We start from the raw sequence: 57,671 nt of genomic DNA, 5'->3' as shown, positions 1-57,671 counted from the left end.
CGCGCCAGAGCAACTGCGAGTCGGGAATCCAGATCTGGGCGAAACCGAGGTTCTCCGCGAAGCGTGCCGCCTCGGCCATCGCCGGCACGGGAAGACAGGCGGGTAGCCGTACGCCGACCTCGGTCCTGATCGTCATGCTCGTTCCTCGGGTGTGGGTCCGGTGGTGATCACGACTGTCGTCCATCGCAGAGCTGTGCCACAACCTGCGCGGTTCACTCAGAGGACCCCGACAGTGCACGCGGCAGGAACAGCCGCAGGCGGAAATTCTTCGCACACAGCTGTACGCCGGAAGCCGGATCGACGTCCGAGCGATGTTGTCGCGCACGCTCCGAGAAAACCAGATCATCTGGAGTCCGGCTGAGGCATCCCCGTCACATCACGCCAGTCCCATAGCTACCGTCTAGCCCGAACCGGTGCGGTCAACGCCACATCGGCTGCTGCGACCACGCCGACGCAGCCGACTCTCCCCTCGCAACGCCCGAATTCGCGGGCGAATCCCTGGCTACTCGCGGGAAAGCGGCGGCTGCCGCACGTTATGCCCCGCCAGGGTGGGTGCTCCACACTGGTGTCGATGGTTTCACGCGGTGGCCGTGAACTCCTGAACGGCCTTCGCCAGCGAAGCGGAATTCTGCAGCATCGGCAGATGCCCGGTGGACAACTCTCGACGGAATCCGGTGCCGAGTTCCGCCGCCTGCCGATATTGCGTCGCGGCGGACAACTGCCGGTCCGACGTGGTCACGACATATCCGCTGCGCGCCGGGAACGTCCTCCTGGACACTTTGTCCCGATACAGGTGCTGAGATTCCGGCGCGAACTCCGTGACGATGCGATCGGCGTCGCCTTCGTCGAGGCCGGCGCACAGCACCGAGCGGATCGCCTTTCTGGGAGGACGAGTTCCCGCGATGCGCATGACGAGGCCGATGACAACACGTTGCGGCGCAGGCGATGCCGCAAGGAATGACGTTCCGGCAGCGGGGAACGACGCGGCGACCCCGAGGAGCCCGGCAACGCGCTCAGGCGCAGTCGCCATGATCTGACTTGCCACGACACCACCGATCGAATGGGCCACGATCGTGAACGGACCATCCGGAGCCTGCGCCAACGCGGTGGACACGCAGTCATCGAGTCGTGCGTCGACGCGTTTCGGATACGCCGCCACGACCGACTCGACGGGCAGGTCCGCTCGGACCGCGTCCCAGATCCAGGCGGGAAGACCTGCTCCACTGAGGAACAGAATCGGCGTCGAGTGCAGACCTGGGTTCATTTCGTTCTCCTTGCGGGCTCAGGATGCGCTCGCAACAGTAAGCGAGGGGTCCGACAGCGATCAGTCCGAGACAATCCGCACAACTCCTACGCCCGGTGACCACACTCGGTGGTCAGGAGTTTGTTTCTGCCGGTGTCCGGACACCTATTTCGCCACCCAGTTCATAGCCGTCAGATAGCCGCAGTCCGTCTCCGCTCCAGAATCGCCCGGGGTCATACCAGTTGGGACTCCGATGCTGCGGCAGCAGTCCCATCGCCTCATAAGTCACAGCCACGATCTCCGCGCAATACGCGCTTTCCAACTCACGGGTAGCCGCCCGGCGGCGCTTGTGGTGCGGGAGGCGCGCCCGGCCGCGTAGCCAGCGCCCAGCGAGACCGGCGGTGGAGGGGAACGGGGTTCCGTCGAGCCGGGCGATCGTGCGCAGCAGACTGTCGTCCATGTCGCGAGTGACCGGCTGGTTCAACTGTCGCAACCACGCCTGCTGGCCGTAGCGGTGTGCCCACACCAGCACGGCATCGCGCAGGTTGTGCAACTGGACGCCACGGTGCGCGACTCCCGACCACATATCGGGGAGCGACCGGCCGAGCTCCGCATGCCAGATCAACGCAGGCAGATCATCGATCACGACCGACATCCCGACATGGTTCACCGGACTGTTCGTCGTCATCCGAATTGCCCGGTCGACCACCGAATGACCACGGAAAAGCCAAATGTCGCCGGTTCTGGTGAGTTCCAGCGCTCGATCCAGACTGATGCCCGTACCCGTCATGGCCGTAGCCTATGCGGTATGAGGTGGTGGAAGGCAGTGGGATTGGCGGGCGCGGCCGGTGTGGTCGCCACCGGGGTGGTTATTGTGCGCGCCGAGCGGCGCCGCCGTGCGTACACCCCGGACCAGGTCCGCGAACAACTGCACGTCCGATACGCCCAAGCGACGGCGGCCCCGGCAGTCGCCGAAACCGCCGCTCCGGCACCGCGGGACGTCTTTGGTATGCGCGGGCGCATCCGACGTCTGTTGCGGCGGCGCTGACCACTCGCGGTGGTCTATGTGCTCACCCGCTTGCGAAGTTCGTGGCGCGCCAGCGAATTCTTGTGGGTCTCGTCCGGGCCGTCGGCGAACCGGAGCGACCTGATGTTGGCGTACGACGCCGCCAGCGGGAAGTCTTGCGAGAGACCTCCCGCGCCGTGGACCTGGATCGCCTTGTCGAGGATCCACTCGACGGTGCGCGGCGTCGCGATCTTGATCGCCTGAATCTCGGTGTGGGCGCCCTTGTTACCGACCGTGTCCATCAACCAGGCGGTCTTGAGCACAAGCAGCCGGAGCTGTTCGATGCGTACCCGTGACTCCGCGATCCAGTCGCGGATCACGCCCTGCTGAGCCAGCGGCTTGCCGAAGGCGACGCGCTGGTTGGCGCGGTCGCACATCAGCTCCACAGCCCGCTCGGCCAGGCCGATCGAGCGCATGCAATGGTGGATGCGGCCTGGGCCGAGCCGGGCCTGTGCGATGGCGAATCCGTCACCCTCCCCGCCGATGAGATTCTCGACCGGGACACGGACATCGTGAAACACGATCTCCGCGTGGCCACCGTGCTCACGGTCGTCGTAACCGAAGACCCGCATGCCGCGCCTGAACTCGATGCCCGGCGTGCCCCTCGGGACGATGATCTGGCTCTGCTGGCGATGACGGTCCGCCTCCGGATCGGTCTTGCCCATCACGATCAGGATCTGCGCGTCGGGGTTCATAGCACCGGTCGTCCACCATTTGCGCCCATTGATCACGTAACTGTCGCCGTCGCGCTGAATGCGGGTCGAAATGTTGGTCGCGTCCGAAGAGGCCACGTCGGGCTCGGTCATGGCGAACCCGGACCGGATCTGCCCCGCCAGCAGCGGGTCCAGCCACCGCCGCTTCTGCTCTGGAGTGCCGAACATCTCCAGCACCTCGATGTTGCCGGTATCGGGTGCCGCGCAGTTCATCGCCGGCGGAGCCAACTGAAGACTCCGCCCACTGATCTCGGCGAGCGGCGCGTACTGGAGGTTGGTGAGACCGGCGCCGGATTCCCCAGGAAGGAACAGGTTCCAGAGCCCGCGCGAGCGCGCCTCTTCCCGCAGCCGGGTGATCACGGGGGTCCGCGTCCAAGCCCAGCGGTCCTCGAGTTGGTCCATCTCCGCGGCGAAGGTCTCCTCTGCCGGATGAACCTCCTCGTCCATGAACTCGAGCAGCCTCGTGATGAGGTCCTTGGTCGTGCTGTCGTAGTCGAAGTGCATGTCAGTCGTCCTCCCGAAGTGTGCTGAGTCCGGCTTCGAGCAGCGGCTCGACCATCGAGCCGATCTTGTCGACACCCGGACCGGTGACCTGACCATTGAGGTGGCGCTGGTGGATGCCCGCGATAATGCCCGCCAGCTTGAACGACGCGAGTCCGAGGTAGAACCCGAACCTGTTCAGATCGCGTGCCGAGGACCGTTGGTAACGCTCGACGATCTCCTGTTCGGTGAGGAATCCTGGCGCTGACGACGCGGTCGGTACCACCGTGCCCTCCGCGATTCTCGCAGTGCGCTGGTAGACGACGAGCAATGCCAGGTCGGTGATTGTGTCACCGCAGCTGGCCATTTCCCAGTCGATGACCGCGAGGGTGCGATCGTCCGGTGCGACGAGCACGTTGTCGAGGCGGTAGTCGCCGTGCACGATTCCCGGCAGATTGTCCGCGGGTACCCGTTCTTCCAGGCGCCGGTGCACGGTGCGCGCCAGTGCGATCGCGGGGGTCTCGGACGCCTCGAGCTGCGCCGCCCAGCGGCGGACCTGCCGGGCGAGAAAGCCCTGGGGCCGCCCGAGCGTGTCGAGTCCGACGGCCTGGGCGTCCACCGAGTGCAAGACAGCGAGGGTGTCCACCAGACTCTCCGAGATCGCGCGGGTGCGAGTGGAGCGTAGCGGCGCCAAGTCGGAGGCGTCGCGGTATGTCGTACCGACAACGTGCTCCATGACGTAGAACGGAGCGCCGAGTATCGCAGGGTCGGTGCACAACCCGAACACCCGCGGCACCGGCACATTCGTATCCGCGAGTGCCGCGAGCACTCGGTGCTCCCTCGCGACATCGTGGGCAGTTGCCAGCACCTCGCCCACTGGCGGGCGTCGTAAAACCCAAGAGTCGGTGCCGTCGGTGACCAAGTAGGTGAGATTCGACCGGCCCCCGGTCAGCGGTCGTGCGGCAAGCTCGCCGGATCGACCAGCGGGCAGTGTTTCGTCGAGCCAGCCGGACAGTCGGCCCAGGTCCAAGCCGGGCAGGTCGGCCGGGCGCGCTGTCGGTAACGAGTTCCGACCGATGTCACTCATCCTTCGTCCTGTGCATAGCGCACCAGCACTTCGGCCACGCAGGCCGGCCGGTCGCCGTTCTCGATCTCGATCGTCATCGCGATGCGGGCGTGGCGGGCGGCACCTTTCGACTCGACGTCCAGCAGCTCGCCGCGGCCGCGTAGCTTGGCCTGGGACGGCACCGGAGCGGGGAATCGCACCCGATTGACACCGTAGTTGACCACGTTGGTCGCGCCTTCCACGTGCAACAACTCCTCCAGGAAGTGCGAGGCGTAGGACAGCGTCAGGTAGCCGTGTGCGATGGTGCGGCCGAACGGACCTTCGGCGGCGCGGTCCGGGTCCACATGGATCCACTGTGCGTCACGAGTGATGCGCGCGAACGCGTCGATATCGGACTGGGACACCTCGATCCAGTCCGTGGCGCCGAGTGGTAGGCCGCTCTGATCGCCCAACTCGTCGAAGCTCAACTGCAGCATGGTTGTCTCCTGAGGTGATCGGTGGTCACATCGACAGCCCACCGTCGACCGGGACGACGACGCCGGTGATGTAACCCGCCTCGTCCGACGAGAGGAACTGCACGGCTGCGCACATCTCGGACGGGTCGGCGAAGCGTCCCATCGGAATGCCGGCTGTGAGTTCGGCGCGCTTGGCCTCGGGGATGGAGGCGATCATTCGGGTCTCGGCGTTCGGGGAGATCGCGTTGACGGTGACTCCGAACCGAGCGAGTTCCTTGGCCGCTGTCTTCGTCATGCCGATGATCCCGGCTTTCGCGGTCGCGTAGTTGGCCTGTCCGATGTTGCCGTGCAGACCGGTGTACGAGGTGATGTTGACGATGCGACCGTGCTGCTGGGCTCGAAAGTGCGGCACCGCGGCCCGGACGAATCGGTAGGTGCCCCCGACGTGGACGCCGAGAACCTGGTCCCAGTCCGCATCCGTGAGTTTCCACAGCACGTTGTCGCGCAGGATGCCGGCGTTGTTGACGACCACGTCGAGACGTCCGGTCTCGGCTACGACCTGCTCGACGGCGGCCTCCACCTGCTCGGTGCTGCTGACGTCTACCTCGAGTCCACGGACCCCGAGGTCGTCGGCCGCCGCTGCCACCTCGTCGGCATCCATGTCGATGAGGTAGACCGTTGCCCCCGAGGCGCGAAAGGCGCGGCCGATCTCCCGGCCGATGCCCCGCGCCGCTCCGGTGACGACCACCGTGCGGCCGGCGAAGTCGAAGGTGATGTTGCCTGCCACACGGTTCTCGTCGTGGCCGGCACTGCGATCAGAGATTGAGGTCACGGCCGATCAGCTCCTTCATGATCTCGTTGGAACCAGCCCAGATCTTGGTGACGCGGGCGTCGCGCCAGGCCCGGCCGACCCGGTACTCGTTCATGAACCCATAGCCGCCGTACAGCTGCACGCATGCGTCGAGCACGTCGTTCTGCACTTGCGCCGTCCACCACTTGGCTTTTGCGGCGTCGATGGGCGTCAGGTTGCCGTGCGCGTGCGCCAGAACACACTGGTGCACATAGGCCTCGGTCACCTCGACGCGGGTCACCAGATCGGCGATGAGGAACTTGTTGTACTGGAGGCTGCCGATCGCCTGACCGAACGCGGTGCGCTCGCGCGCATACTGCACGGTCTCGTCGAGGATGTGGGCGGCGTGGGCGAGGTTGGTGACCGCCGACTGCAACCGTTCCTGGGGCAGGAAATTCATCATGTGAATGAAGCCGTGGTCCACCTCCCCCACGACGTTCGCGTCGGGGACACGCACGTCGTCGAAGAATAGCTCGGCCGTGTCGGACTCATCTTGGCCGACCTTGTCCAGTTTGCGGCCGCGGGAAAAGCCTTCTCGGGTCGCCTCGACGGCGAACAGGGTGATGCCGCGGGCCTTCTTCTCGGGGCTGGTTCGGGCGGCGACCAGCACGAGGTCGGCGGAATAGCCGTTCGTGATGAAGGTCTTGGCGCCGTTGATCACCCATTCGTCGCCGTCGCGCACCGCCGTAGTGCGGAGCGCGGCGAGGTCGGAGCCACCCGAGGGCTCGGTCATGCCGACAGCCGTGAGCAGTTCGCCACTGCACACGCCGGGGAGCCAGCGCTCCCGCTGCTCGGGCGTGGTCAGGCCGACGAGATACGGCGCGACGATGTCGGCGTGGATACCCAGGCAGGAGGGCAGCGCCATGTTGACCCGCGAGAGTTCCTCGAACATCACCGCGTTGTAGCGGTAATCGCGGGCGTCGGATCCGCCGTACTCCTCCGGAACCTCGAGCCCCAGCAAGCCCTGCCGGCCCGCCTTCTTCCACAGCTCGCGCGGAAAGCCCTTCGCGGTGGCGTACTCGTCGAGGTGTGGGACGACCTCGCGGGCGAGGAACTCGCCCACAGCGGCCCGGAATGCCTCGTGGTCGTCGTCGTAGATGGAAGACAGCACCGATCCTCCTTGTCCTGGGACTGCTGGTGCGGTGGAAGTGGGGACGAAACGTCAGGCGGACGGGCGGTCGGTCAGACCGCGGTCCAGCCTCCGTCGACCGGGATCACCGAGCCGGTCACGTAGCTGCTCGCGTCGCTGGCGAGGTAGAGCAGCGCACCATCGAGCTCCCCCGCACGTCCACCGCGGCCCATCGGCGTCAGCTTGGCGACCCACGCCTCGCCCTTCGGATCATTGAAGAGGGCTTCGGTCATCTCCGAGGGGAAGAAACCCGGGGCGATGGCGTTCACCCGGACGCCGCTGCGCGCCCACTGCGCTGCCAGCTCACGCGTCAGGTTGACCACGCCAGCCTTGCTCGCCGCGTAGCTCGCCTGAGGCATTCGTCCGAGCCCGACCATCCCGACGACCGACGCGATGTTGACGATCGATCCCTGGCCGCGCTCTGCCATCAGCGTGCCGATGTGTCGGCTCAGCGAATACGTCGCGACCAGGTTGACCTCGATCACGCGGCGGAAGTCCGCGACGGTCTCGTCCTCGACCCGTGCCGGCTTGCTGACGCCGGCGTTGTTGACGAGTACGTCGATAGCACCGTAGCGCTCCACCGCGGACGCCACGAGACTGGCACAGTCGTCCTCCGAGGTGACGTCACACTCGACGGCCAGCGCGTCGGGAAGTTCCGCCGCCAGCGTGTCGATCCGATCACGGCGGCGCGCGGCGAGAACCACTCGCGCGCCCTCCCCGGCCAGCCGGCGCGCGAAGTGCGCACCGAGCCCGCTCGAGGCTCCGGTGACCACGACTACACGGCCTTCTAGGTCGAAGAGGTTGCCTTTCACGGTGTTGCCTTTCGTTCGATATGTACTGAGTTCGCTCATGCGGCGGTGAGTCCGCCGTCGACCGAGAGCACGCAGCCGTTGACATACGCGGAGTCCGGACCTGCGAGCCAGCTGATGGCCGCGCTGATTTCCTCGACTTGGGCAAACCGGCCCATCGGGTTGGCTCGGGACATCCGCGACAGCGCGGTCTCGGGAGAGTCTGCGTCGAAGGAGCGCGCGACTGCCTGCATGATCCGGGTGTCGGTCGGGCCAGGGGCCACCGCGTTGACCCGCAACTGCCTGCGGGCACCTTCCAGGGCCGCCGTCCTGGTCAGGCCGATAACCGCGTGCTTGGCCGCGGCGTACGGGCCGAACCGGGGAACTCCGCGAAGCCCGGCGTTGGAGGCCACGTTGACGACCGCTCCTCCGGGCATGGCGTGCCGCAGCGCCAGCCGAGTGCCCAGGAACGCACTGCGGACGTTGACGTCGATGACGCGATCGAACTCCTCCACGGCGGTGTCGGCGATCCGCCCGCCCGCACCCTGGGCCCCGGCATTGTTCACAACCACCCGCAACGGACCGAGGTCCTCGGTGAGTGTCAGGGCACGCTGCCAGGTCTCCTCGTCGGTGACGTCCCCGGCGACCCAGGTCGCGTCGGACTCGCCGTCGTCGAGGTCGATTCCCACGACCGACCACCCTGCTGTCACCAACCGCTCGACCACCGAGGCGCCGATCCCGCGTGCTGCCCCGGAGACGATCGCGACGGGGCGCACGTCCTCACTCACCGGCCGACTCCGATCCCTTTGATCCGCCGCGGAAGATCGCGTCGGCCCACACCATGGAGATTTGCTCGACGACCTCTTCGATGGGGAGGGACGCGTAACGGCCCTCGACGAAGCACGCGTAGGCGTACTGCTCGGTCATGCCACCGAGCAGCATCGCGATGAAGTCGGGGTTCAGCTCCGCACCAGCGATGCCCCGCTCCTGTGACCGCCGGATCATCCGCGCGATGCGCGTGTAGAAAGCGTCGCGTGCGTCCCCCCACATCTGCCGCACTTGGGGGTCGGTCTGCGCGACCTCGATCAGCAGGGCGTAGAGGTCGGCGTTGTCCCGGTAGAACTCGAGGTACTTGCGGGTGGTCACCCGGACCGACCTCGCCGGGTCGGTGGCGCTCCAACTGTCGCGCGCGAACTCGACGACGTCGCGCAGGAGGTCCTCGAGCAGGTCGTGCAGCACCGCGTCCTTGTCGGTGAAGTAGCGGTAGAAGCTGCCTTGCGAGAGTTTCGCCTGCGCCGTGATGTCAGAGATGCGGGCGTTGCCGTAGCCGCTCCGGCCGAACACCGTGCGTGCCGATGCCTTGAGCAGCGCCCGCGTGCGATTGCCCTTCTGTGTGCGCGGCTGCGTGGTCGACGACGCGCTGGCCAGGCCGTCATAGTTGGGGCGGCGTTTCTCGAGGAAGGCCAGGAGACCCTCGGTGGCGTCCCGAGAGGTGGTGGCGTATTCGTGTACCAGTTCGACCTCGCGGGTGAGCCCCTCGTCGAGGTTGGCCTGGCGACCGGTGTCGATCAGCTGCTTGAGCGTGCGGTAGGCCAGCGGGCTGTGCTGGCCCGCCGCCGCCACCATCGCCAGTGACATGGGCTCCAAGGTCTCGCTCTCGGTGACGAGCGAGACCAGCCCGACGCGCTCGGCCTCACGTGCCGAGTAGAGGCGTCCGGACAGCATCCACTCTTTGGCCTTCTGCCAGCCGATCGCGCGGCCGAGGCGTTGGCTACCACCGGCTCCGGGCAGTTGTCCGGAGCCGAGATGTCCGTCGCCGATCCGTGCCTGTTCCGCGATCGTCATGAAGTCGCAGGCCAGCGCGAGTTCGAGGCCGCCTGCCACACAGGCGCCGTTGACCATGGCGCACGTGACGAGCGGGCCACGCTCGAGCCGCTCGCACAGTTGCTTGAAGTCGGCGAGGAACGCGCTGAACTGCGCGGGACGGGTGTAGAGGTCGACGTACTTGCGCAGGTCGCCGCCCGCGGAGAAGGCGGGGCCAGCGCCGGTCACGACGAAGCCTCGGACGGTCGGATCCTGCTCGGCCTCGTCGAGGTGGCGCAGCAGGGCGCGCACGGTGTCGTGGTCGAGCGGGTTGCGCAACTCGGCTCTGTTGAGCCGGATGAGAACGCCCTTGGTGCCGTCGAGCTCCCACTCCTCGCGGACAGTGACCGGTGTCGATGCATTCATGCGGACTGGTTCCGTTCGAAGTTGATGGACGAGGCCAACTCTGTCTTGCGGATCTTGCCGGTAGGCGTGCGTGGCAGTTCGGAGAGCACGTGGATGTACTGGGGGAGTTTGTACTTCGCCAGTTGCTTGGCTGCCAGGTAGTCCACGACATCTGCGAGAGTCGGCGACTCTCCGGGCTCGGGGACGACACAGACGCCGACGATCTCCCCGAGACGGATGTCGAGCACCCCGATCACGGCCACTTCGCGCACACCCGGCATCCCGGCGAGCAGGTCCTCGATCTCTCTGGGGGCGATATTGAGGCCACCGCGGATGATCGTCTCCTTTTTGCGTCCGGACACCGTCACGTACCCGTCGTCATCGACGAAGCCCAGGTCGCCCGAACGGAGCCAGCCGTCCGGCGTGAAGGTGGCGGCGGTGCGCTCGGCGTCGTCGAAGAAGCCGACGCAGACATTGGGTCCGCGGACCATCAGCTCGCCGACCTCGCCTGCGGGGAGTGCATGGCCCTCCTCGTCCCAGACGGCGACTTCCGTGTGCCGTGGTGGGAGACCGTCGGTCTCCTCGCGCTTGACCTGCGGCGCATCCGGTTGGTTCCACGAGATGATGAGGCCCTCGGTCGAGCCGTAGATCCGCAGCACATGGATGCCCTGCGCGGCCGCCTCGCGGACCAACTCTGCCGCGACCGGTCCCCCGCCGCACCCGAACGTGCGCATCGAACTCACGTCACGGCCGTCCTCGCGTGCCGCACGCAGCAGGTCGGCGAGGAATGTCGAGGCGGCCAGCGTGTACGTGCAGCGGTTCTCCTCGATCAGGCGTGCGGCCTCGGCCGGCTGCCAGATGTCCTGGAGGACGACGGTCACGCCGGCGACCAGCGCCAGCCGGACGCCGAAGTTGAAGCCTGTCGAGTGCCCCACCGGCGAGGGCATCCACACGACGTCGTCGTCACCGAGGCCCAGGTGCGCGAGGGTGGCCTCGACAGAGTGGTTGACCGTCTCCTCGGTGTGCATCACGGCCTTGGGCAGCGACTCGGTCCCGGAGGTGAAGATCAGCTCGCTGACCCGGTCCGGTTGCGCCGGAGGAAAGGTGCTGAGCGGCTCGTGGGCCAGCGCTTCGGAAAACGGGATGCCACCGAATTCGTGGCCGTCGTGGTCGACGACGAGGTGGGCGATCGAACCGCCCAGGTCCGCGCACAGTTGTTCGGCGAGGGCCGCGTGATCGAACCGCCGGTAGGTCGACGGAGTGACGAAAACCCGGGCGTCGGACACTCGCAGGAAGTGCTCGAGTTCGTTGCGGCGGTAGTTCGGCAGCAGCGGGTTCAGGCAGGCGCCCACCGACAGCGCGGCGACGTCCATGACGACGGTCTCGTAGCGGTTGGGCAGCTGTACCGAAATCCCGTCACCCGGCTGGACACCGCGGCCGACGAGCCACGCGGCTACGCGGGCACTGTCTTCGGCGAGTTGCCGGTAGGTCACCCGACGGCCGTCGGTCCCGTCCACGACGGCGATCGCGTCCGGCCGCTGTGCGGCCCAGTGCCGCACCCGCTCGCCGACCGTGTACTGGGGCCAGCGGCCCTGGTCCCGGTAGCCGCGCTGCGCCGCGTCGCTGTGCACGCCGACGGACTTGACAGTCACGAGACCCCACCTCCTTCCGGCACGAAGACAATGGGTGGTCGTTCCGGATCCGAGGGGTAGGTCGCTCGCAGCCGTACATCGGCGTCGAGCGCTGCGAGGTCGATCCCTTCGACCCGCGCGAAGATTCGGGCTCCCTCATCGAGTTCGATCGCGCCGACGACGTAGGGCACCTGTCGCGCGAGATCCTCGTCGAACGCGTGGTGCACCACCACCCAGGTGTAGAGCGAACCGCGCCCCGCGGAGCGAATTAGCTCGGGTTCGGCAGCGCACTCCGGGCACGACGGCAGCGGCAGCACGAAACAGGTGCCGCAGCGTGTGCAGCGGCGCAGCTGCAGTTCGCCGTCGACGACCGCAGCCCAGAAGCCGTCCGCGTCCGGGTCGGTACCCGTGAACAGAGCTTGTGCCGGTGAGGTGCTCATGCTGCCACCCGCTGCTGACGGGCGAGGACCAGAGCGGACCCGTCGGTCAGGGCGCCCGAGGTGACCACGCAGGTCTGCGCTCCTTGCACGGTTCGTACGCCGGCTCGGCCCTGCATCTGGTACACCGCCTCGGCGACGGTGTTCATGCCGTGCAGGTAGCCCTCGGCGAGCAGGCCGCCGTTGGTGTTGACCGGAAGCCGTCCGCCCGGCTGGGTGTGGCCTGCCCGGACCATGTCCGCCGCTTCACCGCGGCCGGCGAGTCCCAGCCCTTCCATGGCCAGCAGCACGCTGCTGGAGAAGCAGTCGTAGAGCTGGGCCATGTCGACGTCCGCGGCCTTCATGCCCGCGCTGTTCCACAACTCCTCGGCGATGATGCTCGTGTAGTTGCGGGTGAGGTCGGGCCACAGCATCGCGTCGCCGGCGTCCAGACCGGACCGCTTTCCCGTGCCGTAGGCCGCACCCTCGATCACGACCGGATCGTGGCGCAGGTCCATGGCCTGCGAGCGCGACGTGACCAGGACAGCGCAGGCGCCGTCGGCCTCGGTGGTGCAGTCGACCGCGCGGAACGGGTCGGCCACCATCGGCGACTCGAGGTACTGCTCGATGCTCAGCGGCTTACGCCGCAGCGCCCGGTCATTGTCGATCGCCCAGGCACGCTGGGCCACGGCAACGGCACCGAGGTCGAGCTCCGACCCGCCGGTTTCGATCAGGAAGCGCCGCGCCCACATGGCGATGAACTGGGGGTAGGCCGTGAGACCGTACGGGTAGCGGAACGACGGCGCGAGGCCGGGAGCGCGGGTGCTGCCCACGCGCTGACCACTGCGTCCGTTGAGCGCGCGATAAACCAGTACGTTGCGGGCCATGCCCGATTCGATCGCCGCCGCCGCCTGCATGATCAAGAAGGCGGGTGCCTGTCCCCCGAGACTCACATCGACCAGGTAGCGCGGCGCCGGCAGCCCGAGCGCGGTGGCGACGGCCTGCGACGAGACCGAGTCGTTGTTGAAGCTGAAACTCAGCACACCGTCGATGTCGGCGAGTCCGAGGCCCGCGTCGTCCGCGGCGCCTCGGCATGCCTCTACCGCGAGCGCCAGGACCGAGCGTCCGGACGCCTTCGTCAACGCGGTCATCCCCACGCCGGCAAGGGCCGTGCGCCCGAGAAAACTCAGGCGCCGTCTGGGGTCGGACAAGGGTTCTCCTCTGAATGGATTGGATGATGGGTGGTGGTAATGGTCCGGGTACTCCGCGCTGATGGGGGTGCACCCGGTCCATCGTCAGCGGGTCAGGTCGACCTGCTCGGCCTTCGCGCCGTTCATCTTGTAGGTGACGAGGTAGTCACCGGTGAACCCGTCGTGCCGGTTCTTGGTGAACTGGATCTTCGAGCCTTCCTTGCCGGAGGTCCCCTCGTACGGCGCGATGGAGTCGAGCGCGTCGGCCAGCGCCTGGCCGCCCTTGCCCTTCGTCTTCCCGAGTGCGGCGGCGAGGATCATCAGCGCGTCGTAGGTCTGCGCCGGCTGCTCGGTGAGGTCTTCGGCGCCGTATTTGGCCTGGTAAGCCGCCATAAACGCCTTCGTAGCGGCCTTCTTCTGGTCGAGGTTCTGTAGCGAGTAGACACCCGGCAGGTCGCTGTAGGCGTTGCCGGCGATCTTGATGGCGTCGCTGACCAGGATCGGACTGAAGCCCACCAGCGGCACGTCGAGCCCCTGTTCGAGCATGGTCTTGGCGACCAGGCCGTGATCGCTACCGGCCGACCCACCAATCAGCACACCGTCCGGCTCGAGCCCGGACGCATTGGACACCTGCGCCGACACGTCGGTGCCGTTGATCGGGAACTCGATCGGAGCGCCGGCGAACGACAACCCGACCTTCTCGGCGTGTGTCTCGAACAGATCCTTCAGGAGTAGGCCGGCGGCGCCCGAGTCGTTGAGCACCGCAGGCTTCGTGAGGTTCAGCGCCTTGGCCGTGTCGACCACCCCGTTGGCGTAATCGGTCAGCAGCGGCGCAATGCGGTAGGTGAACGTCGCGTCCTTGGTCACGGATTCGGCAGTAGCGGACGACGTGATGAACGGGACCTTGGAGCGCTGCGCGACCTCACGGATCGCGAGTGCTTCGCCGCTGCTCTGGGCACCGACCACGGCGACGGCGCCGTCACGGGTGATGGCGCGCTGGGACTCTTTGGTGGCGTCCTCCGGGGTCAGTTTGTCGTCGTACACCTGAAGGGAGATGTTCTTGCCGTCGACACCACCATCCTGATTGATCTTCGCGACGGCCAGGTTGGCGGCGTTCTCCATCTGCTTCGCCGTCTTGGCCGAGGCCCCGGTCAAAGGGATGATCAACGCCACCTTTACGGTGTCACCGCCGCCGCCACCCCCACCCGAGGCGGAGGAACCACAAGCCGACAGGGCGGCCATGGATGCAGCTGCCAGGGCGGCAACCAGCTTCTTGTTCATTGAACTACTCCTTAAAAGGTGTCGCGTCGGTGGAACTGGCCGCTTCTTCGTGACCGAAGTAGGCGGCACGGACAGCTCCTTCATCCGTGAGCGCTCCCGATACGGAGAGCGTCACGGACCCGAGACGGAGCACGTGCATCTGGTCGCACAGCCTGTTGAGCCGGCCATAGTCCTGCTCGACGATCAGCATCGACAGGCCCGTCTGCTTGAGCTGGGCGAGCGACTCGTATATCCGATCGATGACGACCGGGGCGAGTCCCAGCGACGGCTCGTCGAGCAGCAGGAGCCTCGGCTGGGACACCAGGGCCCGGCCGATACTCACCATCTGCTGCTCGCCTCCCGACAGCAGTCCTGCCAGCTGTTTGCGTCGCTTGTGCAGGATCGGGAAGAGTTCGTAGACGGTCGGCAGTGTGGCTGCCAGCCGAGTCTTGACACCGCGCGGCCAAGTCGAGATCGCGGCGAGGCGGAGGTTCTCCTCCACCGTCAGCTTGCGGATCACGCGGTGCCCCTCGGGAAGCAGGACGACCCCGCGGCGCAGCCTCGCCGCGGCGCTTTCGCTCGGGAGCGAGTTCCCGTCGAGTCGAACGGTTCCGCCACGCGCCGGCTGGAGGCCCGCGAGCACCCGGAGTAGCGAGCTCTTGCCTGCGCCGTTGGCGCCGATCACGCCGATCGCCGCCCCCTGTGGAACGTCCAGTTCGATCTCGTGCAGCACGTCGGTCGCTGCGCCGTATCCTGCCCGTAGTCCGCGTACCTCGAGGAACGACATCACTCACCACCTCCGAAGTACGCCGCGACGACCTCGGGCCGGTCGAGGACCTCGCGGGGGGCTCCGGTGGCCAGGGTCCGGCCACCGTCCAGCACGTGCACGTGGTCCGCGACCGAAGCCACGAAAGACACGTTGTGGTCGATGAGCAGGATCCCGATCCCGGACTGGGCGAGCCTGCGGATGATGTCGGAGAGCGTCGCGCACTCGTGTTCGTTGAGACCCGCTCCTGGCTCGTCGAGCAGCAGGAAGGACGGGGCGCCTGCCAGGGCTCGGGCGATCTCGACCAGCTTCTGGGTGGAGTACGGCTGCGCTCCGACCGGCTCCCAGAGGTCGGTGTCCACCCCGAGAGCGTGGAGCAGGCCGACCGACTCCTCGAGGCTGTGCCGAGTGTCCGCTCGCGCCGCGGGTGAATCCAGGACCTCGCCGAGGTCGGTGGCCCGGGCGCCAGCGGCGAAGCCGAGTGCCACGTTGCCGACGACCGATATCTGGGTCAGCAGCTTCGCCGTCTGGAAGGTGCGTACGACGCCCAGCCCCGCCACCTGCTCCGGACGACGACCGTCGAGCCGCTCGGAGCCCAGCACCACTCGGCCCGCGGTAGGGACGACGTGACCGGTCACGCAGTTGACCAGGGTGGTCTTTCCTGCACCGTTCGGCCCGATCAGACCGAGCACGTGACCGGGCCGCACCTCGAGCGAGACGGAGTCGAGCGCGTGCACCCCGCCGAATTCCACGCCGATGTCCTCGACGCGCAGCACGTCGGTGTTCTCGACCACCGGGAAGGAGACCCGGGCGGGCTTGATCTCCGGTGGACGTCGCCGCAGCCAGCGCCCCAGCGTCAGGTTCAGCAGTCGGGCGACACCACCCTGCCAGTACCCGAGCAGCACCACGATGGCGACACCGAGGATCAGTGTGTTGTAACCCGAACTTGCGGCCCCCGCCTCGTCGATGAAGACCAGGGCCGCCACACCCACCACCGGTCCGAGTTGCGTACCGGCGCCACCGATCAGCACCGCGAGGATGAGCAGGATCAGCCGCGGGAGGCCGAATGACTCCGAGGCCACGAACAGTGCCTGGTGGGCGAACAGCGACCCCGCTAGGCCGGCGAGCATGCCGGAGACCACGAAGGCCACGAGGCGCACCCGTCCTGGAGAGACCCCGACCGCAGCCAGCGCGACCGGGGACTCGCGGTGGGCGATGAACTTACGACCCATGCCCGACGACGTGAGTCGCGCGGAGACCTCCCAGGCCAGAATCGCGGCCACGGCGGCCAACCAGTAGTAGGACATCGAGTTGGCGGCAAGGTCGCTCCCGAACGCCGTGGCGAAGGGAATGCCGAGCAGCCCCTCGGCGCCTCCGGTCAGCGAGGTCCACTTGAGCATGAGTTCCTGCACGGTGACGGCGAGGCCGAGCGTGGCGATGGCGAGGAACAGGTCCCGCAGGTGGCGGGTCGGTAGCCACACCAGGATCGAGACGACCGCGCAGATCAGCATCGCGAGCAGCGTGGCCACCAGGAATGGAAGTCCTGCTTTCATCTCGAGCAACACGGCCGCATAGGCGCCAATGCCGTAGACGGCGATGTGTGCGAGGGAGAAGACGCCGGCGTAGCCGTAGATCAGGTTGAAGCTGACGGTCAGAATAAACGCCGTCGCCGCGGTGATGGCCAGGTAGACATGGAAACCGTCACCCTGCACGAACAGGCCGATGAGCACGAGGACGACCGGGGCGACGAGCGTCTGCCACCAGGCGCGGGGCATCGAGAAGGCGCTGGACATCGCGTCAGACCCTTTCCGCGTTGCGGGCGTTGACGAACAAACCCGCCGGTCGCAGTGCCAGAACGAGGAAAAGGAGCACGAAGACCATGCTCACCGAGTAGCGGGGGCTGATGAACTGGGAGAAAGCAGCCTGCACGCCGGCGACCGCCAGTGCGCCCACGACTGCGTTCCTGATGCTGCCGAGACCACCCACCACTGCCGCGGCAATGCCGTAGATGACCAGTGGGAGAGCGTTGTCCATCGAGACGGCCGAGATCGAGCTCTGCAGGATGCCGGCCAGCCCGATCGCGCCTCCGGCGAGCGCCCACGCGACGCAGGCCACGACACCGGTACGCACGCCGTACATCCCGGCCAATTCACTATCGGCAGCCGTCGCCTCCAGTGCGTTGCCGGCCATGGTTCGGTCGACGAAAACGAGGACGCCTGCGATGAAGACCGCCGCCAAGAGGACCGCGAGGACGCGCTCGGTGGCAAAGGTGGTGTCGCCGATGGTGAGCGTGCCGTCGATCATGGCGTCGGCCGAATAGCCCTCGGTGGCCCAGACCCGCCCAGCGACGAAGTCCAGGACCATCCCGAAGCCGAGCAGAGCGAGCGACAGCGCGACGTGGTCGAGCTTGGTGCGCTGGCCCCACCAGGTCGACACGAAGTACGCGATCACGCTGAGCAGCACGGCGACCAGCATGGTGAGGACAATGCCGACGATGTCGGCCGACATCTCGTTGACGTAGAAGATGCCCGCAATCGCCACCATGTAGCCAGCGCCGAAGTTGAGGATGCCGCTCGAGCGGTAGACGACGTTGAGCGAGACCGCGACCAGCGCGTAGATCGCCGCGTTGGACACGGCTGTGACGAGGAACTGGATCACGCTACTTCTCCTGCACAACCGATAGCCCGTCGGCCCGATGCTTCCATGCGGTGCGAGGTGGGTCCGGCGAGGTCCGGGTCGTAGGCGGGGTGGGCGTAGAAGGCGTCTCCGGAGAAGCAGCGCGAGGCGTCCGCGAAGCGGCCCGGGGTGAGGTGCTCGAAGTGATCGATGGCGACAGCGGGCAAGCTCATCGCGTCCCCTTGGCAGTGAGTTTCAGCACCCCGGGGGACGTGCTCGCGTGAGCCGCCGGGACAGCCTGTGTAACCATGGTCACATAAAACATGAACCTAACGTCACTGTCAATAATGGATAAAGATGGCATTTCGCCCGCATTGCGGTCTGGTTGCTCAGGGGTCGCCTCCCGTGCATACCAGGTGTCGCTGACGAGGCCCCGCTGATGCGGCTCTGGAAACATGAAGCAGGCGTCAGTTCGCTGACGAGGTCAGCAAGGATCGTCTGGCGACCGCGGCGAGTGAGCGGTTCCGGGCAACTCCGGTTCGCACGACCGCACCAGGCGCCGAGCGTCCGCAATTCCCAGGGCGCGCCTTCGGCTCGCCTCGAAAACAGAGCCGCCTGCGGCTCAGCTCCCGAGAAGTGCACTCGACGCGGTAAGGCGAATCGGCAGCCACCGGTTGGCGCGGCACCGATCTCATCGGCCGACCCGTGCCAATCAGTTCCAATACTCGCCGGTAGCCCGGGTATCGCATGTGCCCGAAGCGATCGTCTCGATTGGCGGTTGTGCTCGGTCAGTTGGAATGCCTTGCGGCACTTCATTATTCGACCCCTGGGCATGTTACGATGGGTGAACTTTCGGCCTGTCTCGCCACTGCCCCGATATCGAAGCCGATTCCTCCAATGACATCGTCGACCGGACCGCACTGATCTGATCCGTATCTCGTCTGCCACGGCCGCGACGCGATCCGCGGCGTCGCTCTTGAAGCCCAACATGTCTGCCGAATCGGCTATTTCGCGCACGTCGTCTCGCCGCCGCGCCACCCGGGGTCACCTGGCGATAATCCCGACGAAAGCGAGAGCTGTTGTTACAGAATCGGACCCACAGTGGTTACCGATGTGGGGAACGAGTAGAGACATCGATCAGGGTTCGAGCCTGAGGCGATGAGACTGCGTACTCGGGCCTGTGACTTGCGCCGCTCCTAGCGGCGCGACTCGAAACTCCCACAAAGGTGATAGGCGCGACGGACTCCCCGGGATGGCTCCGATCCCAGCGATCGGTGTAGGTGCCGAGGTCGTTGACGGCGAGGTCTTTCTCATCGATGCGGTGTGACCTCACTGCTGGCGGCGTAACCCCTCTGCGCCCTTCGGGGCCCGACGCGACAGAGTTGCCCGAATTCGGCGCACCCTGGTTGTTCGTATTGTGCTGAATCGCGGTTCTGCGTGGTCCCGACTCTCGGTTGGGCGGCCCACCGCTGTGATCGATCGTCGAATATCTCGATCAGTAGCCGCTTCGCTGCAGTTATTGGACCTTCGCGGCGGCTGTCGGGCCGAAGTCATTAAGTTTGCGGAATATTAGCCATGGCCTCATGTCTAGCTTGGTACGGTAATCGTCAGCAACCGGAAGCTAGCTGAGTGTCTGTCGCTTGTTGCATTGCCGGATGTTTGTGGGTCCTGCCTCGCCATTGCGTGCCGCATACGCGTTGATTCTGGTAAAGCCCTGTCGGAGTGCGCTCTGAGCCCTGTCCCAGGCGGCTTTTATCCGCCGGAAGTGACAGGTTCCTGCGCGATACACCGCACTGGGCCGCGCTTTGGCTGCGGTAGAGCTGCGGTAGATACGCCCGTCGGGACGTTTCGCTGCAAATTTGCCCGAGATTCTTGCACTGTGCATCGGGCGCACTGGTCCAACAAATGCTGCGAACTACGAACTACCCGTGGAGGTCTAGGTCGTGACTCGTCAGTTTCTTCTTTTCCGCGGCGTCCGGCGCGATGGTCGCGCCCGGATTCTCGCTGCGCTAGGCGGTGTTGCACTCGGGCTGTTGCTGGCGACGACGGCAACCGCGCAGCCGATTTACCCGTGGCCGGATCCGGACCCGTTCTACGGCGCTCCGGCGGATCTGGCGGCGCACCAGCCCGGTGATGTGCTCGATGCGCGGGGGCTGCCGCCGCTGGGGATGTTTCCCGGTGCCGGTGTCACGTTGGTGAAGTTCCGGTCCACCAACTCGAACGGCGCTCCGATCGCGGCGACTACGACGGTGGTCACCCCCGCCGGTCATCAACCTAACGCGCCGCTGCTGTCGTATCAGCACTTCATCAATGCGCTCGGCACCAATTGCGCGGTATCGCACCAGCTGTACTCCGGCGATACGAACCTGCTGTCGACCGCACCAGCTCTTAATGCGGTACTCGCGCGGGGTTGGAGTGTGGCGCTGCCGGATCATCTCGGTCCGAACTTCGCTTTCGGGGCCGCGCGGTTGGGTGGCCAGATCGTGCTGGACGGCGTCCGGGCGGTGAAGAGGCTGCCCGAACTCGCCGGGCAGCAGAGCCGGGTGGCGTTGGCCGGCTACTCCGGCGGCGGTATGGCCACGGCGTGGGCCGCTGCACTGCAGCCGTCATACGCACCGGAACTGCAACTTGCCGGCGCGGCCGTCGGCGGTGCCCCGATGAACCTGGAGAAGATGGCGGAGGCGTTGGGCTTCGAACCGCACCCGGCCTTCGGGCTGGCGATGGCTGCGGCGATCGGTCTGGAGCGCGAGTACCCGGACCGGCTGCCGATCAGCTCGTACCTCAACGAACGCGGACTCGCGGCCCGCGATGCCATGGCGAACAGTTGTACCGGCGAGATCCTCAATGTCGGCACCGACGGCAGTGCCGGCGCATATCTGGCCGGCACCTCGGTCGTCGACATCCATGAGGCTCGGGCGGTGTTGAAGGAGAACAGCTTGGAACTCTACGACGGGGTGCCGAGAACGCCGGTGTTCGAATGGCATTCTTCGTCCGACCTGCTGATCCCGCTCGACGCGATCGACAACACCGCCGGACGCTGGTGCGCGGCCGGAGTGCCGGTGCAGAGATTGCAAGTGTCCGCGCCCGAGCATGTGTCGGGGGCAGTGCTGGGCAGCCTCGATGCACTGAACTGGCTCGATGGCCGGGTGCGCGGTGAGCCGGCGCCCGCCTCCTGCTGAGGATCGGCGCCGGTCGCGGCGAAATGCAGCACGCGGGTCCGATCACCAACAGTTGTGGTCGTCGTCACCAGCGCTTCGGCGAGCGCTGGTGACGATGTCACCAACGCTCGCCCGCGATTCCGGTGAACGTCCGGACTCCGGCGGAGCGCGATCATGAGCCAGCGGTGTCAGTTCATCAATCTCGCCTATCGTCTGCCGGACTCCCCGGTTGATGGCGAGGACGCCGTGCATGAGACCCACACCCGCCGATAGGCCATGTCCCCGCAGCGAAAGACAGCCGTCGAATCTCCAGGCGGCTGGCTGACAACGGTAGCCGGCCGCAGCTGCCTGGACCTGCTCGGCTCGACCCCGGCGGCACCGCGATCGCCGACGGCGGCGGCCTTGCCACCGCCGCGCTCTGCCCGATCCGAGGCGGCGAGCAGATTGCCCGCTACCTGATCGATCTCGCCGACAGGACACCCCATAACGTGATCGTCCTGGACCGTACGGTGAACGGTCGGCCCGGCTGGTCACTCAGCATGATGGCGCCGCGGTGGCGGTGTACGCGTTCGACGTCGCGGGCGACTGCATCACATATCAGGACAATCCGCAACCGTGACAACCTCGCCGGCTGAACGGGCAAACTGACGACGACGCACCATCCGCAATATGGTCCGAAGAGTTGCCGTTCCGGGATACCCACCCCGACGCGGTGGCTCGGCGGCATCTGCCAGTAGCCTGTGCCGGGTGGGGCGGATGGACTATGCACCGAGCACATCGGCGCGACCGGGCATTGCATTGGCAGCGGTCACCGCCGTTCTGTTCGTAACCTTCCTGGATACGACCGTCGTCAGCGTCGCACTCGGCGATATCCGGCATGATCTGAGTACCGACGTGGTGCTGCTGCAGTGGGTGGTCAACTCCTACACGGTGGTGTTCGCCAGCCTCATGCTGGCGGGCGGGTCACTTGGTGACCGCTGGGGTCGCAAGCGGATCATGATCGTGGGATTGGTGATTTTCTGTGTCGGATCGGTGATCGCGGCGCTCGCGGCCAGTGTGTCGGTACTCATCGTCGGTCGCGCGATCATGGGCGTGGGCGCCGCCGCATCGGAACCTGGCACCCTGTCGATATTGCGCCAGATCTTCCCGGATGAGCGGGTCCGCGCCAGGGCGCTCGGCGTGTGGGCAGCGGTCTCCGGACTGGCGCTGGCGGCGGGGCCGGTGCTCGGCGGAGTACTGGTCCACGCGTACGGGTGGCGCTCGATCTTCTGGTTCAACCTGGCAATCGGTGCGGTGGCGCTCGCGGCCGCGTTGTGGTCCATCCCGGAAAGCGCCGACCCACGTCTGGGGCGTATCGACTGGGCGGGATTCCTGCTCGGAGCAGCCTTTCTCGGGCCGGTGATATACGCCGCGACCCTCGGTGAGCAGCGGGGCTACACCGCGCCCTCGGTGATCGCGCTGTTTGTGCTCGGTGGTATCGCGTTCATCGGTTTCGTCGCCGTCGAAGCACGGACACACGCCCCGATGCTCGATTTCCGATATCTGCGCCTGCCGATAGTGCGTGGTGCGCTGGTGGTTGCCTTCGCCGTCTACTTCGGCATTTTCTCGATTTTCTTCTTCACCGCACTGTATCTGCAAGTGATGCAATCATATTCGGGTGCACGCACGGCCACGGTCTTCGCACCGATGGCCGCCGCGATCGTCATCGGATCGCTGGCGACGGGCTTCTGGGTAGCGCGTCATGGTGCGCGCACCCCCATGATGGTGGGTTGTGCGGTCGGTGCCGGTGGGATCCTGCTGACCCGCCATGCCCTCGACGGCCCACTGCACGACCTACCGCTGGCAGGTGCGATGGCGGTGGCGGGGTTCGGATTCGGGATCGCGGTAGTGCCGTTGACGTCGGCCGTGCTGTCCGGGGTCCCGGCGGAGCACTCGGGCATGGCCGCCGCAGTGACCAACACGATGCGCCAGATCGGTTCCGCGTTCGGTGTCGCCGTGCTCGGGGCACTGGTGAATTCGTTCCTCACGTCGGATCTGAAAGCGCGGATGAACGAGTTGGGTTTGCCCGCGGCGCTGCAGCCCGACGTCGTCGACGCGGTCGAACGTGGCCGCATACCGGAGGGCGTGGACATCACCCCGTATCTGCAATACCTGTCGAAGGTATCCGACGTACTCAATACCGGAAAGCTGGCATTCCACCATGGACTCGATGTGGCATTGCTGGTTTCGGCGGTATTGATCCTGGCCGCGGCGGTATTCACGGCTGTCGATACGGCACGCCATCGAGCAGACATCACATAATCGCCGAGTACGGATTCTCGGCCGGGAGGCGGTTTCTCACCTGATCGCGACGACCATTGCATCGTTGATCGACCGCCACGCCACACCTGTCTCCAGGAATCCGGCCTCCTGCAACCGCACGCGGTGCCAGCCGATCGGACGTTCTTCTCCTCCACGGTGCTTTTCGAAGATGGCGCGGCTAGCCGCGTATTCGTCGGCCAGACCCGGGTCGTGGGCCACCGCCGCCCACCACTGCTCCCAATCCTGCGCTCCCATGGCGCGAGCCCGCTGCTGGTGCCGGATCTGGATGACCTCGTCTACGGCTGTGAGCATCGGATTCTCCGGCTCGGGCATGTGATCGGCATTGACAAATACCCCACCGGGCCGCACCAGCTTCGCCAGATCGGAATACAACCGCGCCAGCGGCTCGCACTTCATCCAATGCAACGCCGTCGCGGTGAGCACGGCATCGAACGTCTCGTCGGGTAACCGTTCCATCCAGCCCGGTTCGGATAGATCGGCTGTCACGAACGTAATCCGCGCATCCCCGTCGAATGATCCCCGGGCGATCGCCAAGAGTGTCGGATCCATATCGACCGCGACCGAATTCGCTTCCGGCAACCGCGCGAACAACCGCCGACTGATACTCCCCGTCCCACACGCAAGGTCCAGCACTCGCGGCGCCTGACCCGCCACCGCCGCCAGCACATCCAGCATCACCCGAAACCGCTCTTCACGGTCGGGCAAATACAGTTCTTGCTGCCGATCCCAACTACACTGCCACGACTCCCAGTCCATAACCCTCCGCGTCCGGTCACCTACCTGACATCGCCTATTGACTGCTGCTGTGCACGAAGCTCGGCGCGGTACCCGCACTGGTGAACTACGACGGTTCCGTTCCCGAATCTGTGGCCGGACACCGACGCTGATCCAGGCAGAAACGGATATTCGACTCGACCGAAAGACGTCGAAATGGGTTCCGATTCCGCCGCTGCGCCGCAATGATCCAAGTCACCATACTGGGTCCTCGTCGCGACAGTGCGGAACCATCTCACCGGCGGTGTTTCGGTGGGCCGACTCCACCAGTTACATTTCGGCGGCTTGTCTCGATGCAGAGTGCGCATTATCTGCCTGCGGAGATCGAGGCCGGTCGACTGCCGAAAGAGTCCAGGCAGGTGGTGATGCTGACTGAACCAGCAGCGATCGATACGATGCGGGTCGGGGGGGCGAGTTGAGGCGCGATTCTCCGGCTCGTGGATTGCGCGCGCTGTTGTCGGGTTGCGCGCCGGTTGCATCGTGTCCTGCCCGGCATCGCAGGTGACGTCTCCAGTTGGCTACTCGACCACCGTAGCGAGAGTTGCTGCCGCAGTTCAAACCTCTCGGCCGCTCGCCTGAGCGTCATCGCTCGGCAGTAGCGCCAGGAAGTTGCGAACGAGTGCCCGATCGTCATCGAGTCGGTGCACCACGTAAACCGTTGTCGTGGCTGCGGTTTCGACGAGCGGCACGACGTGGACAGTCGGTGGCGCAGTGAACGTCGCACTGCGCGGGGCGATTGTGACCCCCAGCCCCTCCCCCACCAGATGCAGTATGGTCGTCCAATTGTTGCCCTCTTGCACAATGCGGGGCCGGCAACCAGCTTCCACGAGGGGTTGCAGGTTCTTGTCGTGGGCATGCGAGCCCGCCGCCCGGGGGAAGAACACCAGGGGGTCGTCGGCAAGATCGGGGCCGGTGACGGCGGCGTGGTCCGCCAGCGGGTGATCGACCGGTACCACCGCCATGAATGGCTCGGTGACCAGTGGACATACGACAGTGCCTTGCTGCTCGTCGGGGTCTCGCACGATTGCCATATCGAGCGCGCCGTGGCTGAGCTGCGCCATCATCTGGGTCGTGTAACCCTCGATGAGGTCGATCTGGACCAGCGGGTAGCGGTCCCGGAACTGCCGAACACTCCGCAGCGGTTTCAGTGGCAGCACCGAGGGGACGAAGCCCAGATAGAGCCGCCCGTGGCTGCCCTGGCCGATGCCGGCGACCTCGTTCAGGTCGCGGGTCGCGTGAGCGAGGATGGCAGTCGCCCGCTCGTGCAGTACCTTCCCTGCCGGAGTCAGCGCGACACTGCGCGAGGTGCGGTCGAATACGCGGGTTCCCAGCAGCGTCTCGAGCCGCTGGATCTGCTGGGTCAACGCGGGTTGCGCGATGTGCAGCCGCTCGGCCGCCCGGCTGAAATGTAGTTCCTCGGCGACCGCCAGGAAGTAGCGCAGATGGCGTAGTTCGACCGCATCAGTCATAAGTTCAGCATATTAATCGGACCGGTCAAGTATTGGACGTGATGATTCGCGGCCGGGCATGCTGACGACGTGACCCAGCAGACCGAATCCGTTGCCCGCGACCAGATCGACGCCATCGTCGTCGAGCCGATGTCGAGTCCGGCCGATGCGCAAGCGTTCAAGAAACTCAACGAGGAATGGATCGTCGAACTGTTCTCGCTCGAACCCGCCGACTCCGTCAAACTGAACAACCCGGAGCGCGAGATCATCGCAAAGGGCGGCCAGGTGCTGCTTGCCCGCGACGGCGACGACATCGTCGGATGCGTGGCGCTGGTGTCGGAGGGCAACGGCGTGTTCGAGCTCTCGAAGATGGCCGTGACGCGGGCCCGGCGCGGCCGTGGTGTCGGCCGGACCATCCTGCAGGAGGCCATCGACTACGCTCGCCGGGAGGGTGCCGTGGCATTGTTCCTCGGTAGCAGCACCAAGTTGGCCGACGCGGTGCATCTGTACGAGTCGATCGGTTTCGTGCATGTCCCGAGCGATCAGATCGGGCCGATGCCGTATGAGCGCGCGGATGTGTTCATGCGGTACGAGCTGGCCTGACGGTTGCGCCGGAGGGTGCTATCCGTTGCCCGTTGGATCCGCGCGGCGCGGTCGGCGACGTGCTCAACATTCCGGCGTTGGATGCCGAGGGCAACCTCCTCGGCAACTCGGGCATGTCTTCACCGTGGTGAACCCACGTGACGGAACCGGACCGGTGTGGTGAGAGCCGCGGAACAGTCGTACGTGTTTCGCCCCACCCCGTGAATGCGGTGATTGGACCCGCACCTTCAGTGCGTACCGATAGCAGGGCACTGACCCCCGTGACTGCGCGCGAGGGGACTTGAACGGCAGGTCACTGCAACCGTGGCGCTGCACGGCGCGACTGGGTAACCGCGATCGATCGGATGGCCCGCGGTCAGCGTGCACGCCGCTCCGTCGGTCTTCGTCACACCGAGATACTGCCCGCGCACCTCGGGAACAATCACCACTGTCATCAACCGCGTCACAGAAGTGTCATGTGTCAGATGTGAGTTCGTGTCGACCATCGTTGAAATGACAGTGGTCACACTGGAACCGGCAACTTGTTAACGGAACAATCATGTCCGGCGATTTACTTATCGAATGACCGGAATCGAATTCGACCGGTACATCCCGCGACGGAGGTTCCCTCATGCTTGTCAATTTTCTGAACCGGATGGTTTACACCTCGGGTGGCGAGAGCCATCTGGCCGCCGCGGTGTCGGGTTCGACGGCCGCTGCGCTCGATGAAGATGCGGCGTTGCTCCAGAAGGAATCGGAGTATCAAAAATACTTGCTGACCAGGACCGTTGCTCGCGTGACCAGTGGGGTGTAACGGTACGATCGCAGGTAGCGATTTCTCTACCGATTGTTTGGACACGCCTTCGATCGGCCTATGCCGATCGAAGGCTCGAGTACTCACCTAGTCCGAATCAGAAATAAGTAGACCTGCCTCCGATATAGTCCTCTTGCTAGACCACGATTCGTGGCAGGGGAAAGTTGTCGGCTACTGAATCCTTGCCGTAGCGGCGTACCGGATCGCGGTGTCACATTCCGCTTCGTTCAATCGCAGTCGAAATATCGTCATGGCTGGACTGCGTGTCGAAATTTCAACGAGTCCATGGCATCTCGCGAGCTCGGTCACCGACGCAGCAGAGACTTCCCGGAATTCGCGCGGTGTCGACGGCGAGAACCTCGCGTTGTTCGACGCCTTCGGCTCGATGGAAAGACAGTGCGCGCCAACGCGGGCGGACATGGCGAGGCGGCGTGATTCGAGGCCGACCGCGCGACCGGTTTCTTCGTTCGTCCGCTCGGCCAGGCCGGCGCGGTGCCGGCCTGACGTGACCGGCATCGGCGTCCCGCTGCCGACGCAGCCGCCGATTACCGTTGTCGGAACTCGACTTACCCACCGTAAACGATCATCGGCTGCTAGCGGACCGTCCTGTCGGTGCCGGTTCGTCGGCCGGTCCGTCGAGCCGAACCACCCCCGCGGCCGGACAGCGATACCCACGCCACGATTCGCACCAGTCAGCCGTGCAGATCGGCCACGAAATCTGTGATGTGGTCCCAGATTCCCTCATGTGGTGCGCCGTGTTCGGTCAGATCGCCCAGGTCTCGAACTTTGTCCAGGACGATTCGTATGCGAGCGACTGCGACCGGGTCCTTCGTCCAGTGTTCGTGGCCTACTCGGAGCGTCGCCACCAGCAGGTCGCCAGGAAAAAGGTCGCCTGCAGCGAGCGGATTCCAGTGCAACTGGGACAATGCGCGCGATAGGAGGACATCGACACCGACATTCTGGCCCAGCAGGCACCGAACATCCTCGGTAGTCAGTCGCCCGATCGGCGTGCGCCGCAGTTCATGCACAGTGCGCATCAGACCGGTCGCGTCCGCGGGCATCGCGGGCCACTCGTCGTCTTCGAGCTGTTCCAACGACAGATCCTCGTCAACGTCCGCACACACCGTCCATCTCCCGGCTTCGTGCCGGAAAAAGAGGATGGCGACGTTGCCGGGTGAGTGCGTGATTCGCGCGAGCGCGATGTCTCCGAAGAGACGGATTCCAGAAACTTCGAAGGCAGGTTCACCGGTCGGTTTCACGGCGTTGTCGCAGTCGGGATCGGACACGTTGTCCAAGAACTGCTCGGCTTCGTCCGCACACATCAGTGCGGCGATCTCACGAGGGACCGCGCGCTCCACCGCCACCCAGAACTTGTTGATCAGTTCGACGATCAGCGACTCGTCATCAACCGAAGACCGCATCCGAACATCATGCTCGCGCTGCCGGTTTCGGATCCCACCCACCATGGGAAGGCTCCGGCACCGAACTCGATCAACGATCGGCATAGTTAGCTGCAGCGAAGCCATAGGGCGGATCATGGCGCTGGCCGCATAGCACCGAGGATCGGGAAGAACGTGCGGCGAGGGCAGTGGAGGTATCGAGGTGGATTGCGAGAACAGTCGCATACGGCCGGGTTCGGCTGCCGCTGTCGCGCTGCGCGAAGTGCGGAGACGTCTCGCGGTGGCGCTAAGCCGAGGCGGTGCGCGTGTCAGCGCCACCGGGCACGGTTTCGCGGATGCGATCCGTGAAGCCGACCGTGCCTACCGGCTGTCCGATCGGGAGATGCGCCGAATCTTCGCCGAGCGCATCGTTCCGGAGCAACTCGGTGGCGCATCGGGATCCCTCCGACGACCCGAGCTTGTTGTTGTCACCGGTCAATCCGCAGCGGGGAAAACAACGGCGATCCGCGAGATCGCCGATACCTTCCACGACCGCAACGGCGCGGTCGTCCTGATTGCCGACAACTACATGCCGTACCATCCGTTGTTCCGCGAACTGCAGGCCGACGACGACTTCACCGCTGGTGACCATATCTATCCGATTGCGGAGAGATGGCTCGATATGGCGATCGACCATGTGATCGCGCACCGCAGCAATGCCATTCTCGAAGAGGGAGTAGGTGATCTCACCCGCGCCGCCGGCATCATCCGCCGCTTCGACCACGATGACTACGGAGCGCGGATCGAGGCGGTCGCGGTACGCCGAGAACAAAGTCAGTTGTCCAACCTGGCCCGCTTCCTGGACGGGCGCATGCGCCACGGTGCCGGTCGCTACGTTCCCTCGGACGCGCAGAACGCGTGTTTCACCGGCTCCGCTGATCTGGTCCGCGTGTTCGAGTCCAGCGGATCACCGGTATCGATCGACGGCCTGCGAGTGCGGTCGCGCACTGATGTGCTGTTCGACAACCACCGCCTTTCCTCGGGTGAATGGGCACAGTCACCACAGGGCTCGGAAGTCATGGAGCAGGAGCGTCATCGACCGCTGCTCCCGGCGGAGCAGCGCGCATATGCCGACGGGATGCAGGGGTTGCGCGACGGCATCACTGCCGGCCGACAATTGCGGCCTGGCGACGAGCATGTCTGGGCGCGCCTGTCCAAGGAGGCCGATGAGCTCGAAGCCTTGGTAGGCCCCATACTCGGGCCCGGACCATTCGGCGGTCCGTCGTAATGGATCACACGACTGTCGAGTCCGAACTGTTCCCAGTGCCACCGCGTACGCCACTACACGGCTGCGGTTGATCGCACCACGAGCTTCCGGGCTTGTCGGGTTCAGGTTCAAGAGCGGAATCGACGGCGGCCGGTGGCGGCGAGGGCCCGTAGCGTGCGGCCGAGTAGGTTGGTGCGGAAGTCGGTGTATGGATACCAGAGCAGCAGCCGCTGGAGCGGGAGCGGGGCGCGGGGTTTGGTGACCGTCTGGGGGCGGCAGTATTTGACGATGCCGTCGGCGCCGCCGAGACGGCTGCCCAACCCGGATTCCTTCCATCCGGCCATGGGTGCGGCGAAGAAGAATAGGTTGGCGTGGACATCGTTGATGTTCACGGCCCCCACATCGAGCTGGGCCGCGACACGTTCAGCGTGCCGGATGTCGCGAGACCACACGCTGGCCGACAAGCCGTAGGTGGTGGCATTGGCCAGGCCTACGGCCTCGCTTTCGTCGCAGACTCGGACGACCGGGATGAGCGGGCCGAAGGTCTCCTCACGCAGGCAGGTCATCGTGTGGTCGACGTCGACGAGCACGGTCGGTTCCACCCATCGCTCGGCGGGTTCTGTCCCACCCCCGGCGAGCACTCGGGCACCGGAAGCCGTGGCGTCGGCGAGATGGCGGCTCACCACCTCGAACTGTTCGGCAGTCACCAAAGAACTGACGTCCAGGTTGCGACGCAGCGAACGGACATGCCCGGCAAGAGTCTCCACGAACGTGTCGTAGATCGAGTCCACGACATACACCCGTTCGACAGAGGTGCACATCTGTCCGGCGTTGATCAGCGCACCCCAGGCGATGCCGTGCGCGGCCAGTTCTACATCGGCGTCGGCGAGCACGATCGCCGGATCCTTGCCACCGAGTTCGAGTCCGCACGGGATCAGCCGCTCGGCACATCGCTGCGCGATCTTCCTACCAGTCGCGGTGGACCCGGTGAACTGGACGTAGTCTGCTTCGTCCACCAGTGCCCGCCCGGCACCGTCATCTCCTGCGATCGCGGTGAACACCGCCGGCGCACCGATTGCGGCCCATCCTTCGACCGCCGCGACGACAGTGTGTGGAGTGGCCGGCGCGGGTTTGACCACCACTGCGGCCCCGGCCAGCAATGCGGGGATCGCATCGAGGAGGGATAACCCCAGGGGAAAGTTCCACGGGGTGATCACCGCGACCACCGGGTAGGGCCGGTGCACGACATCGACGCGTTTGACGGCGTTGAGCAAATTCGGGGGCACGGGATGCCGAGTACGCAACGATTTTTCGGCCTGGCGGCAGTAGTACTTGATGATATCGATCGGTACGGTGACTTCGACCTTCGCTTCTACCAGAGGTTTCCCGCACTCGGCGACCAGCGACTCGGTGAGGCGATCGGCGTTGTCCAGCAACCAGTTCGCGTATTCACGCACCCAGCGCACGCGACCGGTGACACCGAGAGACTCCCAATCGGATTGGACCACGCGCAGTTCGGAGACATGCTTGGACACATCGATCAGTTCACTGGACATGTCAGTTCCTTTCAGTTGTCGATCTTCGTCAGTGCGCGAAAGCGGAGTCGGTACCGGCGAAATCGTCCGCCTCGATCCAGGAACAGTGGAAGCCCACCGGAATCCGGATCGGCAATGCGATAGTGGCGACGGGTTCGCCGGCGAAGTCCGCCGCGTGCAACCAGACCAGCTTCGTGGTGTCGGTGTTCGGGTCGTGCTCGTAGTAGGTCACCCAGCCCTCGTCCTCGCCGGGCCGATCCGGATGGGGGACGAAGACGGGTTCGGACGCGGCGTGGCCGGGTGGTAGTCGGCGGATCAGCGGTTCTCCGGTGCGGAAGTCGTGCCGCAGTAGCGCATGCGGATGGTAAACGGGCGCATCCGAAGCACCATCTACCGTGAGGGCGTAGTAGTGGCGCATCGGTTGGCCGATCAGTCGTGGGTCGCTGCGCGGGAGTTCGTTCGGACGGTCACCGATTTGATCGGCGGTGGCAGTGCCACGGTTCAGATCGACGGTCCAGCGCCACAGGTGTCCGCGGTTGGCGATCGGGTCCTCCTCGGCGCCGTCGAAGAGGCGGTCGTAGCAGATCGCCGTGAGTTCGATCCGCGCCGGATCCGGCTCATGGGCGCCGACCATGTGGAAGACGAACCCGTCCGGGATCTCGAACCAGCGCAACCCGCCCGCGACACCCGGCCTCGGCAGCACGCCCAACCGTGTCTGATGCCCGTCGTGCCAGGTGTAGGGCAGGGTGCCGCGAACGGCCGCCCCGAGGCTGAACCGCACTGGCGTGTCGAAGAACAGAACGTAGTGTGGCGTGAGGGCGATATCGTGCACCATGGGTCGGCCGCCCAGCGGGACACGCTGACGATGGCGGACAGTGCTGTCGGGAGCGAGCACGAGGTATTCGGCCCATCGGCGCAGCGCCGAGTAGGCCAAGAGGTGCAACTCTCCGGTCGTCGGGTCGAGCTTGGGGTGAGCGGATACGCCGTGTCGCAGGCTGCCACCGAGATCGGTGTACTCCATCGTCTCGAGCGTGCTACCGAGGTGCGCTGGCAGGCACCCGGTCTCCACCAGGGCGAGCAGGAGTCCGTTGTGGGCGATGACATTGGTGTTGACGGTATCCATCGGAAAGTGCCGTGGTCCCGGTGGTCGGCGTTCGCCGAGAGCCTTGACCACGCGTCGGGAGCGTATCCATCGGTTACGGAACCAACAGGCGCGGCCGTCCTGAATGCGCACGCCGCTCACCATCCCGTCTTGGGCGAAAAAGGAATATCGCGCGAGCGTCCGATGCTTCGGTGGCTGTACCGGGTTGGGTCCGATCTGTGTGAACAGGCCGTCGAGTTCCGCGGGGATGCGGCCTTCGACCGGCAGGTCGAAGGCCGTGACCTCGCGGTCGACCGGAGCGAAGGCGCCCTGCAGGTAGGGACTGACCGAGTCGGCATGACTGGTTGCGGTAGACACTGCGATAACTCCTCGGGGGTGTCGGCTCAAGCCCGAATAGTCAGCCGCGCACGGCGCTTCGGATGTAGCGCCTGCAGGCGAGCGTGCGCGGCGGGGTCGGTGGTGAGTACCAGGGTGTTGGTCACCAGCAGCGAAGTGATGAGGAAGAACACGATCTCTTCGAACGGGAGTCCCAGAATCGCGAACCCGTAGGTCGAGACGGGTGAGATGTGCCAGACACCGGCACCGATGGCAATGCGGTCCGTCACAGCCAGATAAGCAAGCAGCGGAATCAACGTCCGCACTCGCGTCCAGCGATGGGACTTCAGAAGATCGGCCCCGACGGCGCACTGGAGAGCGAGCGGCGGGGCGAACCACAGCAGCGTGGCACCCAGATACGTGCCGTGCCTATCCGTCAGCACCAGGCCGAGCCCCGCCGCCGCGGCTGCTATCCAAGCGACTACGAACGTCACCCGCCGGCCGCCGTGCGGCACACGAGGCGGCGGCTCGCCTGCGCGCGCGAGATTCCATATCGCCCACAGTCCCGCGACGCCAGCCTGAGCGGCCATGAAGACGAACTCCTCGTACGGCACGTGGAAGAGGGCGGCGACGAACCGCCCCTCCCCGTACGACCACACCCCGTTCTGGATGATCCAGCTGTCCCACGGGACGGTCCACAGCCAGGCCATCGGGATGAGCAGAACCAGGGTCAGTGGCCCGAACCTGCGCAGCGAGGTTCCTGGTTTCTGGCGCCGCAATGCGCGCACGGCCAGCGTCGCCGTGATTACCAGCGGCGGCAGGAGGAAGAGGGCGAGGAACTCGAAATATGTCATGGCCGGTATTCCCGGGCGCGGGCGGGCACTTCGATCCGGAGCCGTGTGGGGAGACCGACGGTGACCCATAGTCCGGGATCGATGATCCCTTCGGCGTCGAGGATACGGCGGTCGGTGCGATTCATCGGTGCCTTCCCGGCGCGGTATGGACGAGGGGCGTCGAGGGGCCTGTGATGCGTTCGGCGGCGAGTCGTCCGCTGATCAGTGCGGTAGGTACGCCGACGCCGGGGTGGGTGCCCGCCCCGGCGAGAACGATGTTGTCGCCGATGAGATTCCGGGTCCGGAATGGTCCGGTCTGCCGAAAGGTGTGGGCGGCACTGAACGGGGTGCCGACGGGACAGCCACGGGCCTGCCAATCCTGCGGCGTCAAAACATGTTCGGCCTGTGGCTGTTGTGCGAGGTTGGTGAAGCCACGCTCGTCGAGGGTTTTCAGCACATGTTCGCGATAGCGGGGGGCTTCGGAGTTCCAATCGTGTCGCCCGTTCGCGAGATTCGGAGTGGGGAACAACACGTAGTAACTGTCGTGTCCGGGGGGCGCGAGCGTGGGGTCGGTCACCGTGGGGATGCTGACCAGGAACGATGGGTCGCTCATCAGAGTTCCGCGATCAATGATCTCATCGAAGCACCGACGCCACGAATTCCCGAAATGGATGTTGTGGTGCGCGATCCTGGGCACGGTGGTTGCCTCATCACGAGCCGCTCCTGCCAGGAGCAGATAGCACGACGGCGAAAACTTCATTCGGTTCAGCCGCCGGGGTGTCCGACCCAGCAGCTGGGGGAAGGCCAGGGCTGGATCGGCGGTCACCACCACTGCGTCGGCCGGGATGCGGTCACCGGCTGTGGTGATCACGGCTCGCGCGCGACCGTGCGAAGTCATCTCGACTCGCTCGACGGTGGTGTCGTAACGGAAGGTAACCCCGTGATCGCGTGCCGCCGCCGCCAATGCCTGTGGCAGAGCGTGCATCCCTCCCCTGGGGAGGAATACACCGCCGACGGTGTCCATATAGGAGATAACCGAGTACAGCGCCCGGGCCCGGTGCGGAGCCACGCCGGCATAAAGGGCCTGGAACGAGAACACGCGGATCGTTCGCGGGTCCCGAAGGTACTGTCGAACCTTGGATTCCATGCCACGCATCGCGCCTAGTGCGACGAGCCGCGCCAGGTGCGGAAGCGGCAAATCGAACGGGCTGTCGAGATTCCGGTTGATGAAGTGATCGAACTCGGCGTCGTACAGGCGTTGCAAGAATGTTGTGAAACGTCGATACCCGTCAGCCTCCCGCGCACCACATACCCGGGCGATCTCTTCGGCCATCTCGTCGGTGTCGGTCAAGACATCCAGCGCGGATCCGTCATGGAAGTGCGCACGGTAGGCAGGGTGGACGCCGAGCAGTTCGAGCCGGTCGTCCATGTCTTCGCCGACCGCCGCGAAGGTCTCCCTGATGAGGTCGGGCATCGTCAAGACGGTAGGTCCGTTGTCGAAGGTATATCCGTCCCGGGTGAATACGCCGGCTTTACCGCCCGGGCCGGACGCCTGTTCGACCACGACGACCGCGCGGCCCGCACCGGCGAGATGGAGGGCCGTGGACAAGCCGGCCAGGCCCGCGCCGATGACGACGATGTCGGTGCTCGGCGTTACTGTTCGTGGCGAATACATAGTCGCTCCTGAACGCATTTCCTGGTGTTGTGGCAGACGGATTCACGACTGGTCACCCGTCTCGTCGGGTGACCAGACGCGCCAACTGCTGGAGGTCTTCGGCCGCCGCATGAGCGGGAGCGCTCGCATCGCCGCTGTCAATCGATCACGTCCGCATTGCGGCGCGAGATCCCGCCCGCGCTGCCGCGTCCGACCATCCGATGCGATAGCCCGCCATGCGGCGCAACGGATCGCCCAGCGAATCCACCGAAACCTTCAGCGCTAGCTCGATCAGCGCGCGCACGAACCAACAGGCCCTGCGCCGATAGCTCTCGGACCGGTGGCCCTGTTTCTGTGGCCGGCATTGCAATCACCTCCGGCTGCCGACCATTTCGATCTTCGAGGGTGTGGCAGCAACCCGGATCTTAAGGCGTTTTCAGTACTCGAGCTCCCGGCCTGTTACGCCCGAGATGTGAGTGAACTACTGGTAGCGGAGTGAATTCGAAATCGATCATGAACCGTGCGGGCGCACCGGAAGTTCCACGAGGCCGTGTATCAGCAAACTGGTCTGCCACCGCGGGGTGAAGGCCTGATCGGCCAGCTCGAGCTTCGGAAAGCGGTGCAGCAGCGCGGAGAAGGCGATCTGCGCCTCCAAGCGCGCGAGCGGAGCCCCCACACAGAAGTGGACGCCGTGGCCGAATGCAAGGTGTCCGCCGGCATCCGCCGCAACCTCGAGGCGATTGCCGCGGTCATAGCGGGCCGGATCGCGGTTTGCTGCGCCGAGAGCGACGTGCACGAGCTCGCCGGCGGGGATGTCGGCCTCGCCGATCCGGACCGGCTCGTGTGTATATCGCACGGTGGCCCAGCCGACTGGACCGTCGTAGCGCATGAGTTCCTCGACTGCCGCGGGTATCCGCGCCGGATCCTCGCGGAGCGCATGAAGTTGTGTGGTGTCGCGCAACAGGGCGTATGTGCCGTTGCCGATCAGATTCACCGTCGTCTCATGGCCGGCGAGCAGGAGCAGGAAAGCCATCGACACCAGTTCCGGTTCGGTAAGTCGATCGCCGTCCTCGCCGGGTTGCATCAGCCCGGACAGCAGATCCTCGCCAGGGCGCGTGCGCTTTTCCACCATGAGTTCCTGCAGATAGCCACCCATCTCGCGGCGGGCAGTATCAGCTTCGGTCATGTCGTGCGAGGTACCGACCAGCACCTTGGTCCAGGCCTGGAAGGCTGCGCGATCGGCGAACGGCACGCCGAGCAGTCCGCAGATCACCGTGACCGGCAGCGGATTCGCGAACGCCTGCAGCAGGTCGACCTCATCGTGACCGGCCATCTCATCGAGCAGGTTGGTGGTGATCTCCTCGATGTGCGTCCGCGACTCCGCCACCCGGCGCGAGGTGAAGGCCTTGCTGACCAGCTTGCGCAGTCGGGTGTGATCAGGCGGATCGCTGTTGAGCATATGCGCCGCCAGCGCCCGCAAATCCGCGCTCTGCAGTGCCTTACCGCCCGCGCGACGTAACGCGTCGGACATGCCGGTGACATTCTTGCGCAGTCGCGGATCCGCCAGGGCGGCACGAGCTTCCTCATAGCCGGTGACGACCCAGACTCGCATGCCGTTGGCGAGGCGCACTCGAAGTACCGGTCCCTGCTGTCGCCAGTGGTCGTAGTACCTGTGCGGGTCGGCAGGGAAATCATCGCCCACGACTCCGATCGAGTCCGTGGTCTCGGTATCAACCATGTTGCCTCCTAGGCTGCGTCCGCGACCCGATTGCCGCTGCCCTCGACGCACCGGCACGGTGCTGACAGCGGTCAGCTACCGATGCTCTCGACACGCAGAGTATCCATCGATGGAGGGCATTCGGCAGAAGAAGAATCCGCAGGGCAAGGCTGGACGGAATCTACGGATGGGCTTGTGCCGAGGACAATCAGCACCGCGCCAGGTCACTCGGTCTCGCCGAACGCGCACGCGGGCAAGACAAAACTGTGTCGGCGTCGACCTCGACAAACGCCCACCACGCGCAGACGGGGCGGTCGGATCAGCGGTCCACCGCGGTCATGTCCTCATAGCGCGACCCGCTGGCCGCGCCTTTCGGCGCCGCTGCGTCGATCCGCTCCAGGTCCTCGCTCGTAAGGGTAACCCCGAGCGCGGCCACGTTCTCCTCCAGATATCGCCGGTGTTTGGTGCCGGGGATGGGAACGATGCCCTCCCCTTGGGCCAAGATCCACGCCAGAGCCAACTGGGCTGGCGTCGCCTGCTTCGCGGCGGCGATCTCCTTCACTCGCTCGACGAGCTCAAGATTCTTCTGGAAGTTCTCCCCTTGGAACCGCGGCCTTCGGCGACGCCAGTCATCCGTGGGCAGATCCTCGAAGCTGCGCAGCTGGCCGGTGAGGAAGCCGCGGCCGAGGGGGCTGTACGGGACGAAGCCGATCCCCAATTCCCGGAGGGTGGGGATGAGTTCGTCCTCAGGGTCGCGGCTCCACAGCGAATATTCGGTCTGCAGGGCGGAGATCGGGTGTATGGAATGTGCCCTGCGGATGGTTGCGGGCGCCGCCTCGGACAGGCCGAGGTAACGCACCTTCCCTTGCCCCACCAGCTCCGCCATTGCTCCGACGGTCTCTTCGATGGGGACCGCTGGATCGACACGGTGCTGGTAGTAGAGGTCGATGTGGTCGATCCCCAACCGTCGCAGCGAGTCGTCGCAGGCGTTGCGCACGTGCTCCGGACTGCCGTCGATCCCCTGCCAACTGCGGTCCGCGCCGCGCACGAAGCCGAACTTGGTAGCCACTCTCACCTCGTCGCGCCGACCGCGGATCGCCTTGCCGACCAGTTCCTCGTTGGTAAACGGGCCGTAGGCGTCCGATGTGTCGAAGAAATTGATCCCCAGTTCCAGAGCGCGGTGGATGGTCGCGAGGGACTCGGCCTCGTCGGCGGGCCCGTAGGCATCGCTCATACCCATGCAGCCGAGTCCCAATGGGGAGACGATCAAACCCTGCTTGCCGAGTCTTTGCGGCTCCATATTCTTCCTCCTCGTGCGAAGTAATCCCTTTCGCCAGGATTTCCCAGGTGCGTCGACCACGATATCCGGGCCCTATCCCGGTTTATTCCGAATATGCACCGAGCTTCAGCCGAATTCTCACATGTAAGAAAAAGTCGGGCCCGGCGTGCTCGCCGAGCCGGATATCATCAACTCCTGGCCTCTGGCATCGGCGAGAACCGGAGCTGCGGCACCGCGATGCGCTTGGCTGCGGGGGTCGGCATCAGCGATGGCAACTCTCCGTCAGGGGGCCACTCGCTACGAATCTTCCTCGTTGAGCGAGACTCTGCCACTCCTGCTTACGGTACCACTCCCTGGCCGAGGCCTGAGCCCGCAACGACCCGAAACCCGAGCTCGTCGAATGCCCCGACCGCCCCCGCACTGGCCATTGCTCCGCCCGAGTCACGCCGGTAAGCCTCGAGTGACGTCCTGCGCCGTCGGAGCGGCATTCGCGCATTTTCCGGCCCCGAAGTCAGTGCGGGAATTCAGGCCACGGCGGAAACGATGTTCGGCCTCGCTGTACAGCATGAATGAACGCGCGGAAAGTAAGGAAAGGGTGGTGATAAAATTCCATCACTATTCACATCTATCGACTTCGGCACCGTGACAGGTCATTTCGGCAAGTGCTTGCCCGTACTCCCGGACCAGATGGAGTCGGATTGTGCGGATCGGGACGAAGCTACCGCCTGCGCTTCACCGAACCAGCGCGCGGCGGTGCTTTGCGTGATGTTCGGCGGCTGATTGATGTCGTCGTGCAGCCCGAGTCGCGGCGCCGAGCAAGAGGATCGATTTCGCCGCTATCACCACGACGAAGATCGTCACAGCGGCGAGTAATGCGACCGTGCTGGCCTGCCAGGCAAACGGGTGGAGCAGTCGCAACCATGTGATGGCGAGTGCTGCGACACTCGCCACGGGAAAGGTGAATGACCAGAAGCTGAGCGAGAACGGCAGTGCGCGGTAGCGCGGTAACAATGTCACCTGGGTCAGCACCATGAACGCTGTCAGCGCCGTCAACCCGCCGAACACATTATCGGGCCGACCGCCGGAGATCGTCAGCCATGCGGCCGACGCTACCGCGGGGGGAGCAATCATGATCGCGAGTGTCGGAACAAGCGGTGCGGGCATGGTTGGACGGAGTGCGAGCCGGAGAAAGAAGAACGCGGAGATCACCAGCCAGAAGAAGATCCCGACCGCGAAGGTTCCGACGGCGAGCCAGTCGAGTCCCGTCTCCGCGGCGGCGAATGCACCGACCAGCCCGGCGGCGCTGGTGGGCAGGTAGTAGCCACCGTGAACGGATTCGAGAGTCAGTTCCCCGCGCATCCAGAAACTCAGGATCCATGCGCCGAATGCGGTAGCGGCGGCGATGGAGACCAGCGTCAGCATGGTTCCGGCAAGTGGAATCGCGTGGTGCAGGCCCGCGCCGAGCAGCATCGCGGCGATGGGAAGCAACGCCGCAAGGGGGCCGTGCGCGAAATGCGTGAGCTGATGCGAGAGCAGTTGATCTGTGCGTGTGCCGCGATATACGTGGACCACGATCGTCGAGATCCAGGCGATCGCAGCGATCAGCCAGAACGCTTGCCCTAGCTCGAACGGCGCACCGAGCGCACTGGTCGCCACGGACCAAACCTGGGCGAGTCCGGCCAAGCCCAACGGGATGGCGAGTGTGTTCAGCGGGACACGTGTGCGCTCGGGTGTCGCAGAGCCGACGGGCGCGGCAGGCATTTGACCAGACATACGAATGTCTTCCTGACAGGGGGTAGCGGAACCCCGTCGCGGGACGACGGGGTCATTATTGACCTGAAAGTACAATACCGTAGTGGCTACGCTGTTCTCGTGGGTAGGCCGATGCAGTTCGAGAAGGGTGCGGCCGTCGACAAGGCGATGGACCTGTTCTGGCGGCAGGGGTATGCCGGAACGACGCCGCGGGAGCTGGCCGGCGAGATGGGGATCGGCAAGGGCAGTCTCTACAACACGTTCGAGAGCAAGCACGCGCTGTTCCTGCGTGCCCTCGGGCGCTACAGCGAGCGGCGACTCGAATACCTGACCGACTTGTTCTCAGCGCCGGGGCCGATCGGGCCGCGTCTCAAAAGCGCGATCGCCGTCCTTGCCGGCGTCGGTGAGCACCGACGGGGGTGCGTCATGGTCAACGCTGCCGCGGAACTCGGCGCCGCCGACGCCGAGGTGAATCGCATCGCGGACGATCTCTTCACGCGGATCGAAGCGGTATTTCGGCAAGCGATCGTCCGGGGTCAGGAGTCCGGAGAATTCGGCGTGCAGCGCGTTGCCGACGCTGCCGCTGGTCAACTACTCGCCTCCGTGATCGGGCTCAGCGTTCTCGTCAAGGCCGGAGGGCCGTCGGAACAGTTCACTGCGGTCCTCGACGACATCGTCGACGCATTGTGACGTCGAAAGGGGATCCACAACGGGACCTGGTAGGCGCGCTGGTCAGGCTGATGTGGTGAAGGGGTCGATGCCGGCCGCGACAGCGACTTGCCGGTAGGCGTCTGCCAAGTCGGTGAGACTTGCGTGTCTGTTCAAGCCGCTCGGGTTCGGGACCACCCAGACAGAGGCGCCGCCGAGAGGGTCCGGCTGACGCCCGACCCTGGCCCGTGGCTGGGCGAAGGCAGTTCGGTAGGCGGTGATTCCCAACACCGCCACCACTGTTGGAGCGATGCGTTCGACGCGCTCGGACAGCGCTACGGCTCCGGTGATGAGTTGTTCTGTGGTGAGTTCGTCCGCGCGCGCCGACGCTTCTGCTACCAGGGAGGTGATACCGACGCCACGCTCTTTCAGGTGTGCGAGGTCTTCGGGGCGGAAGCCCGTGGAAGCATCTATCCGCCGATCGACGATGCCCGCCCGGTGCAGTGCGGCGAAGAACCGATTGTTACCGCCGCCGAAGTGCGCCTGCACTGCGGCAGCGCGCAGACCGGGATTGATGCCGACGAACAACAGCTGTGTGCGGTTCCCGAGAAGGTCCGGCAGGCTCTGGCCGCGGAAAGATTCGAGGGCAGACCGACTGAACCGCATCATTGGACTGTAGTCCGGCGCATTCCGGCCGAGGGAAGCGGCGAAGTCGCCCGTGGAAGTGAGTCCGTACCGAAGAGAACACGTTCCAGAGTAATAACGATTACGCCCAGCTCCTTTTGCTTAAATGCCTGTTCATCAAGGGTTTTTCGGCAGCTGGCGCCAGGCTTCCCCGATTGAAATTACCATTTCTTTACCTACAATTGACCTTGTCATTGGTAGCGCGAGCGCGCACGGCGCTAGGGGGCAACGGGGCCATGGGGCAATCTCATTCAGGTCGGCACGCCGACGCGATCACAAAGCAGCGAACGGTCGGCGCAGTGCGCTCCGTCGAAGTCGGGGACCCCCGCCGCCGCTGGCCCGCGATAGCCGCCATCCTGCTGGTCGCTGTCGCCGTGGCGACCAACGCAACGGTGGGACTCATCGGCATCGAATCCGGTCGTCCCGAGAGCATCCGTTATCAGGCCGATGCCCACCGTGACCCGACCGGATGGCACAGCATCGACCCTCGCGGCTACCACCACTCCGATCCCGATCAGCGCCGCGCCGCCGAGCATCGCGACTACCAGCGCGAATATTTCAGGCAGCCCCGCGATCAAGCCGAAACGCAACGAGAAGACGGCGACAGTGCCCAAGCCTGGACTCCAAGGGGACGACCGAACGGCAACGGTTGGACGGTTTGCCCGCCTCGAGCGAGCCATTGCTGAATCGAATTCGCGCACAGATGGCGTCGACGATCGCGCCGACGCGCCCGCGTCCGCCAGTAGTCGCACTTCCATTGTCGACCGCACGCCGAGCACTGCCTGAACATCGCGGCATCGTCACGAACTGCACCCCGGCGTTCGCCCACCATGTGTCGAAGAGCGACATCGGCAGTGTGCGGACCTAGTCGAACGGGATTGTGGCGGTGGGAAGCAGCGATCGTGGGTCGTCCACGAGGAATTCCAGCGCCCCGCCGTGTTCGCTGCGTAGGACGAAGTCGTTGCCGGTGTGTGGCTCGATCCGCAGTTCCACTCGGGCGAGCTTGCTGTTGAGGCAGTAGCGGGTGGGGGCGGCCGGGTTCTGGTACGGCAGGATCACGAACTGCTCGCGGTGCGCGGTCATCGACAACATCGCCGTCGCGGCAGCACCGCGCATTCGTAGCCGCCAGCTCGGGAACGCCACATCGACATGTTGCCGATGTAGGTCGAACAGTCGGTCGAAGCGGTAGATCTCTGCACCATGACGGACCGTCATCACCGAGAAATAGGGACTCATGCGGTTGCCGATGGCCACGCGAGCGCTGGCCGCCTCGACATAGGCGACGGGCTGCTGTCCGGACCGCTCGGAGAATACGGCTTGGCCCCAGACGTACTGTCGACTATGTGCTGGACCCCAGTTGTGTCCTTGCATGCCGGACCACCCGTCCACTACCCACACCTCGCTGCCGATCGTGACGGTGCCGGAGCAGTGCACGACGGGAAACGGGGACACGACTTTGTTGGCGGGGAATCGCGATCGGCGTACCTTCGCCGCAGTCCCGATCAGGACAAAGGGCTCGGCGAGTCCGTCTTCGACGCGGTCGAAGGCGATGTCCCAGCGGACATCCTGCCCGTCTCGGTTGAGGTGTCCGCGCAACATACCGCCCTCGCCCGTGACAGCGAAGACTGTGTCGCCGATGGTGATCTGTTGGTTCCCGCCGGCGGAGATCACCGTCGCGTCACCGTAGTCGATGGTCCGCCATGCCGCGGCCGCGGTGTCACCGTCGAACACCGAGACCCACGCCTGGGCGAGGTTGCGTCCCGAAATCGAGGTCAGGAAGGTGGCTTTGATCCAGATCGCGCGTGGCGTGGTGGGGCAGTTGGCACGAAAGAACCATGATTCGACTCGGTTGGTTCCCAATTCGGCGACTGGGTCGTTCAAGCCGAAGGTGGTATGCATCCGGGAATCGTAGTTCTCGGCGACACGGGCAGGTACGAGGCGGCCGACCCGTCCCGAGGTGCCATCGTCAGTCCCGGGGAGTTTCGTGCCTGCGGCGGCCGTTCGGGACTGGTGGCCGGCGTTCAGGACTCCGGCGGGAGTATCGGCGGCGCGAACACTTCCTCCAACGGAGTCGGGCCGGTGTAGCGACGGCAGTTGCAGCCGACCCATTCCCGCAGTCCATGAGTGCCTTTGCGAGAGACCTCGACGTGACAAGTGCCTGTGGAACGGTCGTGCATCGCCAGGTCATGGCCGCAACCGCAGCGTGCGGAAAGTTTCTCCCGGGTCCGCACCCGATGCCGATGTCCGAACCGACCACATAACCAGCCCCCACCTACCAGGGCTGCACCGACCGCAAGGCTGAGCGGATCCAACATACTTGTAGGGTACGTATCGGCGATCTGTCCGTCGGGTTCCCGGCATTCCCGCCTTTTCGGTGCCCTGCGTCGGCAGGGATACCGAGGGTGGACGTGGCGCTGAATCGCGACGCCGCGGGCGAAATTGCGGTTCATTCGCCGCGGGTGTGCGTATGCTCGCGCCCATGCGACTGAGTACGCGCAACCAACTCGATGGCACCGTCGTCTCGGTCACCAGAGGCGAGGCGATGGCCGTCGTTCATGTCCGGCTGACCGGCGGAGAGGAGATCACCTCCTCGATCACCAGAGACGCCGCCGACGACCTCGAGCTCGCCGAAGGAACTCCGGTCAAGGTGCTGATCAAGTCGACCGAAGTCTCACTCGGCGTCGACTGAGCGGCGGTCTACCCGCGCCGCGGCGACTGCGCGGTCGTCAACTGCGCACTGCGGGTGGCCAACTGTGTCCGGTGACGATGCGGTGGATCAGTCGGGCTGCGGTACGTGCGGTGCGGTTATCGATGTCGAACTCGGGGTTGAGTTCGGCAACATCGCACACGACGAGCTTGCCGCTTGCTGTGAGTAGGTCGGTGACGAGCTGGATGCTCTCCAGCGGTACGCCGAAGGCCGCGGGGGCGCTGACGCCAGGTGCTAGCGAGGCGGGCAGCACGTCGAGGTCGATGGTGAGATAGACGAGGTCGACTCTGGCGAGAAAGTCCAGCACGAACCCCTGGATAGCGGTGGTGTTTCCGATGCCGCATTCGTCGTCGACGAGGTAGCGAACACCGAGGTGGTCGGCGGCGTCGAACAATGCTGCCGTGTTGCTCGGCTGGCTGATGCCGACAACCGCGTATTCGACGGAAGTACCCGCCGCGTCCGCCGCATCGAAGATCTGCCGAAATGGGGTACCGGAACTGGGCGCCTGGTCCGAGCGCAGGTCGAAATGGGCGTCGCAGTTGAGGATACCGATGCGTGGGCGCGTGGCCAGCAATGTCGAATCGGCCAGACCACGATAGGTGCCGAAGGCAACCTCGTGGCCGCCGCCGAGAACAACCGGGAAGTGCCCGGCATCGAGCGCGCCACACACCACGGAGCCCAGTGCGCGCTGGCCTTCCTCCAGATCATCGTCGACCATTACGGTGCCCGCGTCGAAAGCGCGGATCGGGCTGGCGAGCGCCATCGATGACAATGCCTGCCGCAGCGCGGACGGTCCCTTTGCGGCACCCCGGCGGCCCTTGTTCCGTTGCACGCCTTCATCGCTGGCGAACCCGATGAAGACGCACGCGCCGGGATCGGACCGAGTGGCATATGGTTCCACCACGTGATGCCAGCGCAAATGCTCCGCGCCGCGGCCATCGTCACGCCCGGTCCACGGCTCGTAGGCAGTCACCACGGGAATATGTCGCACGAGTGTCTCCTCGATCCTTATCGGTTGGCGGAATCGACCGCTGCACCAGCTCGCCATACCTGGTGAATCAGTGGGACTCCCGGCCGGTAGGCGAGATGCAGATAGGACGGTGCATCCAAGGCGATCGCATCCGCCTTCGCACCTGGGCGCAGCACGCCGATGTCGTTACGCCGCAGCGCACGTGCCCCGCCAGCTGTCGCGGACCATACCGCTTCCTCGGGTGTCATGCGCATGTCCCGGACCGCGATGGCGATGCAGAACGGCAGGCTCGTGGTGTACGACGTGCCCGGATTGCAGTCTGCGCCGAGCGCGACGGTGACACCGGCATCGATGAGCGCGCGTGCGTCCGGATACTTGTTACGAGTGGAAAAGTCCGCACCGGGAAGTAGTGTCGCCACCGTCGAGCTGTGTGCGAGCGCGTCGATGTCCGCTGTGGTGACGTAGGTGACGTGATCGACGGACGCGGCGCCCAGTTCCACCGCCAGTTGCACACCGGGACCGGTCCGCAACTGGTTACCGTGCACGCGTGGGACCAGCCCCTTCGCCATGCCGGCGGTCAGTACCGCGTGCGCCTGATCGCGGTCGAAGGCCCCGCGCTCGCAGAACACATCGATCCACTTGGCGTACGGTGCACACGCATCGATCATCTCGTCGCAGACCATTCGCACGTAGTCGTCGACACGGTCTGCGAACTCCGGCGGTGGGACGTGTGCGGCGAGCAGCGTGACTTCGTCGGTGAACTCGGCCGCGATCTTGGAGCTGCGTAGCTCGCTGTCCACCGACTGACCGTACCCCGTCTTACACTCGACGGTCGTGCTACCCGCGCGCAACGATTCATTCATCAACCGTCGGGTGTTGGCACGCAACTCGTCATCGGTGGCAGCCCGAGTCGCCGCGATCGTGGTACGAATGCCGCCGGCCGCATAGAGCGTGCCCGACATCCGTGCACCGAACTCATCGGCGCGTTCACCAGCGAACACGAGGTGCGAATGGCTCTCGACGAAGCCTGGTAACACCGCTCGCCCGCCGAGGTCGTGCCCGTAATCGCCACTCGGTGCAGCTCCGGACCGGCCGACCCACTCCACTATGCCGTCGTCGAAAACGACAGCAGCGTCACGGATCACGCCGAGCCGACCATCGCCGAGTCCGGGATCGTTCGTGACGAGGGTGCCGATCCCGGTGAGAACGGTGGAGGCCATGCCGTCAGCCCTCGGCCATCGGCACGCGCACACCCCGCTCTTCGGCGACATCGATGGCGTGCTGATACCCCGCGTCGACATGTCGAATCACGCCCATACCAGGATCATTGGTCAGCACCCGAGTCAGCTTCGCTGCGGCGAGTTCGGTGCCGTCCGCGATGCAGACTTGCCCGGCGTGGATCGAGCGGCCCATGCCCACCCCACCGCCGTGGTGGATCGATACCCACGACGCACCGGATGCAGTATTCACCAGGGCGTTCAAGAGCGGCCAGTCCGCGATGGCGTCAGAACCGTCTGCCATCGCCTCGGTCTCACGATACGGCGAGGCCACCGATCCCGAGTCCAGGTGGTCACGCCCGATCGCGATCGGCGCGGACAGTTCGCCGGAGGCCACCATATCGTTGAACTTCAGTCCGGCGAGGTGCCGTTCGCCGTAGCCGAGCCAGCAGATACGGGCGGGCAGACCTTCGAAAGCGACCTTCTCCCCTGCCATGTCGATCCAGCGCCGCAGGTGTGCGTTGTCCGGGAACAATTCCACGATCGCCTTGTCGGTGGCGGCGATATCCTTCGGATCACCCGACAGCGCCGCCCACCGAAACGGGCCGAGGCCCTCTTCGAACAGTGGCCGGATGTAGGCGGGCACGAAGCCGGGAAAGTCGAAGGCTCGGTCGTATCCAGCCTTTCGGGCCTCATCGCGAATCGAATTGCCGTAGTCGAAGACCTCGGCGCCGCGGTCGAGGAACCCGACCATCGCCCGCACCTGGGCGGCCATCGCGGCGCGGGCGTCCTCGGTGAACTTGGCCGGATCTTTGTCCGCCATCGTCTTCATGTCGGCGCAGTCCATACCGATCGGCAGGTAGGCCAGCGGATCGTGCGCCGAGGTCTGATCGGTCACGATGTCGATCGGCGCCTGCATCGCGAGTAATTGCGGGAACACCTCTGCCGCATTGCCCTCGAGTCCGATGGACAACGGACGATGGGCATCCCGAGCCGCGATGGCCAGCTGCAACGCATCCGCCAGGTCGACGGCCTTGGTGTCGAGATACTGGTGTGCGATCCGGCGGTCGATGCGGGTCACATCGCAGTCCACACAGATCGCGACACCACCGTTCATCGTCACCGCGAGCGGCTGCGCACCGCCCATCCCCCCGAGCCCGGCGGTCAGGGTGATCGTGCCTGCCAGGCTGCCGCCGCTGTTCGGTAACCGTCCCGATGCCGCCAACTTGCGCGCGACCGCGCCGAAGGTTTCATAGGTGCCCTGCAGGATGCCCTGGGTCCCGATGTAGATCCAGGAGCCCGCGGTCATCTGCCCGTACATAGTCAGGCCGAGGTGCTCCAGGCGCCGGAATTCCTCCCAGTTCGCCCAATCGCCCACCAGATTCGAGTTGGCGATGAGTACGCGCGGCGCCCATTCATTGGTACGGAACACGCCGACCGGCTTACCCGACTGCACCAGCATGGTCTCGTCGGACTTCAAGGTCTCGAGCGTGCGGACCATCGCGTCGAAGGCCTCCCAGGTGCGCGCGGCCTTACCGGTGCCGCCGTAGACGACCAGCTCGTCCGGGTGTTCGGCGACCTCGGGATCGAGATTGTTCATCAGCATGCGCAGCGCACCCTCTTGCTGCCAGCCGAGCGTGGTGAGATCGGTGCCGCGTGGTGCGGACACGTGGCGCGCGCCGGAGGTAGCCGTGGGCCGTGCGGTCATCGAGTTCTCCTTGTGGTCGCTGGGTCGACGGGGTAGATCATCGACGCGGGCGGATTGCTGGTGCGCCGCGCGAGTGGGTAGTACAGGGCCGCGGTGACGACGATGCCGATGATCCAGGAGATATCCGCGCCGCCGAGCTGTTCGGTGATCGGCCCGGTGTAGAGCTTCTGGGCGAGGAACGGGATCTGGGCGAGTACACCGATCACGTAGCACACTATGGCGGTGCTGTTCCAGCGGCCGTAACGTGCGTCTGGATCGTAGAGCGCGGGGACATCCACCTTCTCTTTCGAGATCAGGTAGTAGTCGGTGAGGTTGATGGCGCTCCACGGCGTGAAGACCATCAGTAGCACCAGCACGAAGTTCTTGAAGTTGTTCAAGAAGTCGGCACTGGCGCCGACCGCGATGACCACCGACACCGCGGTGAAGCCGACGATGTAGGCGGTGCGAGCGGCGGTGGAAATCTTGGACTGCCCATTGAACGCGGTCACCGTGGTGAGGATCGACATGAAGCCGCCGTAGGCATTGAGACAGTTGACGGTCAACTTGCCGACGAGCACCACAAGGTAGATCAGCGTCGCGACGACGGCGGGTCCGGCGAGGTTGCCGACGAAGCCGACCTGGTCACCCAGGAATGCCTTGCCCGCGGCGGCGGCGACCAGCGCACCGAAGGTCATCGCCCACTGCGACCCGATCACGCTACCCGCGAAGGTCGACCAGAATGTCGCACGAGCGTTCGTGCTGCGCGGCAGGTAGCGGGAGTAGTCCGCGACGTAGGGTCCGAAGGTCAACTGCCAGCCCGCGCCGAGCGAGATAGCGAGCAGGAAGGTGACGATGTCGAAGCCCTTGACCCCGACGACCGCCGAGACGTCGTATTCGGCGAACAGCCTGACCGCCAGGTAGGTGAAGCCGACAACACCGAGGACCGTCGCGATGCGCCCGACGATGTGGATGAGTTTGTACCCGGTCACCGCCACGAACGCGGTGAGCACACCGAAGATGACGATGCCGACGGTCGGACTATCGATGTGCAGGATCTTGTTGATCGCCTGGCCGGCGAGAACGCTGCCGGTGGCGGCGAACCCGAGATACATCAGCACCACGAGTATCAGCGGCAGCACCGCACCGAAGACCCCGAACTGGGCGCGGCTCGAAATCATCTGCGGAAGTCCGAGCTTCGGTCCCTGCGCGGAGTGCAGTGCCATGACCGCGCCGCCGAGGACATTGCCGATGAGCAGGCCCAGGATCGCCCAGATCGCATCGGCCCCGAACACTACGGCCAATGCGCCGTCGACGATCGCGGTGATCTGCATGTTGGCGCCGAACCAGAGGGTGAACTGACTGAACGGGGAGCCATGCCGTTCGTCGTCGGGGATGACGTCGATGGTGTGACGCTCCGGCGCGAGGACGACTTCGGATGGTTCGTCGATGGTCATAGGCCTGTCTCTCTTCCCGCGAGTCCGGCTGGTGCGGCGCGAGGTGTGCGGCCGATTCCGGCGATCTCGTGCGCACTGTGCGCTGGCTCACGTCTTCCATGAACAGGATGTATAGTCCTGTATAGACAACCTGATGTCAAGCGCGGCCGATCCTGCGCCGACGACATGGGATGATCACCGATGCAGTCGATGGATAAGGGGTTCGAATCGTGGCGATCGGGGACGCGGAACTCGCTGCGTTGTACAACGCAGCGGGGACCGATTCGGCTCCTGCCTATGAGCGCGTGAAGAATATCGTTGTCGCGCAGATCAATTCGGGCCAATGGCGCGAGGGTGACCAGTTGCCGTCGGAGAATCAGCTCGTCGCCGCGCTCGGCCTATCCCGCATGACGATCAATCGCGCGTTGCGCGAACTCACCGCCGACGGACTGATCGTGCGCATGATGGGCGTCGGCACCTTCGTCGCCCCGCCGAAAACCGCATCCTCGCTCTTCGAGGTGAAGAACATCGCCGACGAGATTCAGCGCCGCGGCCACCGGCACCGCACCGAGGTGATCTACGTGCGTGCGGAACCGGCCGACACGGCCGGCCCGATCATTCAGGATTTGCTACGTGGCACCGTCTTCCACTCCCTGATGGTGCATTTCGAAGATGACACACCGATCCAGGTCGAAGACAGATACGTCAACCCGGGCGAAGCCCCCGGATACCTCGGCCAAGACTTCACGCAGCAGACACCGAACAACTATCTGAGCGAAGTCGCACCCTTGGAGCGCGGTGAGCACATCGTCGAAGCAGTCCTCGGCAGCGCGGACGAATGTCACCTCCTGCGTATCAAGAGGTCCGAACCCTGCCTCTTGATACGTCGGCGGACATGGTCGGCACGTGGGCTGGTCAGCGTGGCCCGTTTGGTCCACCCGGGATCACGCAACAGGTTGGAAGGCACCTTCACGAGTCATTGAACCGTGGGGGTGTTGGTGTATCCGATCGGCGAAGTGTGGGGGTCTCCCTACTTGACCGGGCATGGCAACAGCCGAATTATGTATTGGGTCAGCATAATTCGACGGAGAAGATAATAATCATGCCGACTGCATCGCGGACATCATCGACATCCGGACAGCCCGTGCGACCGCCCGGACCGCGCGGCAAGGTGAGGTCGGCCTTCGCGTTTCAACGGTCCCCATTGACCTTTCTGTCCGAATTGATCGAGGAGTACGGCGACATCGTTTCTGTCGATCTCGTCGGAATGCCGTTCGTGTTGATCAACCACCCCGACGACGTCGATCACATACTCAAGCGGCACCAGCGCAACTACGATCGCGGCGGTCCGACCTACACCATGGCGCGCGCAATGTTCGGCAACGGTCTGTTCATGGCGGCCAGACCAGGCTGGCTGCGTCAGCGGCGACTTCTCCAACCAGCCTTCCACCGCTCGCGGATCGCCACCTTCGGCGAGCTCATGTCCGACACGATCGATTCCACCATGGACAGCTGGCAGCAGGTGTCGGCGCGCGGTGCGAACCTCGACGTGCGCTCCGAGATGAGCCGCCTGACGCTACGGGTGGTGGTGCGCGCTTTGTTCGCCATGGACCCGGCGGATGCCATGACCCGTCGCTTCACCGAGGCGGTCGCTACCGCGACCCGAGAGCTCTCGGCCTACCTGCGGTTTCCGCTGGTGCCGCTCGCTGTGCCGACTCCAGGGCATCGCCGTTTTCACGGAGCCTTGCAGGTGCTGGACGAGGTCACCTACGAGATCATCCGTCAGCACCGTGACGACGGCGCCGATCGGGGCAGTCTGCTGGCGATGATGATGCACGCCCGGGACGCGGACACCGGAGAAGGTATGACCGACGCGGAGCTTCGGGACGAGGTGTTCGCGATGCTGTTCGCCGGCCACGAGACCACGGCCAGCACGCTCACCTGGGTGTGGTATCTGATCGGACGACATCCCGCGGTCGAGCAGCGTCTGCGTGCGGAGATCGATCAGGTCCTGGGAGGTCGCCGCCCCACGATGGACGTCCTGCCTCAACTGGTGTATACCCGCCGCGTTATCGATGAGACGATGCGCCTGTATCCACCAGCCTGGCAGATATTCCGGAAGGCCGCCGAGGACGACGAAATCGGCGGCTATTCCATTCCCGCGGGGACCAACGTTCTGTGGTGTTCGTACCACATGCACAGGCACCGGAAGTATTGGAACGACCCCGAGCGGTTCGATCCGGACCGTTTCGACGAACGCGAGGGCGGAAGCGACAATCCGCCGGGCTATTATCCTTTCGGCGCGGGCCCCAGGCTGTGCATCGGGAACACGTTCGCCATGGCTGAGATGCAGCTCGCGATCGCGATGATTCTGCAGCGCCACCGGCTCGTCCCGATATCCGACAAAACTATCGAACCCAGTCCCCTGCTCACCCTGGGCGCCGCTCGCCCGCTCGTTGTCCGCCTCCAACCCCCAGCGGGAAGCTGACGGCGGTCTCCGAAGTACTCGAATCCCTGTGATGTTCCCGGCGGTCCGATGCTCGATGAACGTAGCGCGTTGACCGCGTGGGCGTGGACGGTTGTGAGCGGCGGAGTTTTCGGTGTGGTCAGCGGTGCCGCCCATCCGCGGCCCTGGATCGCGTTGGACCTACGACCGATGTGGTCGCGCCCGCGCGCCACGTGTTGATCGAACGGATCGCCGAGGCGCGTGGATCGTCGGGAGTACCCGGGTGATGTTCTGGTGGCCGGATACCAAATCGTTATCCAGGTCGCCGCGGTCCGCCGCGGGTGTGCGTAGTGCATCGATCGGTTCGCGGTGGTGAGCCGGTTGTCGAAGCTGGCTTGTCTTGTCAGGAAACAACACGAGATCTAGGTGGGGCGTGATCGACTGCGGCGCGCGACCACGACGTCCACGCGCTTGACCTGTGGATATAGTTATATCGAGGAGTATGGATAGTGGCGATTGCGCTCAGGGCGCCCGCCGAGTGCGCGAGTGTGCATCGAGCGCAACTACACAGTCACGGCGGGTCGGTGTCTGGTCTACGCATCGCGAAGTGGCGGCATATGTTCTTGGCTTCCATCCGCGGGAAGTCGGTGACCACAGACGAATGAGCCCGCATGGTAGACAGTCCGCACGCGGACCGCTTTCCCTCCACTGGTGGATGTAAGTTGGTTCGGGACCGGAAGTCGCATGCTTGCTGTGACGGAACGGTTTGCACCGCAACCGAATATGAGGTTGAGTACCCGTTCGCTCGCGAGTACGGGATCGATCTCGGGCTCGGCGCGGACACACCTGCACGGAACATACAGTTCAAAGCCGTAAACTCACCGGCCGACCAGGCTACTGTTTTTTTGGAGAGGAAAGGTCTTCGATTGTTCAGCCGTATCGCAATCGTCAACCGTGGTGAGGCCGCGATGCGGCTCATACATGCCGTTCGGGACTTGGTCGCGGAGACCGGGGCACGGATCGAAACCGTCGCCCTACATACCGACGTAGACCGCACCGCCACGTTCGTGCGCGAAGCGGATATCGCCTACGACCTCGGGCCCGCGTCCGCGCGGCCATACCTCGACCTGAAGGTGCTGGAGCGCGCCCTGGTGGAGACTAAGGCCGACGCCGCGTGGGTCGGTTGGGGATTCGTCGCCGAAGACCCGGCGTTCGCGGAACTCTGCGCGGAGATCGGAGTCACCTTCGTCGGACCGAGCGCGGATGCCATGCGCAAGCTCGGCGACAAGATCGGTGCGAAACTGATCGCCGAAGAGGTCGGTGTGCCGGTCGCGCCATGGAGTCGTGGCGCGGTCGAGACCCTGGAGGCTGCGCTCGAGGCAGCAGCGAACATTGGCTACCCGTTGATGCTGAAGGCGACCGCCGGTGGCGGCGGACGCGGCATCCGCGTGGTCACGAACGAGGCCGAACTCGCTGATGCGTACGAGCGCACCAGTCAAGAGGCCGCGCGGGCGTTCGGCAGCGGCATCGTATTCCTGGAGCGCCTGGTCACCGGTGCCCGGCACGTCGAGGTCCAGGTGATCGCGGATGGCCAGGGCACCGCATGGGCGCTCGGTGTCCGCGACTGCTCGGTGCAGCGGCGCAACCAGAAGGTCATCGAGGAGTCGGCGTCGCCCGTGCTCAGTGCCGCGCAGACCGCCGAACTCAAGACATCGGCCGAACGACTGGCCCTCGCGGTCGGTTACCGCGGCGCGGCGACTGTCGAATTCCTGTACCACCCTGGTGAGCAGCTGTTCGCGTTCCTCGAGGTCAACACTCGCCTGCAGGTCGAGCACCCGATCACCGAGTCCACCACCGGGTTCGACCTGGTCAAGGCGCAACTGCACGTGGCATCTGGTGGCCGGCTCGAGGGCGAGCCGCCGGTGGAGCGCGGTCACGCCATCGAGGCCAGACTGAACGCCGAGGACCCGGATCGCGACTTCGCACCCTCGCCGGGTCGTATCGCGTTGTTGGATCTGCCCGCGGGGCCGGGCATCCGGGTGGACACCGGAGTCAGCACGGGCGACACCATTCCCGCCGACTTCGACTCGATGATCGCAAAGATCATCGCCTACGGCCGTGACCGAGACGAGGCACTCGGCCGGCTGCGTCGGGCGATGGCGCAGACAACGGTGATCATCGAGGGCGGCGCGACAAACAAGAGTTTCGTGCTCGACCTGCTCGACCAGCCCGAGGTGATCGACGCCAGCGCGGACACCGGCTGGATCGACCGTGTCCGCGGCGAAGGCAGGCTCGTCTCGCACCGGCACTCCGCTGTCGCGCTGACGGCGGCTGCCATCGAGGCCTACGAGGAGGAAGAACGCGCCGAGCGGCAGCGGCTGCTGTCGACGGCGTTCGGCGGACGCCCGCAGGTTCAACACAACAGCGGCCGACCGCTGGATCTCGAGCTGCGTGGCGTCGGCTACCGGGTGCGCGTCGCTCGAGTAGGCGCGCATCGGTTCCGCGTGGGTGTCGAAGCGGGTGACGACATTCGCACCGCCGACATCGAACTCGACCGATTCGACCGGCACACCGGGCAGATCGTCGTGAACGGCGTGCGATACCGCCTCGTCACCGGCACGTACGGGTCGGTCCACCTGGTCGAGGTGGATGGCGTGACGCACCGGGTCAGCCGCGCCGAGGGCGGTGTGGTCCGCTCACCCGCGCCTGCGCTGGTCGTCGCTACGCCATTGCAGGTCGGTGCCGAGGTCGAAGCAGGCGCGCCGGTGCTGGTGCTGGAGAGCATGAAGATGGAGACGGTGCTACGGGCGCCGTTCAAGGCGCGGCTGAAGGAATGCGCCGTATCGGTGGGCACCCAGGTGGAGACCGGTGCACCACTGCTGCGGCTGGAGCCGATCGCTGACGAAGACGAAACCGAGGACACCTCGGCTGCGGTGCCCGTCGAGCTGGATCTGCCCGCTGCGCCCGGGCCGGTGCCCGCGTGGGAGAGCACCACGCGCGGCCGAGAGGACCTGCGCAGTTTGCTGCTCGGGTTCGACGTCGACCCGCACGACGAAGGCCGGGTGCTCGACGATTACCTCGCCGCGCGCCAAACGGCTCTCGATGACGGCCACCGGTCGATGGTCGGCGAACTCGAACTTCTCGACGTTTTCGCTGATCTCGCCGAGCTGAGTCGCAACCGGCCCGCGGCCGAGGATGGCGGCGCTGCCGGCCATGTGCACAGCGCCCGCGAGCATTTTCACATCTACCTGCAGAGCCTCGACGTCGGGCGGGCCGGGCTGCCGGAGAAATTCCAGGCCAAACTGGCCAAGGCACTCGGCCACTACGGTGTCACCGAGCTGGAGCGCTCCCCCGATCTCGAAGGTGCGGTTTTCCGGATCTTCCTCGCCCAACAGCGTGCCGGCGCCGCGGCCACGGTTGTCGCGACCTTGCTGCGCGCATGGCTGCGGGGGCCGCTGCCGGATGAGACGGCGCGCGAGTCCGTCGGTGTCGCCCTCGAGCGACTGGTCGCTGCCACGCAGGTCCGCTTCCCCGTGGTCGCCGACCTAGCGCGCGGCGTGGTGTTCGCTTGGTTCGGCCAGCCGCTACTGCGCCGCAACCGTGCCCGGGTGTACGCCGACGTCCGCAACCACCTGCGCCATCTGGATGCACATCCGGACGCGTCGGACCGCACCGAACGCATCGCCGCGATGGTGGGTAGCACCGAACCGCTGGTGCGGCTGCTCGGTCAGCGGCTTGTCCGCGACGACCTGGACAACGCGATCATGCTGGAAGTGCTGACTCGGCGGTACTACGGCAACAAGGGGATTACCGCAGTTCGCACTAGCGAGATCGATGGCTGCACGTTTGTCGTCGCCGAGCGTGCGGGCGCGAGCGTGGTCTCCGCCGCAGTGCGTTTCGAAGCGCTGGGCAGCGCGTTGAGTCGCCTGGCGGAGTTGGCCGTCGGCGAGGACGCCATCGACGCCGACATCTACGTCGCCTGGGAGAAGCAGCCGGAGGACTTCGCCGCGATGGCGGCCGCGCTGCACGACGTCGTCAACGCGCACCTGTTGCCGAATCAGGTGCACCGGATCACCGCGACCGTGGCTGGCAGCCGTGGAGCGGTGATGCACCACCACTTCACCTTCCGAAGGTCGGCCACCGGGATGACCGAGGAGCGGCTGATCCGCGGCTTGCATCCGTACATCGCACAGCGGATGCAGCTGGAGCGGTTGAGCAAGTTCGACCTCACCCGGCTTCCGTCGTCGGACGAGGAGGTTTACCTCTTCCGATGCGTGGCGTGGGACAACCCGTCCGACGACCGCCTCGTTGCGTTCGCGCAGGTGCGCAACCTGACCGAGTTGCGCGAACACGAAGGCCGGCTCCTCGCGCTGCCGACCGCCGAGGACACCATCGCCACCTGCCTCGACTCGATCCGCCGGGCGCAGTCGCAGCGGCCGTCGAAGAACCGGTTCAACACGAACCGTATCGTTGTCTACGTCTGGCCGCCGAGTGATATCACCCGTGCCGAACTGGACACGATCGCCGAGCGGGTACTGCCGACCACCGCGGGTGCCGGGCTGGAGGAGATTCTGTTCATCGCGCGGCAGCGCGACCGAAAGACCGGCGAGCTGACCAAGATCTCGGTACGCATCTCCTTCGATGCCATGGGCAGCGCCGAACTGACCGTCGGCGAGCCGCCGGTCGAACTGGTCGAACCGCTCGACGACTACCGGTTGAAGGTGCTGCGCGCGAGCAGCCGCAATACGGTGTACCCGTATGAGTTGACCGGCAGGCTCGGCACCTTCGTCGAGCACGATCTCGACGACAACCACGTGCTGGTGCCGGCCGACCGGCCGAAGGGACAGAACACTGCCGCGATCGTCGCGGGCGTGGTCACTACGCCGACCACACGGCATCCGGATGGCGTCACCAGGGTCATCCTGCTCGGCGACCCGACGAAGTCGCTCGGCGCGCTGTCGGAGCCGGAATGCCGCCGCGTGATCGCCGCACTGGATCTGGCCGAACAGATGCGGGTGCCGCTGGAGTGGTACGCGCTGTCCTCTGGCGCCAGGATCTCGATGAGCTCCGGCACGGAGAACATGGACTGGGTGGCTGCGGCACTCAAGCGCATCGTCGAGTTCACTCAGGACGGCGGCGAGATCAACATCGTGGTCGCGGGCATCAACGTTGGTGCGCAACCGTATTGGAACGCCGAGGCGACGATGCTCATGCACACCAAGGGCATCCTGGTGATGACGCCGGAATCGGCGATGGTCCTCACCGGTAAGCAGTCGCTGGACTTCTCCGGTGGTGTTTCGGCCGAGGACAACTTCGGCATCGGCGGTTACGACCGGGTCATGGGCCCGAATGGTCAGGCGCAGTACTGGGCGCCCAACCTGACCGCCGCGCGGGACGTGTTGATGTCGTACTACGACCACTCGTACGTGGCACCCGGCGAAGACACACCACGGCGGGCGAGCACAACTGACCCGGTCGACCGCGACATCTCCGAGTTCCCGCATGTCATCGAGGGCAGCGATTTCACCACAGTCGGTGAGATCTTCTCCGCCGAGGCCAACCGGGACCGCAAGAAGCCGTTCGATATCCGGACCGTGATGCGCGCGCTGTCCGACCAGGACCACCCGGTCCTGGAACGCTGGGCGGGTATGGCCGACGCGGAGACCGCGGTGGTGCAAGACATGCATCTCGGCGGCATGCCGGTGTGCGCGCTCGGCATCGAGTCGCAGTCGGTGCAACGGCGCGGTTTCCCGCCCACCGACGGCCCGGACGCTTACACCGCGGGCACCCTGTTCCCACGGTCTTCGCAGAAGGCAGCCCGAGCCATCAACTCGGCCAGTGGTAATCGGCCGCTGGTGGTGCTGGCGAATCTGTCCGGCTTCGATGGCTCGCCGGAGTCGATGCGGAAACTGCAACTGGAGTACGGCGCCGAGATCGGCCGTGCGATCGTGAACTTCCGCGGACCCATTGTGTTCTGCGTGATCTCGCGATATCACGGCGGCGCGTTCGTGGTGTTCTCGAAAGCGCTGAACCCGAACATGACCGTGCTCGCGTTGGAGGGATCGTTCGCG

Annotated in this window: 48 protein-coding genes (2 of these 48 cut by a window edge); 11 read left to right on the top strand and 37 right to left on the bottom strand. The window is 65.4% G+C overall.

Translation table 11 applies throughout. The features are described from left to right. The 3 genes from AB0C34_RS14415 to AB0C34_RS14405 form a co-directional block, all read right to left on the bottom strand. Window positions 1-136, bottom strand: the start of a protein-coding gene (locus AB0C34_RS14415) for an LLM class flavin-dependent oxidoreductase (RefSeq protein WP_357071635.1). The gene continues 869 nt to the left of window position 1, outside the view; 136 of the gene's 1,005 nt are visible here — the first part of the coding sequence; it begins with the start codon at window positions 134-136; its stop codon lies beyond the left edge, outside the window. A gap of 441 nt (window positions 137-577) precedes the next feature. Beyond that, window positions 578-1,264 carry an alpha/beta hydrolase gene (locus AB0C34_RS14410; protein ID WP_357071632.1) on the bottom strand — a complete coding sequence of 229 codons (687 nt, stop codon included), beginning with the start codon at window positions 1,262-1,264 and terminating at the stop codon, window positions 578-580. A 112-nt stretch (window positions 1,265-1,376) separates the two neighbouring features. Then, the gene (locus tag AB0C34_RS14405; RefSeq protein WP_357071629.1) at window positions 1,377-2,033 is read right to left on the bottom strand and encodes a hypothetical protein; all 657 of its coding nucleotides are present in this window, start codon (window positions 2,031-2,033) and stop codon (window positions 1,377-1,379) included. Between the two features lie 18 nt (window positions 2,034-2,051). Between AB0C34_RS14405 and AB0C34_RS14400 the strand changes: the two genes are divergently transcribed. Further along, window positions 2,052-2,291, top strand: coding sequence for a hypothetical protein (locus AB0C34_RS14400; RefSeq protein WP_357071626.1), 240 nt, complete (start codon window positions 2,052-2,054; stop codon window positions 2,289-2,291). Window positions 2,292-2,305: 14 nt separating this feature from the next. Here the strand turns inward: AB0C34_RS14400 and AB0C34_RS14395 are convergent, their stop codons facing one another. The 16 genes from AB0C34_RS14395 to AB0C34_RS14320 form a co-directional block, all read right to left on the bottom strand. Beyond that, window positions 2,306-3,526, bottom strand: coding sequence for an acyl-CoA dehydrogenase family protein (locus AB0C34_RS14395; protein WP_357071623.1), 1,221 nt, complete (start codon window positions 3,524-3,526; stop codon window positions 2,306-2,308). A gap of 1 nt (window position 3,527) precedes the next feature. Further along, the gene (locus tag AB0C34_RS14390) at window positions 3,528-4,589 is read right to left on the bottom strand and encodes a phosphotransferase family protein (protein ID WP_357071620.1); all 1,062 of its coding nucleotides are present in this window, start codon (window positions 4,587-4,589) and stop codon (window positions 3,528-3,530) included. Beyond that, window positions 4,586-5,044: a MaoC family dehydratase gene (locus AB0C34_RS14385; RefSeq protein ID WP_357071617.1), complete on the bottom strand. Its 459-nt coding sequence runs from the start codon at window positions 5,042-5,044 to the stop codon at window positions 4,586-4,588. The genes AB0C34_RS14390 and AB0C34_RS14385 overlap by 4 nt, the downstream gene beginning before the upstream one ends. A 25-nt stretch (window positions 5,045-5,069) precedes the next feature. Then, complete coding sequence (locus AB0C34_RS14380; RefSeq protein ID WP_357071615.1) at window positions 5,070-5,855, bottom strand: SDR family oxidoreductase; 786 nt, start codon at window positions 5,853-5,855, stop codon at window positions 5,070-5,072. Continuing rightward, window positions 5,839-6,984 (bottom strand): acyl-CoA dehydrogenase family protein, encoded by a 1,146-nt coding sequence (locus tag AB0C34_RS14375; RefSeq protein WP_357071613.1) that lies wholly within the window; start codon window positions 6,982-6,984, stop codon window positions 5,839-5,841. The genes AB0C34_RS14380 and AB0C34_RS14375 overlap by 17 nt, the downstream gene beginning before the upstream one ends. A 71-nt stretch (window positions 6,985-7,055) precedes the next feature. After that, complete coding sequence (locus AB0C34_RS14370) at window positions 7,056-7,853, bottom strand: glucose 1-dehydrogenase (protein ID WP_357071610.1); 798 nt, start codon at window positions 7,851-7,853, stop codon at window positions 7,056-7,058. After that, window positions 7,850-8,578, bottom strand: a complete 729-nt coding sequence (locus AB0C34_RS14365) for an SDR family oxidoreductase (RefSeq protein ID WP_357071607.1) — start codon at window positions 8,576-8,578, stop codon at window positions 7,850-7,852. The genes AB0C34_RS14370 and AB0C34_RS14365 overlap by 4 nt, the downstream gene beginning before the upstream one ends. Further along, window positions 8,571-10,019 (bottom strand): enoyl-CoA hydratase-related protein, encoded by a 1,449-nt coding sequence (locus AB0C34_RS14360; protein ID WP_357071604.1) that lies wholly within the window; start codon window positions 10,017-10,019, stop codon window positions 8,571-8,573. The genes AB0C34_RS14365 and AB0C34_RS14360 overlap by 8 nt, the downstream gene beginning before the upstream one ends. Next, the gene (locus AB0C34_RS14355; protein WP_357071601.1) at window positions 10,016-11,650 is read right to left on the bottom strand and encodes an AMP-binding protein; all 1,635 of its coding nucleotides are present in this window, start codon (window positions 11,648-11,650) and stop codon (window positions 10,016-10,018) included. Before AB0C34_RS14355 ends, AB0C34_RS14360 begins: the two co-directional genes overlap by 4 nt. After that, window positions 11,647-12,069 carry an OB-fold domain-containing protein gene (locus AB0C34_RS14350; RefSeq protein ID WP_357071598.1) on the bottom strand — a complete coding sequence of 141 codons (423 nt, stop codon included), beginning with the start codon at window positions 12,067-12,069 and terminating at the stop codon, window positions 11,647-11,649. Before AB0C34_RS14350 ends, AB0C34_RS14355 begins: the two co-directional genes overlap by 4 nt. Then, complete coding sequence (locus tag AB0C34_RS14345) at window positions 12,066-13,256, bottom strand: hypothetical protein (protein ID WP_357071595.1); 1,191 nt, start codon at window positions 13,254-13,256, stop codon at window positions 12,066-12,068. The genes AB0C34_RS14350 and AB0C34_RS14345 overlap by 4 nt, the downstream gene beginning before the upstream one ends. An 84-nt stretch (window positions 13,257-13,340) precedes the next feature. Next, window positions 13,341-14,516, bottom strand: coding sequence for an ABC transporter substrate-binding protein (locus AB0C34_RS14340; RefSeq protein ID WP_357071592.1), 1,176 nt, complete (start codon window positions 14,514-14,516; stop codon window positions 13,341-13,343). Between the two features lie 4 nt (window positions 14,517-14,520). Then, window positions 14,521-15,282: an ABC transporter ATP-binding protein gene (locus tag AB0C34_RS14335; protein ID WP_357071590.1), complete on the bottom strand. Its 762-nt coding sequence runs from the start codon at window positions 15,280-15,282 to the stop codon at window positions 14,521-14,523. Then, on the bottom strand, window positions 15,282-17,054 hold the full coding sequence (locus AB0C34_RS14330) for a branched-chain amino acid ABC transporter ATP-binding protein/permease (protein WP_357071587.1): 1,773 nt from the start codon (window positions 17,052-17,054) through the stop codon (window positions 15,282-15,284). Before AB0C34_RS14330 ends, AB0C34_RS14335 begins: the two co-directional genes overlap by 1 nt. A gap of 4 nt (window positions 17,055-17,058) precedes the next feature. Next, window positions 17,059-17,919 carry a branched-chain amino acid ABC transporter permease gene (locus tag AB0C34_RS14325; RefSeq protein WP_357071584.1) on the bottom strand — a complete coding sequence of 287 codons (861 nt, stop codon included), beginning with the start codon at window positions 17,917-17,919 and terminating at the stop codon, window positions 17,059-17,061. Further along, window positions 17,916-18,110: a hypothetical protein gene (locus tag AB0C34_RS14320; RefSeq protein ID WP_357071581.1), complete on the bottom strand. Its 195-nt coding sequence runs from the start codon at window positions 18,108-18,110 to the stop codon at window positions 17,916-17,918. The genes AB0C34_RS14325 and AB0C34_RS14320 overlap by 4 nt, the downstream gene beginning before the upstream one ends. A gap of 1,764 nt (window positions 18,111-19,874) precedes the next feature. On the opposite strand from AB0C34_RS14320, the gene AB0C34_RS14315 reads away from it, so the two are divergent. Further along, window positions 19,875-21,056, top strand: coding sequence for a lipase family protein (locus tag AB0C34_RS14315; RefSeq protein WP_357072230.1), 1,182 nt, complete (start codon window positions 19,875-19,877; stop codon window positions 21,054-21,056). A 735-nt stretch (window positions 21,057-21,791) separates the two neighbouring features. After that, window positions 21,792-23,336: an MFS transporter gene (locus AB0C34_RS14310; RefSeq protein ID WP_357071578.1), complete on the top strand. Its 1,545-nt coding sequence runs from the start codon at window positions 21,792-21,794 to the stop codon at window positions 23,334-23,336. A 36-nt stretch (window positions 23,337-23,372) separates the two neighbouring features. Here the strand turns inward: AB0C34_RS14310 and AB0C34_RS14305 are convergent, their stop codons facing one another. Both AB0C34_RS14305 and AB0C34_RS14300 read right to left on the bottom strand, forming a co-directional pair. Continuing rightward, window positions 23,373-24,113 (bottom strand): class I SAM-dependent methyltransferase, encoded by a 741-nt coding sequence (locus tag AB0C34_RS14305; RefSeq protein ID WP_357071576.1) that lies wholly within the window; start codon window positions 24,111-24,113, stop codon window positions 23,373-23,375. A 572-nt stretch (window positions 24,114-24,685) separates the two neighbouring features. Beyond that, a complete protein-coding gene (locus AB0C34_RS14300; RefSeq protein WP_357071573.1) occupies window positions 24,686-25,600 on the bottom strand; it encodes a LysR substrate-binding domain-containing protein in 915 nt (304 codons plus the stop codon). A gap of 69 nt (window positions 25,601-25,669) precedes the next feature. On the opposite strand from AB0C34_RS14300, the gene AB0C34_RS14295 reads away from it, so the two are divergent. After that, window positions 25,670-26,182, top strand: coding sequence for a GNAT family N-acetyltransferase (locus AB0C34_RS14295; protein WP_357071570.1), 513 nt, complete (start codon window positions 25,670-25,672; stop codon window positions 26,180-26,182). Window positions 26,183-26,792: 610 nt separating this feature from the next. Next, window positions 26,793-26,975: a hypothetical protein gene (locus AB0C34_RS14290; RefSeq protein ID WP_357071567.1), complete on the top strand. Its 183-nt coding sequence runs from the start codon at window positions 26,793-26,795 to the stop codon at window positions 26,973-26,975. 692 nt (window positions 26,976-27,667) lie between these two features. Here the strand turns inward: AB0C34_RS14290 and AB0C34_RS14285 are convergent. Then, a complete protein-coding gene (locus tag AB0C34_RS14285; protein ID WP_357071564.1) occupies window positions 27,668-28,396 on the bottom strand; it encodes a contact-dependent growth inhibition system immunity protein in 729 nt (242 codons plus the stop codon). A gap of 259 nt (window positions 28,397-28,655) precedes the next feature. Here AB0C34_RS14285 and AB0C34_RS14280 point away from each other — a divergent pair, with 259 nt between their 5' ends. Beyond that, on the top strand, window positions 28,656-29,642 hold the full coding sequence (locus AB0C34_RS14280) for a zeta toxin family protein (protein ID WP_357071561.1): 987 nt from the start codon (window positions 28,656-28,658) through the stop codon (window positions 29,640-29,642). A gap of 107 nt (window positions 29,643-29,749) precedes the next feature. Here AB0C34_RS14280 and AB0C34_RS14275 read toward each other — a convergent pair whose 3' ends face one another. The 8 genes from AB0C34_RS14275 to AB0C34_RS14240 form a co-directional block, all read right to left on the bottom strand. Continuing rightward, window positions 29,750-31,177: an aldehyde dehydrogenase family protein gene (locus tag AB0C34_RS14275; protein ID WP_357071558.1), complete on the bottom strand. Its 1,428-nt coding sequence runs from the start codon at window positions 31,175-31,177 to the stop codon at window positions 29,750-29,752. A 28-nt stretch (window positions 31,178-31,205) separates the two neighbouring features. Next, entirely contained in the window at window positions 31,206-32,615 is a 1,410-nt protein-coding gene (locus AB0C34_RS14270; protein ID WP_357071556.1) for a carotenoid oxygenase family protein, read from the bottom strand. A gap of 26 nt (window positions 32,616-32,641) precedes the next feature. Next, window positions 32,642-33,427, bottom strand: a complete 786-nt coding sequence (locus tag AB0C34_RS14265; RefSeq protein WP_357071553.1) for a lycopene cyclase domain-containing protein — start codon at window positions 33,425-33,427, stop codon at window positions 32,642-32,644. After that, complete coding sequence (locus AB0C34_RS14260; RefSeq protein WP_357071550.1) at window positions 33,424-33,552, bottom strand: hypothetical protein; 129 nt, start codon at window positions 33,550-33,552, stop codon at window positions 33,424-33,426. Before AB0C34_RS14260 ends, AB0C34_RS14265 begins: the two co-directional genes overlap by 4 nt. Continuing rightward, window positions 33,549-35,081, bottom strand: a complete 1,533-nt coding sequence (gene crtI / locus AB0C34_RS14255; protein ID WP_357071547.1) for a phytoene desaturase family protein — start codon at window positions 35,079-35,081, stop codon at window positions 33,549-33,551. The genes AB0C34_RS14260 and crtI overlap by 4 nt, the downstream gene beginning before the upstream one ends. A gap of 490 nt (window positions 35,082-35,571) precedes the next feature. After that, window positions 35,572-36,798: a cytochrome P450 gene (locus tag AB0C34_RS14250; protein ID WP_357071544.1), complete on the bottom strand. Its 1,227-nt coding sequence runs from the start codon at window positions 36,796-36,798 to the stop codon at window positions 35,572-35,574. A 298-nt stretch (window positions 36,799-37,096) separates the two neighbouring features. Continuing rightward, on the bottom strand, window positions 37,097-38,077 hold the full coding sequence (locus AB0C34_RS14245; protein WP_357071541.1) for an aldo/keto reductase: 981 nt from the start codon (window positions 38,075-38,077) through the stop codon (window positions 37,097-37,099). A gap of 711 nt (window positions 38,078-38,788) precedes the next feature. Beyond that, window positions 38,789-39,829, bottom strand: a complete 1,041-nt coding sequence (locus AB0C34_RS14240; RefSeq protein WP_357071538.1) for a potassium-tellurite ethidium and proflavin transporter — start codon at window positions 39,827-39,829, stop codon at window positions 38,789-38,791. 99 nt (window positions 39,830-39,928) lie between these two features. On the opposite strand from AB0C34_RS14240, the gene AB0C34_RS14235 reads away from it, so the two are divergent. Beyond that, window positions 39,929-40,498, top strand: coding sequence for a TetR/AcrR family transcriptional regulator (locus AB0C34_RS14235; protein WP_357071535.1), 570 nt, complete (start codon window positions 39,929-39,931; stop codon window positions 40,496-40,498). 42 nt (window positions 40,499-40,540) lie between these two features. On the opposite strand, the gene AB0C34_RS14230 is transcribed toward AB0C34_RS14235, so the two are convergent. The 3 genes from AB0C34_RS14230 to AB0C34_RS14220 all read right to left on the bottom strand — a co-directional run bounded on the left by AB0C34_RS14230 (window position 40,541) and on the right by AB0C34_RS14220 (window position 43,039). Next, entirely contained in the window at window positions 40,541-41,122 is a 582-nt protein-coding gene (locus AB0C34_RS14230; protein ID WP_357071532.1) for a mismatch-specific DNA-glycosylase, read from the bottom strand. Window positions 41,123-41,391: 269 nt separating this feature from the next. Continuing rightward, window positions 41,392-41,754 carry a hypothetical protein gene (locus AB0C34_RS14225; protein WP_357071529.1) on the bottom strand — a complete coding sequence of 121 codons (363 nt, stop codon included), beginning with the start codon at window positions 41,752-41,754 and terminating at the stop codon, window positions 41,392-41,394. A 250-nt stretch (window positions 41,755-42,004) separates the two neighbouring features. After that, complete coding sequence (locus AB0C34_RS14220; RefSeq protein ID WP_357071526.1) at window positions 42,005-43,039, bottom strand: hypothetical protein; 1,035 nt, start codon at window positions 43,037-43,039, stop codon at window positions 42,005-42,007. Window positions 43,040-43,619: 580 nt separating this feature from the next. Here AB0C34_RS14220 and AB0C34_RS14215 point away from each other — a divergent pair. Continuing rightward, a complete protein-coding gene (locus AB0C34_RS14215; RefSeq protein ID WP_357071523.1) occupies window positions 43,620-43,829 on the top strand; it encodes a TOBE domain-containing protein in 210 nt (69 codons plus the stop codon). Between the two features lie 37 nt (window positions 43,830-43,866). On the opposite strand, the gene hutG is transcribed toward AB0C34_RS14215, so the two are convergent. Genes hutG through AB0C34_RS14195 form a run of 4 tightly spaced genes read right to left on the bottom strand, consistent with a single transcriptional unit; the run spans window position 43,867 to window position 49,175 of the window. Further along, window positions 43,867-44,829, bottom strand: a complete 963-nt coding sequence (hutG, locus tag AB0C34_RS14210; RefSeq protein WP_357072228.1) for a formimidoylglutamase — start codon at window positions 44,827-44,829, stop codon at window positions 43,867-43,869. 26 nt (window positions 44,830-44,855) lie between these two features. Further along, complete coding sequence (gene hutI / locus AB0C34_RS14205) at window positions 44,856-46,037, bottom strand: imidazolonepropionase (protein ID WP_357071520.1); 1,182 nt, start codon at window positions 46,035-46,037, stop codon at window positions 44,856-44,858. A 4-nt stretch (window positions 46,038-46,041) separates the two neighbouring features. Continuing rightward, entirely contained in the window at window positions 46,042-47,742 is a 1,701-nt protein-coding gene (gene hutU, locus AB0C34_RS14200; RefSeq protein WP_357071517.1) for a urocanate hydratase, read from the bottom strand. After that, the gene (locus tag AB0C34_RS14195; RefSeq protein WP_357071514.1) at window positions 47,739-49,175 is read right to left on the bottom strand and encodes a cytosine permease; all 1,437 of its coding nucleotides are present in this window, start codon (window positions 49,173-49,175) and stop codon (window positions 47,739-47,741) included. Before AB0C34_RS14195 ends, hutU begins: the two co-directional genes overlap by 4 nt. 209 nt (window positions 49,176-49,384) lie before the next feature. Here AB0C34_RS14195 and hutC point away from each other — a divergent pair, with 209 nt between their 5' ends. The 3 genes from hutC to AB0C34_RS14180 all read left to right on the top strand — a co-directional run. Beyond that, window positions 49,385-50,137 (top strand): histidine utilization repressor, encoded by a 753-nt coding sequence (gene hutC / locus AB0C34_RS14190; protein WP_357071511.1) that lies wholly within the window; start codon window positions 49,385-49,387, stop codon window positions 50,135-50,137. Window positions 50,138-50,358: 221 nt separating this feature from the next. Then, window positions 50,359-51,642: a cytochrome P450 gene (locus tag AB0C34_RS14185; protein WP_357071508.1), complete on the top strand. Its 1,284-nt coding sequence runs from the start codon at window positions 50,359-50,361 to the stop codon at window positions 51,640-51,642. 884 nt (window positions 51,643-52,526) lie between these two features. Further along, window positions 52,527-57,671 carry the 5' portion of a carboxyl transferase domain-containing protein gene (locus AB0C34_RS14180; RefSeq protein WP_357071505.1) on the top strand. The gene runs 318 nt beyond the window's last position, so 5,145 of the gene's 5,463 nt are visible here — the first part of the coding sequence; its start codon is at window positions 52,527-52,529; the stop codon falls past the right edge of the window.

This window comes from Nocardia sp. NPDC049220 (assembly GCF_040647855.1).
GTDB lineage: Bacteria > Actinomycetota > Actinomycetes > Mycobacteriales > Mycobacteriaceae > Nocardia.
This window is presented reverse-complemented; position numbering and strand designations above follow the sequence as displayed.

Bases quoted from the DNA above. Each gene is read 5' to 3' on its own strand.
- AB0C34_RS14260 (WP_357071550.1), bottom strand. From the start codon at position 33,552: ATGAATCGCACCGACCGCCGTATCCTCGACGCCGAAGGGATCATCGAT.
- AB0C34_RS14400 (WP_357071626.1), top strand. From the start codon at position 2,052: ATGAGGTGGTGGAAGGCAGTGGGATTGGCGGGCGCGGCCGGTGTGGTC.
- AB0C34_RS14340 (WP_357071592.1), bottom strand. From the start codon at position 14,516: ATGAACAAGAAGCTGGTTGCCGCCCTGGCAGCTGCATCCATGGCCGCC.
- AB0C34_RS14335 (WP_357071590.1), bottom strand. From the start codon at position 15,282: ATGTCGTTCCTCGAGGTACGCGGACTACGGGCAGGATACGGCGCAGCG.
- AB0C34_RS14230 (WP_357071532.1), bottom strand. From the start codon at position 41,122: ATGCGGTTCAGTCGGTCTGCCCTCGAATCTTTCCGCGGCCAGAGCCTG.
- AB0C34_RS14410 (WP_357071632.1), bottom strand. From the start codon at position 1,264: ATGAACCCAGGTCTGCACTCGACGCCGATTCTGTTCCTCAGTGGAGCA.
- hutU (WP_357071517.1), bottom strand. From the start codon at position 47,742: ATGACCGCACGGCCCACGGCTACCTCCGGCGCGCGCCACGTGTCCGCA.
- AB0C34_RS14390 (WP_357071620.1), bottom strand. From the start codon at position 4,589: ATGAGTGACATCGGTCGGAACTCGTTACCGACAGCGCGCCCGGCCGAC.
- AB0C34_RS14215 (WP_357071523.1), top strand. From the start codon at position 43,620: ATGCGACTGAGTACGCGCAACCAACTCGATGGCACCGTCGTCTCGGTC.
- AB0C34_RS14290 (WP_357071567.1), top strand. From the start codon at position 26,793: ATGCTTGTCAATTTTCTGAACCGGATGGTTTACACCTCGGGTGGCGAG.
- crtI (WP_357071547.1), bottom strand. From the start codon at position 35,081: ATGTATTCGCCACGAACAGTAACGCCGAGCACCGACATCGTCGTCATC.
- AB0C34_RS14310 (WP_357071578.1), top strand. From the start codon at position 21,792: ATGGACTATGCACCGAGCACATCGGCGCGACCGGGCATTGCATTGGCA.
- AB0C34_RS14350 (WP_357071598.1), bottom strand. From the start codon at position 12,069: ATGAGCACCTCACCGGCACAAGCTCTGTTCACGGGTACCGACCCGGAC.
- AB0C34_RS14370 (WP_357071610.1), bottom strand. From the start codon at position 7,853: ATGAGCGAACTCAGTACATATCGAACGAAAGGCAACACCGTGAAAGGC.
- AB0C34_RS14220 (WP_357071526.1), bottom strand. From the start codon at position 43,039: ATGCATACCACCTTCGGCTTGAACGACCCAGTCGCCGAATTGGGAACC.
- AB0C34_RS14360 (WP_357071604.1), bottom strand. From the start codon at position 10,019: ATGAATGCATCGACACCGGTCACTGTCCGCGAGGAGTGGGAGCTCGAC.
- AB0C34_RS14305 (WP_357071576.1), bottom strand. From the start codon at position 24,113: ATGGACTGGGAGTCGTGGCAGTGTAGTTGGGATCGGCAGCAAGAACTG.
- AB0C34_RS14275 (WP_357071558.1), bottom strand. From the start codon at position 31,177: ATGTCCAGTGAACTGATCGATGTGTCCAAGCATGTCTCCGAACTGCGC.
- AB0C34_RS14285 (WP_357071564.1), bottom strand. From the start codon at position 28,396: ATGCGGTCTTCGGTTGATGACGAGTCGCTGATCGTCGAACTGATCAAC.
- AB0C34_RS14330 (WP_357071587.1), bottom strand. From the start codon at position 17,054: ATGTCCAGCGCCTTCTCGATGCCCCGCGCCTGGTGGCAGACGCTCGTC.
- AB0C34_RS14300 (WP_357071573.1), bottom strand. From the start codon at position 25,600: ATGACTGATGCGGTCGAACTACGCCATCTGCGCTACTTCCTGGCGGTC.
- AB0C34_RS14265 (WP_357071553.1), bottom strand. From the start codon at position 33,427: ATGACATATTTCGAGTTCCTCGCCCTCTTCCTCCTGCCGCCGCTGGTA.
- AB0C34_RS14385 (WP_357071617.1), bottom strand. From the start codon at position 5,044: ATGCTGCAGTTGAGCTTCGACGAGTTGGGCGATCAGAGCGGCCTACCA.
- AB0C34_RS14195 (WP_357071514.1), bottom strand. From the start codon at position 49,175: ATGACCATCGACGAACCATCCGAAGTCGTCCTCGCGCCGGAGCGTCAC.
- AB0C34_RS14405 (WP_357071629.1), bottom strand. From the start codon at position 2,033: ATGACGGGTACGGGCATCAGTCTGGATCGAGCGCTGGAACTCACCAGA.
- AB0C34_RS14240 (WP_357071538.1), bottom strand. From the start codon at position 39,829: ATGTCTGGTCAAATGCCTGCCGCGCCCGTCGGCTCTGCGACACCCGAG.
- hutI (WP_357071520.1), bottom strand. From the start codon at position 46,037: ATGGCCTCCACCGTTCTCACCGGGATCGGCACCCTCGTCACGAACGAT.
- AB0C34_RS14395 (WP_357071623.1), bottom strand. From the start codon at position 3,526: ATGCACTTCGACTACGACAGCACGACCAAGGACCTCATCACGAGGCTG.
- AB0C34_RS14250 (WP_357071544.1), bottom strand. From the start codon at position 36,798: ATGGTTGATACCGAGACCACGGACTCGATCGGAGTCGTGGGCGATGAT.
- AB0C34_RS14245 (WP_357071541.1), bottom strand. From the start codon at position 38,077: ATGGAGCCGCAAAGACTCGGCAAGCAGGGTTTGATCGTCTCCCCATTG.
- AB0C34_RS14320 (WP_357071581.1), bottom strand. From the start codon at position 18,110: ATGAGCTTGCCCGCTGTCGCCATCGATCACTTCGAGCACCTCACCCCG.